Source organism: Anoxybacillus tepidamans PS2 (assembly GCF_000620165.1).
Taxonomy (GTDB): Bacteria; Bacillota; Bacilli; order Bacillales; family Anoxybacillaceae; genus Anoxybacteroides; species Anoxybacteroides tepidamans_A.
On sequence record NZ_KK211085.1, the window covers coordinates 57,672 to 115,342 of the forward strand.

General features: G+C 43.2%; 59 protein-coding genes, 3 pseudogenes and 2 riboswitches (2 of these 64 cut by a window edge). Of the genes and pseudogenes, 27 read left to right on the forward strand and 35 right to left on the reverse strand.

Annotated elements, in window-relative coordinates; all coding sequences use genetic code 11:
- Together N667_RS0117685 and N667_RS0117690 are read right to left on the reverse strand one after the other, a co-directional pair.
- On the reverse strand, nucleotides 1-266 hold the start of the coding sequence (locus N667_RS0117685) for a fumarate hydratase (protein WP_027410724.1). It extends 1,282 nt beyond the left edge of the window; only the first 266 of its 1,548 coding nucleotides appear in the window; its start codon is at nucleotides 264-266; the stop codon falls past the left edge of the window.
- A 129-nt stretch (nucleotides 267-395) separates the two neighbouring features.
- Nucleotides 396-578, reverse strand: a complete 183-nt coding sequence (locus N667_RS0117690; RefSeq protein WP_027410725.1) for an SE1561 family protein — start codon at nucleotides 576-578, stop codon at nucleotides 396-398.
- Nucleotides 579-678: 100 nt separating this feature from the next.
- On the opposite strand from N667_RS0117690, the gene yfkAB reads away from it, so the two are divergent.
- A complete protein-coding gene (yfkAB, locus tag N667_RS0117695; protein ID WP_027410726.1) occupies nucleotides 679-1,803 on the forward strand; it encodes a radical SAM/CxCxxxxC motif protein YfkAB in 1,125 nt (374 codons plus the stop codon).
- Between the two features lie 25 nt (nucleotides 1,804-1,828).
- On the opposite strand, the gene N667_RS0117700 is transcribed toward yfkAB, so the two are convergent.
- From N667_RS0117700 to N667_RS0117710, 3 genes are all read right to left on the reverse strand, one after another.
- Complete coding sequence (locus tag N667_RS0117700) at nucleotides 1,829-2,590, reverse strand: YfkD family protein (RefSeq protein WP_409978200.1); 762 nt, start codon at nucleotides 2,588-2,590, stop codon at nucleotides 1,829-1,831.
- Between the two features lie 265 nt (nucleotides 2,591-2,855).
- Entirely contained in the window at nucleotides 2,856-3,908 is a 1,053-nt protein-coding gene (cax, locus tag N667_RS0117705; protein ID WP_027410728.1) for a calcium/proton exchanger, read from the reverse strand.
- Between the two features lie 22 nt (nucleotides 3,909-3,930).
- Nucleotides 3,931-4,314: an OsmC family protein gene (locus tag N667_RS0117710; protein WP_027410729.1), complete on the reverse strand. Its 384-nt coding sequence runs from the start codon at nucleotides 4,312-4,314 to the stop codon at nucleotides 3,931-3,933.
- Between the two features lie 317 nt (nucleotides 4,315-4,631).
- On the opposite strand from N667_RS0117710, the gene N667_RS0117715 reads away from it, so the two are divergent.
- Nucleotides 4,632-5,777, forward strand: coding sequence for an MFS transporter (locus N667_RS0117715; protein WP_027410730.1), 1,146 nt, complete (start codon nucleotides 4,632-4,634; stop codon nucleotides 5,775-5,777).
- A 115-nt stretch (nucleotides 5,778-5,892) separates the two neighbouring features.
- Nucleotides 5,893-6,039, forward strand: coding sequence for a BH0509 family protein (locus N667_RS19015; protein WP_035099332.1), 147 nt, complete (start codon nucleotides 5,893-5,895; stop codon nucleotides 6,037-6,039).
- 214 nt (nucleotides 6,040-6,253) lie between these two features.
- Here the strand turns inward: N667_RS19015 and N667_RS0117730 are convergent, their stop codons facing one another.
- Genes N667_RS0117730 through N667_RS0117740 form a run of 3 tightly spaced genes read right to left on the reverse strand, consistent with a single transcriptional unit; the run spans nucleotide 6,254 to nucleotide 7,855 of the window.
- A complete protein-coding gene (locus tag N667_RS0117730; protein ID WP_027410731.1) occupies nucleotides 6,254-7,087 on the reverse strand; it encodes a YihY/virulence factor BrkB family protein in 834 nt (277 codons plus the stop codon).
- A 15-nt stretch (nucleotides 7,088-7,102) separates the two neighbouring features.
- Nucleotides 7,103-7,351 (reverse strand): YtxH domain-containing protein, encoded by a 249-nt coding sequence (locus tag N667_RS0117735; RefSeq protein WP_035099335.1) that lies wholly within the window; start codon nucleotides 7,349-7,351, stop codon nucleotides 7,103-7,105.
- A gap of 33 nt (nucleotides 7,352-7,384) precedes the next feature.
- Nucleotides 7,385-7,855, reverse strand: coding sequence for a low molecular weight protein-tyrosine-phosphatase (locus N667_RS0117740; protein WP_027410733.1), 471 nt, complete (start codon nucleotides 7,853-7,855; stop codon nucleotides 7,385-7,387).
- A gap of 117 nt (nucleotides 7,856-7,972) precedes the next feature.
- Between N667_RS0117740 and N667_RS0117745 the strand changes: the two genes are divergently transcribed.
- The 13 genes and pseudogenes from N667_RS0117745 (at nucleotide 7,973) to N667_RS0117800 (ending at nucleotide 17,404) form a co-directional block, all read left to right on the forward strand.
- Nucleotides 7,973-8,197 (forward strand): DUF1128 domain-containing protein, encoded by a 225-nt coding sequence (locus N667_RS0117745; RefSeq protein WP_027410734.1) that lies wholly within the window; start codon nucleotides 7,973-7,975, stop codon nucleotides 8,195-8,197.
- A 163-nt stretch (nucleotides 8,198-8,360) separates the two neighbouring features.
- Nucleotides 8,361-8,867: pseudogene (locus tag N667_RS20280) on the forward strand (N-acetylmuramoyl-L-alanine amidase family protein); the annotation flags it as partial.
- A gap of 60 nt (nucleotides 8,868-8,927) precedes the next feature.
- Nucleotides 8,928-9,398, forward strand: a complete 471-nt coding sequence (locus N667_RS20285) for a peptidoglycan-binding domain-containing protein (protein ID WP_232223997.1) — start codon at nucleotides 8,928-8,930, stop codon at nucleotides 9,396-9,398.
- A 112-nt stretch (nucleotides 9,399-9,510) separates the two neighbouring features.
- Nucleotides 9,511-9,621, forward strand: a riboswitch (SAM riboswitch).
- Nucleotides 9,622-9,693: 72 nt separating this feature from the next.
- Nucleotides 9,694-9,837, forward strand: coding sequence for a YezD family protein (locus N667_RS19675; RefSeq protein ID WP_084279314.1), 144 nt, complete (start codon nucleotides 9,694-9,696; stop codon nucleotides 9,835-9,837).
- Nucleotides 9,838-9,939: 102 nt separating this feature from the next.
- Entirely contained in the window at nucleotides 9,940-10,644 is a 705-nt protein-coding gene (locus tag N667_RS0117760) for a phosphoadenylyl-sulfate reductase (protein ID WP_027410736.1), read from the forward strand.
- 12 nt (nucleotides 10,645-10,656) lie between these two features.
- Entirely contained in the window at nucleotides 10,657-11,730 is a 1,074-nt protein-coding gene (locus N667_RS0117765) for an inorganic phosphate transporter (protein ID WP_027410737.1), read from the forward strand.
- Between the two features lie 63 nt (nucleotides 11,731-11,793).
- On the forward strand, nucleotides 11,794-12,954 hold the full coding sequence (sat, locus tag N667_RS0117770; RefSeq protein WP_027410738.1) for a sulfate adenylyltransferase: 1,161 nt from the start codon (nucleotides 11,794-11,796) through the stop codon (nucleotides 12,952-12,954).
- Between the two features lie 14 nt (nucleotides 12,955-12,968).
- Nucleotides 12,969-13,586 (forward strand): adenylyl-sulfate kinase, encoded by a 618-nt coding sequence (gene cysC, locus N667_RS0117775; protein WP_027410739.1) that lies wholly within the window; start codon nucleotides 12,969-12,971, stop codon nucleotides 13,584-13,586.
- Nucleotides 13,576-15,201: a nitrite/sulfite reductase gene (locus N667_RS0117780; protein ID WP_027410740.1), complete on the forward strand. Its 1,626-nt coding sequence runs from the start codon at nucleotides 13,576-13,578 to the stop codon at nucleotides 15,199-15,201. The genes cysC and N667_RS0117780 overlap by 11 nt, the downstream gene beginning before the upstream one ends.
- A gap of 11 nt (nucleotides 15,202-15,212) precedes the next feature.
- The gene (locus N667_RS0117785) at nucleotides 15,213-15,434 is read left to right on the forward strand and encodes a DUF3906 family protein (protein ID WP_027410741.1); all 222 of its coding nucleotides are present in this window, start codon (nucleotides 15,213-15,215) and stop codon (nucleotides 15,432-15,434) included.
- Between the two features lie 45 nt (nucleotides 15,435-15,479).
- Entirely contained in the window at nucleotides 15,480-16,259 is a 780-nt protein-coding gene (gene cobA, locus N667_RS0117790; RefSeq protein ID WP_027410742.1) for a uroporphyrinogen-III C-methyltransferase, read from the forward strand.
- An 11-nt stretch (nucleotides 16,260-16,270) separates the two neighbouring features.
- The gene (locus N667_RS0117795; RefSeq protein ID WP_027410743.1) at nucleotides 16,271-17,017 is read left to right on the forward strand and encodes a sirohydrochlorin chelatase; all 747 of its coding nucleotides are present in this window, start codon (nucleotides 16,271-16,273) and stop codon (nucleotides 17,015-17,017) included.
- A gap of 108 nt (nucleotides 17,018-17,125) precedes the next feature.
- On the forward strand, nucleotides 17,126-17,404 hold the full coding sequence (locus N667_RS0117800; protein ID WP_027410744.1) for an acylphosphatase: 279 nt from the start codon (nucleotides 17,126-17,128) through the stop codon (nucleotides 17,402-17,404).
- Between the two features lie 98 nt (nucleotides 17,405-17,502).
- Here N667_RS0117800 and N667_RS0117805 read toward each other — a convergent pair whose 3' ends face one another.
- Nucleotides 17,503-18,264: an arginase family protein gene (locus tag N667_RS0117805; RefSeq protein WP_027410745.1), complete on the reverse strand. Its 762-nt coding sequence runs from the start codon at nucleotides 18,262-18,264 to the stop codon at nucleotides 17,503-17,505.
- A 170-nt stretch (nucleotides 18,265-18,434) separates the two neighbouring features.
- Between N667_RS0117805 and N667_RS0117810 the strand changes: the two genes are divergently transcribed.
- Together N667_RS0117810 and bshB2 are read left to right on the forward strand one after the other, a co-directional pair.
- Nucleotides 18,435-18,779, forward strand: coding sequence for a YojF family protein (locus tag N667_RS0117810; protein WP_027410746.1), 345 nt, complete (start codon nucleotides 18,435-18,437; stop codon nucleotides 18,777-18,779).
- A 12-nt stretch (nucleotides 18,780-18,791) separates the two neighbouring features.
- Nucleotides 18,792-19,445 carry a bacillithiol biosynthesis deacetylase BshB2 gene (gene bshB2 / locus N667_RS0117815; RefSeq protein ID WP_027410747.1) on the forward strand — a complete coding sequence of 218 codons (654 nt, stop codon included), beginning with the start codon at nucleotides 18,792-18,794 and terminating at the stop codon, nucleotides 19,443-19,445.
- A 50-nt stretch (nucleotides 19,446-19,495) separates the two neighbouring features.
- Here the strand turns inward: bshB2 and N667_RS0117820 are convergent, their stop codons facing one another.
- The 6 genes from N667_RS0117820 to N667_RS0117845 all read right to left on the reverse strand — a co-directional run bounded on the left by N667_RS0117820 (nucleotide 19,496) and on the right by N667_RS0117845 (nucleotide 25,957).
- The gene (locus tag N667_RS0117820) at nucleotides 19,496-20,113 is read right to left on the reverse strand and encodes an NAD(P)-binding protein (RefSeq protein WP_027410748.1); all 618 of its coding nucleotides are present in this window, start codon (nucleotides 20,111-20,113) and stop codon (nucleotides 19,496-19,498) included.
- A 17-nt stretch (nucleotides 20,114-20,130) separates the two neighbouring features.
- A complete protein-coding gene (locus N667_RS0117825) occupies nucleotides 20,131-21,465 on the reverse strand; it encodes a sensor histidine kinase (protein WP_027410749.1) in 1,335 nt (444 codons plus the stop codon).
- Entirely contained in the window at nucleotides 21,462-22,148 is a 687-nt protein-coding gene (locus tag N667_RS0117830; protein WP_027410750.1) for a response regulator transcription factor, read from the reverse strand. Before N667_RS0117830 ends, N667_RS0117825 begins: the two co-directional genes overlap by 4 nt.
- A 96-nt stretch (nucleotides 22,149-22,244) precedes the next feature.
- Nucleotides 22,245-22,892, reverse strand: coding sequence for a hypothetical protein (locus N667_RS0117835; protein WP_027410751.1), 648 nt, complete (start codon nucleotides 22,890-22,892; stop codon nucleotides 22,245-22,247).
- 193 nt (nucleotides 22,893-23,085) lie between these two features.
- On the reverse strand, nucleotides 23,086-23,460 hold the full coding sequence (locus N667_RS0117840) for a DnaJ family domain-containing protein (RefSeq protein ID WP_027410752.1): 375 nt from the start codon (nucleotides 23,458-23,460) through the stop codon (nucleotides 23,086-23,088).
- A 13-nt stretch (nucleotides 23,461-23,473) separates the two neighbouring features.
- Nucleotides 23,474-25,957, reverse strand: a complete 2,484-nt coding sequence (locus N667_RS0117845; RefSeq protein WP_027410753.1) for a putative bifunctional diguanylate cyclase/phosphodiesterase — start codon at nucleotides 25,955-25,957, stop codon at nucleotides 23,474-23,476.
- Between the two features lie 317 nt (nucleotides 25,958-26,274).
- On the opposite strand from N667_RS0117845, the gene N667_RS0117850 reads away from it, so the two are divergent.
- Nucleotides 26,275-26,727 (forward strand): C40 family peptidase, encoded by a 453-nt coding sequence (locus N667_RS0117850; protein WP_027410754.1) that lies wholly within the window; start codon nucleotides 26,275-26,277, stop codon nucleotides 26,725-26,727.
- Between the two features lie 204 nt (nucleotides 26,728-26,931).
- Here the strand turns inward: N667_RS0117850 and N667_RS0117855 are convergent, their stop codons facing one another.
- From N667_RS0117855 to N667_RS0117890, 8 genes are all read right to left on the reverse strand, one after another.
- A complete protein-coding gene (locus N667_RS0117855; RefSeq protein ID WP_027410755.1) occupies nucleotides 26,932-27,672 on the reverse strand; it encodes a YkgJ family cysteine cluster protein in 741 nt (246 codons plus the stop codon).
- 122 nt (nucleotides 27,673-27,794) lie between these two features.
- Nucleotides 27,795-28,493 (reverse strand): TerC family protein, encoded by a 699-nt coding sequence (locus tag N667_RS0117860; protein ID WP_035099341.1) that lies wholly within the window; start codon nucleotides 28,491-28,493, stop codon nucleotides 27,795-27,797.
- A 157-nt stretch (nucleotides 28,494-28,650) separates the two neighbouring features.
- A complete protein-coding gene (hutG, locus tag N667_RS0117865) occupies nucleotides 28,651-29,610 on the reverse strand; it encodes a formimidoylglutamase (RefSeq protein ID WP_027410757.1) in 960 nt (319 codons plus the stop codon).
- Entirely contained in the window at nucleotides 29,591-30,814 is a 1,224-nt protein-coding gene (gene hutI, locus N667_RS0117870; protein ID WP_051530102.1) for an imidazolonepropionase, read from the reverse strand. Before hutI ends, hutG begins: the two co-directional genes overlap by 20 nt.
- Before the next feature lie 47 nt (nucleotides 30,815-30,861).
- On the reverse strand, nucleotides 30,862-32,526 hold the full coding sequence (gene hutU / locus N667_RS0117875; protein ID WP_027410759.1) for a urocanate hydratase: 1,665 nt from the start codon (nucleotides 32,524-32,526) through the stop codon (nucleotides 30,862-30,864).
- A 25-nt stretch (nucleotides 32,527-32,551) separates the two neighbouring features.
- Nucleotides 32,552-34,078, reverse strand: a complete 1,527-nt coding sequence (gene hutH, locus N667_RS0117880) for a histidine ammonia-lyase (protein WP_027410760.1) — start codon at nucleotides 34,076-34,078, stop codon at nucleotides 32,552-32,554.
- A 112-nt stretch (nucleotides 34,079-34,190) separates the two neighbouring features.
- A complete protein-coding gene (hutP, locus tag N667_RS0117885; protein WP_027410761.1) occupies nucleotides 34,191-34,640 on the reverse strand; it encodes a hut operon transcriptional regulator HutP in 450 nt (149 codons plus the stop codon).
- A gap of 567 nt (nucleotides 34,641-35,207) precedes the next feature.
- Nucleotides 35,208-36,557, reverse strand: a complete 1,350-nt coding sequence (locus N667_RS0117890) for a D-serine ammonia-lyase (protein WP_156936161.1) — start codon at nucleotides 36,555-36,557, stop codon at nucleotides 35,208-35,210.
- A gap of 145 nt (nucleotides 36,558-36,702) precedes the next feature.
- Between N667_RS0117890 and N667_RS0117895 the strand changes: the two genes are divergently transcribed.
- The 7 genes from N667_RS0117895 to N667_RS0117925 all read left to right on the forward strand — a co-directional run bounded on the left by N667_RS0117895 (nucleotide 36,703) and on the right by N667_RS0117925 (nucleotide 43,446).
- The gene (locus N667_RS0117895) at nucleotides 36,703-37,554 is read left to right on the forward strand and encodes an SPFH domain-containing protein (RefSeq protein WP_027410763.1); all 852 of its coding nucleotides are present in this window, start codon (nucleotides 36,703-36,705) and stop codon (nucleotides 37,552-37,554) included.
- 15 nt (nucleotides 37,555-37,569) lie between these two features.
- Entirely contained in the window at nucleotides 37,570-37,749 is a 180-nt protein-coding gene (locus N667_RS0117900) for an Arc family DNA-binding protein (protein ID WP_027410764.1), read from the forward strand.
- Between the two features lie 410 nt (nucleotides 37,750-38,159).
- Nucleotides 38,160-39,197: an XdhC family protein gene (locus N667_RS0117905; RefSeq protein ID WP_027410765.1), complete on the forward strand. Its 1,038-nt coding sequence runs from the start codon at nucleotides 38,160-38,162 to the stop codon at nucleotides 39,195-39,197.
- Nucleotides 39,194-39,862: an NTP transferase domain-containing protein gene (locus tag N667_RS0117910; protein ID WP_027410766.1), complete on the forward strand. Its 669-nt coding sequence runs from the start codon at nucleotides 39,194-39,196 to the stop codon at nucleotides 39,860-39,862. Before N667_RS0117905 ends, N667_RS0117910 begins: the two co-directional genes overlap by 4 nt.
- Entirely contained in the window at nucleotides 39,819-42,146 is a 2,328-nt protein-coding gene (locus N667_RS0117915; protein ID WP_027410767.1) for a xanthine dehydrogenase family protein molybdopterin-binding subunit, read from the forward strand. The genes N667_RS0117910 and N667_RS0117915 overlap by 44 nt, the downstream gene beginning before the upstream one ends.
- A complete protein-coding gene (locus N667_RS0117920; RefSeq protein ID WP_027410768.1) occupies nucleotides 42,133-42,966 on the forward strand; it encodes an FAD binding domain-containing protein in 834 nt (277 codons plus the stop codon). The genes N667_RS0117915 and N667_RS0117920 overlap by 14 nt, the downstream gene beginning before the upstream one ends.
- A 3-nt stretch (nucleotides 42,967-42,969) precedes the next feature.
- The gene (locus N667_RS0117925; protein ID WP_027410769.1) at nucleotides 42,970-43,446 is read left to right on the forward strand and encodes a (2Fe-2S)-binding protein; all 477 of its coding nucleotides are present in this window, start codon (nucleotides 42,970-42,972) and stop codon (nucleotides 43,444-43,446) included.
- 288 nt (nucleotides 43,447-43,734) lie between these two features.
- Here the strand turns inward: N667_RS0117925 and N667_RS0117930 are convergent, their stop codons facing one another.
- From N667_RS0117930 to N667_RS0117965, 7 genes are all read right to left on the reverse strand, one after another.
- Nucleotides 43,735-43,926, reverse strand: a complete 192-nt coding sequence (locus tag N667_RS0117930; RefSeq protein WP_027410770.1) for a hypothetical protein — start codon at nucleotides 43,924-43,926, stop codon at nucleotides 43,735-43,737.
- On the reverse strand, nucleotides 43,904-45,625 hold the full coding sequence (thiC, locus tag N667_RS0117935; RefSeq protein ID WP_027410771.1) for a phosphomethylpyrimidine synthase ThiC: 1,722 nt from the start codon (nucleotides 45,623-45,625) through the stop codon (nucleotides 43,904-43,906). The genes N667_RS0117930 and thiC overlap by 23 nt, the downstream gene beginning before the upstream one ends.
- Before the next feature lie 134 nt (nucleotides 45,626-45,759).
- Nucleotides 45,760-45,874, reverse strand: a riboswitch (TPP riboswitch).
- Between the two features lie 230 nt (nucleotides 45,875-46,104).
- The gene (locus tag N667_RS0117940) at nucleotides 46,105-47,358 is read right to left on the reverse strand and encodes a methyl-accepting chemotaxis protein (protein WP_027410772.1); all 1,254 of its coding nucleotides are present in this window, start codon (nucleotides 47,356-47,358) and stop codon (nucleotides 46,105-46,107) included.
- 1,321 nt (nucleotides 47,359-48,679) lie between these two features.
- Complete coding sequence (locus N667_RS0117945; protein WP_027410773.1) at nucleotides 48,680-49,711, reverse strand: hypothetical protein; 1,032 nt, start codon at nucleotides 49,709-49,711, stop codon at nucleotides 48,680-48,682.
- 77 nt (nucleotides 49,712-49,788) lie between these two features.
- On the reverse strand, nucleotides 49,789-50,340 hold the full coding sequence (locus N667_RS0117950) for a hypothetical protein (RefSeq protein ID WP_027410774.1): 552 nt from the start codon (nucleotides 50,338-50,340) through the stop codon (nucleotides 49,789-49,791).
- 329 nt (nucleotides 50,341-50,669) lie between these two features.
- Entirely contained in the window at nucleotides 50,670-51,095 is a 426-nt protein-coding gene (locus N667_RS0117960) for a DUF2935 domain-containing protein (protein WP_027410775.1), read from the reverse strand.
- Between the two features lie 95 nt (nucleotides 51,096-51,190).
- On the reverse strand, nucleotides 51,191-51,607 hold the full coding sequence (locus tag N667_RS0117965; protein WP_035099344.1) for a (deoxy)nucleoside triphosphate pyrophosphohydrolase: 417 nt from the start codon (nucleotides 51,605-51,607) through the stop codon (nucleotides 51,191-51,193).
- Between the two features lie 102 nt (nucleotides 51,608-51,709).
- Here N667_RS0117965 and N667_RS20455 point away from each other — a divergent pair.
- Nucleotides 51,710-52,576, forward strand: a pseudogene (locus N667_RS20455) (NAD(P)-dependent oxidoreductase).
- Nucleotides 52,577-52,653: 77 nt separating this feature from the next.
- Here the strand turns inward: N667_RS20455 and N667_RS0117975 are convergent.
- The 5 genes and pseudogenes from N667_RS0117975 to N667_RS0117995 all read right to left on the reverse strand — a co-directional run.
- Entirely contained in the window at nucleotides 52,654-53,736 is a 1,083-nt protein-coding gene (locus N667_RS0117975) for a nitric oxide synthase oxygenase (RefSeq protein WP_027410777.1), read from the reverse strand.
- Nucleotides 53,737-53,898: 162 nt separating this feature from the next.
- Nucleotides 53,899-55,234, reverse strand: a pseudogene (locus N667_RS0117980) (amino acid permease); the annotation flags it as partial.
- 422 nt (nucleotides 55,235-55,656) lie between these two features.
- The gene (locus N667_RS0117985; protein WP_027410779.1) at nucleotides 55,657-55,977 is read right to left on the reverse strand and encodes a DUF962 domain-containing protein; all 321 of its coding nucleotides are present in this window, start codon (nucleotides 55,975-55,977) and stop codon (nucleotides 55,657-55,659) included.
- Nucleotides 55,978-56,144: 167 nt separating this feature from the next.
- Nucleotides 56,145-57,356 (reverse strand): trypsin-like peptidase domain-containing protein, encoded by a 1,212-nt coding sequence (locus tag N667_RS0117990; protein WP_027410780.1) that lies wholly within the window; start codon nucleotides 57,354-57,356, stop codon nucleotides 56,145-56,147.
- Between the two features lie 171 nt (nucleotides 57,357-57,527).
- Nucleotides 57,528-57,671, reverse strand: partial view of a hypothetical protein gene (locus tag N667_RS0117995; protein ID WP_027410781.1) — the end only. Its footprint extends 537 nt past the window's final position; 144 of the gene's 681 nt are visible here — the last part of the coding sequence; its start codon lies off the right edge, out of view — the gene reads right to left on this strand; it ends in the stop codon at nucleotides 57,528-57,530.

Here is a 57,671-nt window from a genome sequence, read left to right on the forward strand (position 1 = left end):
TTGCGAATCGCTTCTTTCATTTTAATTTGATTGACGCCGACTGGCACTTTAATTTTAAATGTTGGTAGTCCTGTGTCTTGGCAAATAGGCGACACGTTTTCATCCGCCATTTTAATGTTTCCCGCAATGGTCGTAAGCGCCATCGCCGCGCGCGTGCCCGCATTTTCTCTCGCTTTGGCGCGCACAATCGCACGTCTTACGTCCTTTGGCAGTTTTGTTGACGTCTCTACAATAAGCTGATACATGCTTTCTTGGAATTTTTCCACGCTAAACGCCCCTTCCCCTTTGTGCATCGTATGTATCCATGTACACTTCGTTTTTATTATACTCCTTTTTGCCAACCAATGAAAACGGATGACATTGGAAAAAAGAAAAAAGCCGACAGAAAGCGGCTTTTACCAATCTTTTTTGAACTGCTCGTATTTTAGCTCTAGCGAATCAATCACTTCGATCAAACGATCAATGTCTTCTAATTCTGTGGATTCCGGATCGAGCGAATCGATCATGTGAAGAAACATATTCAATCGCTCTTTCAAATATTTTAGCTGCAAGTCTTTGTCTTGTACCGCGTTGCCCACTATCATTCGCTCCCTTCTTTTCCATCGTACATCATTGTTCAAGAAATAACAATCGTCTATAATGAACATGGTTACATTTCAAAAAGCAAAGGAGAATTGTATGGCTCGTGTAGCACTTGAACCCATCACGCCGTCCTATGATCCGTGGGAAGCGTATTTGGATGTGGAACAATACGGCTCGTTGCAGCTGACAAATATCGAATTTACGACGACCACATTATGCAACATGCGCTGTGAACATTGCGCTGTCGGTTATACATTGCAGACGAAAGACCCGGAGGCGCTGCCGCTTGAGCTTCTCATTCAACGCCTAGAGGAAATTCCGCATTTGCGTTCGTTAAGCATTACGGGCGGAGAACCGATGCTTTCGCTTAAATCGGTGAACGAATACGTCGTGCCGCTTTTAAAATATGCCCGCGAACGCGGCGTGCGGACACAAATTAACTCAAATTTGACATTAGATTTGGAGCGTTACGAAAAAATCACTCCTTATTTAGACGTACTTCATATTTCGCACAATTGGGGCACGATGGATGATTTCGTCGAAGGCGGGTTTGCGATGATGGAGCGAAAGCCAAACATCCGTCAGCGCGAGGCGTATTTCGAGCGAATGATTGAAAATGCGCGGGCGCTTTCACGAATGGGCGTTATCGTTTCGGCGGAAACGATGCTGAACAAGCGGACGCTGCCGCATTTAGAAAAAATCCATCGCCAAATTGTCGATGAAATGCAGTGCAAGCGCCACGAAGTACACCCAATGTACCCGAGCGATTTCGCAAGCGCCCTTGAAACGTTAAGCCTCGATGAATTACGGGCAGCCATCCATCATCTTCTGGATATCCGTGATGAAAATGTGTGGATGTTGTTTGGCACGCTGCCGTTTTACCCTTGCAGTGACAACGAAGAAGATCTTGCGTTGCTAAAGCGCCTATATACAAGCAAAAATGTGACTGTTCGCAATGACCCGGACGGCCGTTCACGTTTAAATGTGAATATTTTTACCGGTGAAATCATCGTCACGGACTTTGGTGATGAGCCTTCGCTCGGCAACATTCAGAATGACACATTGCTTACAGCATACGAAAGGTGGATGAATTCCGCTCTTGCGAAACAACTGAATTGCCACTGCCCATCTGTTCAATGCCTTGGACCAAACGTCCTTGTGAAAAACAGCTATTATCCAAACGTCGACTTTGCAACACGGCAAACAAAAATCACAAAATAAACGTCAAGGTAATTACCTTGACGTTTTATCTTGGCTGATCGCTTATAACATAAGAGAAAGATAGGCGATCTTGTACAGGAATCCATGCCCCGATTCCCTGTGTGATGACATTTTTCACAACGATTTTCTTCTTGTTCCCTTTCAGCACAATATATACTTCCCCGTACGTTACTTTTCCCTTTTCGTTCACTGCTGGGGCGTATGCGTATAAATATCCCATTTTCTTCGCTGGAACCCGGTACGGTTGATCTTTTTTCGTTCCGATGCCAATTACTGTACTAAATGAAAGCGGCAAATTTGTTTTTTTCATTGCGATCAGCAACATCATTTTTCTTACGGCCTCTTCATTTGGAATTTGCGCTGTTAGTCCGCCGCGAATCTGTTTTTGCATTTCTTGCCTATAATACAGTTTTTGCGGTGCATTGCCTCCCCGGTTGTCCAAAAAGTTCGTGTTCACTTTTTGATACTCCCAATTCGTGGATGTTTCTAACGATTGATAGTTCAATGGCCACTGTCCTAAATAAATCGTTGCACGATATCCAATGGCAAATGGAGTACTTGATACTGACGACTCATTTAATAAACGAATCAACTCCGGATTTTCAATTTTTACATTTGCGGATTTGAGCAATTGCTTAGCAAGCGGACTCGGTTCTAAATACGGCAAATCTTGAGTTGGATTTGGATACGTATTTTCCTTCGATATATCGATGACAGAACTTCCTAGCACTTGCTTCGGAACAGCTGCAACGGCGAAAGTCGGTAAATATAAAACTAGTGCACTCATTAAGCAACAAAAAACGGATTTTCTCATTGTGCAAACTCCTTTCCATAGCTGCTTTCACCGTTATTTTTTTCAAAAAAAGGCGGTTTATCCATCAAGAAAAAAATTTATCAACATGAATCTTAATATTTTAAATATTCAAATAACATGTTATAATATGTCCAAGCATATATGATGCTGTTTTTCCTCCTATTTGTTGTAACAATGCCACAGCTTGGTCGGTTTTACCGACAAACAAAAAGGACTCTGCTCTCCCAGAGTCCTTTTTTCATAGCAAATAAAAGCCGATTCCCATAATCGTGTAAGCGGCCAACAGCGTCGCCCCTTCAAACCAGTTCGTATCACCATCATTAGAAAGGACAATCATTAATAACACCGATGTCGCCATTGCTGCAAGTTCAGGAAGAGAGAACACAAGCGGCATGCTGGTCGGGAAGAAAAGAGAAATAAGAACGAGCACAGGCGCAACAAACATGGCAATTTGCAGTGTCGAACCGATCGCAATTTCAACGGCGATGTTCATTTTATTTTTATAGGCCATAATAATGGCTGAAGCGTGTTCAGCAGCGTTACCGACGATGGCGACAATAATAATCCCGATAAACAATTCGCTCCAACCAAATGAATGGGCCACCGTTTCAAAAGTATGGACAAGCCTTTCTGATATGTAAGCTACCGCAATGGTAGCAAGAGCTAAAATCGCAATTGCTTTTCCTTTTGTCCATTCAGGCTCCTCATGTTCTTCCATTTCGTCTGATTTATGTTGGTATACGCCTCGATGAGTAACCAATTTAAAGTATAAAGCGGCTAGATAAAGAATAATCATAATAACCGCAATACCGACGCTGAGAGACAGTATTTCAGCTTCAGACATTCTGAGAGAAAAGACTTCCGGAATCACAAAAGCGACCAAAATAGCAAACGTAAGAAGCCCTGCATTATGGCGCGCATCATATACGTTAAATTCTTGGCGTTTGTATTTTAACCCCCCGACAAAAAAAGAGAGGCCAGCTACCAATAGCAAGTTTCCTAGCACAGAGCCCGTGAGTGAAGCCAACACCACTTCCACTAGCCCTGCTTTTAACGCAAATATTGCAATAATCAGCTCAACAGCATTACCAAACGTCGCATTTAATAATCCCCCAATGCGCGGCCCTGCTACAATCGCCAAACTTTCAGTCGCTCTTCCCATATAGCTTGCCAGTGCAATGATAGTGACACAGTAAACCGCAAACATGATCACAGAAGGCCAATGCAAGAGGCCGCCGATGATTGACAGCGGCACGCCGATAAAGACAAGAAGCGCAAATATTTTGTTCATCTTGTACACCTAACCTTTCCTCTTACTCGATAATCTCAAACGTTTCCGTAATACGGATACATCCTTCAACCGAGCGCACCATCGGGCAATTGCGGCGCGCTACTTCCAACGATTTTTCCACTTGAGTCGCATCTAAACGGCTGCCTTTAATCGCGAAATGAAGATGAATCGCTTCGATGCGATTTGCCTCTTGTTCGTTGCGCGTCACATCGGCGCGAATCGTCATGTCATCTACATGCATCCGCTTTTTCTCTAATATTTTTCTTAGAACACCGCCGCTGCAAACGGCAATCGAAGAAACAAGCAGTTGATAAGGGCGAAAACCGTGCGTCTCATCTCCCGCTATATGCAGCTCCCCGTATTCAAGTTTCGTTTGGAATCCGACTTCCTTCATCGTAAACTCCATTTGTTTTCACCTCTTTTTTCTTGTGTTCTAGCAAAAAACTTTGTACGATGATAATTGGTCAGGTGTGTTGATTATCCAATAAAAACCAATTGACATTGCTTGATTCCTAGCTTTTCTGCCGACTGGGCATGCCATATGCATGCCCTCCTCGAACAACGAACGCTTTGCGGGCAAATGCATTTGTAGGCTAGCGTTCTTGTTCGAGGGAAGAGGCAGAAAAGCTTGTGTCTAGCTATATCATTCCATATTTTTAGTAAAATAATGGATCATCAACACTTGTGATAATTGGTTTGATTTTTGTATAATGAGGGATTATCATGCGTTTTTTGATTTTGGTTAGCATCGTTGCGATCTCTGGATTATCTCAAGGGATGCTGCTCCCTTTGCTTTCTATCGTTCTTGAGAAGCATGGATTTTCCTCTTCCGTCAACGGAGCGCACGCGACTGCTATGTATATTGGGATACTGGTCATTTCTCCATTCATGGAGAAGCCGTTGCGAAAATATGGATATCGCCCCATTATTATACTCGGTGGTTTTATTGTACTATTATCACTTGCTTTATTTCCACTATTGTCTTCATTTTGGTTTTGGTTTATATTGCGCCTGTTGATCGGCATTGGCGATCATATGCTTCACTTCGCCACACAAACATGGATTACTGATTTTTCTCCGCATCAGCGCCGCGGCCGTAATTTATCTCTATACGGATTGTTTTTTGGAATCGGCTTTGCGATCGGGCCAATGTTTGCCTCGCTTGTGGAAGTAAACGAGACGTTGCCGTTTCTATTATCTTCAGCGCTTAGCTTAATGGGGTGGCTCGCTGTTTTTCTCATTAAAAATGAACGTCCAGAGGCAAGTAAGCACTCTGTTGATTCGAATCTTTCCCGTCGTTTTTTTCAAACGTGGAAACACGCATGGGCCGCATTATTGCTTCCTTTTGCATACGGCTTTTTAGAAGCTTCTATTCACGGCATTTTTCCTGTTTATGCGCTGCGTGAACATATTTCAGTGGAACATGTCGCCTTTATTTTACCTGCCTTTTCCATTGGCAGCATTCTATTTCAATTGCCGCTCGGCATGCTAAGCGACCGATGGAAAAGGAAGTCTGTTCTTTGTGCAGCGCTGTTAATTGGCAGCAGCAGTTTTATAGGTGCACAAGTTTTCGTTCATTCAGCCATATGGTTATTTATTTGCTTTTTTGTTGCCGGAATGTTTGTTGGCTCGCTATTTTCCCTCGGCATTACGTATATGGCTGATTTATTGCCAAAGCCGCTCCTTCCAACAGGCAATTTATTATCAGGCATCCTTTACAGCATCGGAAGTATGTGCGGCCCGTTAATCATTGGCATCATCATTCAGTACAAACAGAGCGGGAGCTTTTTTATGGCAGTTAGCGCCCTTCTTCTCTTTGTTTTATCCGCCTTGTTATATAACAAACCAACCGAGGTCGCCGAAGAGTGACCTCTTTTTTTACCCATTTTAAAAAAACATATTGACGCTCCTTTTTGTTCTGTTATATAATACAATCAATAAAATAAAAACCTGTTTTAAAACAGAGTAGGGGGAGCGATGAACGATGAGTAGAGCAGAGCGAAAAAACATGATTGAGTTTATCGAAAAAGTAAAAGGAATTGCAAAAGATCAACTTGTATATATGACTGATGCGGAAATTGAGCACATTTACAACCAAACGTACTATCAATATGAAGAAATCGCTGAATAAAAGGCTGTCGAGATGACAGCCTCTTTTTTTTTTAGTGATATCCATTTTGGCCATTGGCACTGCCGCTCGTTTTATGCTTCGGCTTGTTCTTTCCTTTTTGCTTTGTGCCGCCGTCTTTTTTTGTCTGTTTCGCCATATGATCCCCTCCTAATGATAGAACGACTACAGCGATTAGCATCCCCCTTTTTCTTGACCCTTATCAGAAGGATCATTGTTAACGTTCCCTTTTTCTGCCATTACGTTGACAATCAAAAATTGCATTAAGCTCTCCGCCTAATACAATGATCATGCCCGACAAATAAAACCAAACCATTAAAATAATAATTCCCCCGAGGCTTCCGTACATGGATGTATAACGGGCAAAGCTCTCTACATAATAAGAAAAAGCAAGCGACGTCACAATCCATCCAACCGTCGCAAACAGCGCTCCACCAAGTACATCCTTATACCGTAACCGCTTGTTTGGGGCAAAATAGTATAACGACGTAAAAACAATAAAAAGAATAAGCGAGCTTACGGCCCAGCGAAACATTCCCCACACCGTCAAAAACGTATCGGAAACACCGATAACCGAAGATAAAAAAAGACCTACCGCTTTTCCGAAGACGGGCAATAACAATGCCACTACAATAACAGCCATCATGCCAAACGTCAATAAAATCGACATGCCTCGAGCGACAATGTACGAACGGCTTTCCTCGACATCGTAAGCGCGATTAAAAGCACGAACGATCGCATCAATGCCGTTGGACGCAGACCAAAGCGCCCCGATAATTCCAAGTGACAATAGTTTACCGTTTTGATGGTCCATAATATAATGAATGTTTGCTTCAATGAGATCCATCGCTTCTTTTGGCGCATATTGGCGGATTACCGATAGCACGTCTTCATGCGGAATCGGTAAATAGGCAAGCAATGTGAATAAAAAAATTAAAAAGGGAAAAAGAGAAAGAAGAAAAAAATAGGCTAATTCTGCTGAAAGGCGAGACACTTCGTCTTCTTGGAAGCGTTTCACCATTTCTCGTATAAACGTGAGATTCATCAACATGATCGTATGCTCCCTTCACTTATTCGAGCGGGAATTTGCTATGACGCGGTATGTTTCCTCCATCCATTCGATCATTTTCGGCGTTGTTTCAGCAATATCTTTTATTTTTTTGGCAGTATACACGACTGTTTCCAATGACTCACAAAATTGATTCACTCGCTCGGTTCGCTGCTGCCAAGCGATTTTTAAGGAATCTCTCGTTTTCCGATCAAACAGTGAAACAGCTGCGCCGAGCGCTGCCCCTATCACCATATTTCTCCACATTTTCACGTTCTCCTCTCCCCTTTTCTACCCTTTTTACAATCCTTTCTCTCGCTTAATGGTTTCAAGCAAATGACGACATCCTTTTTGAATGAGTTCATACACTTCAGCAAAATTCCCTGTATAATAAGGGTCAGGTACGTCGGCAACATCGCTGTCCGGAACGAAATCAAGCAACCGCCCAATAAACCCGACTTTATTATATCCCGCTAATCGACGTAAATTTCCCACATTCTCTACATCCATCGCGATAATGTAATCAAATTCCCGCAAGTCTTTTTCACCAATTTGTCTTGCGCGAATTCCGGAAAAATCAATCCCTTTCTTTGTTAAAACTTGCTGTGTTCCTTCGTGGGGAGGTTTGCCGATATGCCAATTTCCAGTCCCGGCAGAATCAACGACAATTTGTTCTTCAAGCCCCTCTTTTTTTACCAGGTCGCGGAAAATCGCTTCAGCCATTGGCGAGCGACAAATATTTCCTAAACAAACAAATAACACTTTTACCATTTTGCCACATCTCCCTTCGCTATCATTATAAACAAAATAGAAGCTACCATGTATATCTTTCAGCGCTTTCTATGTGATACAATGGACAATAAAATAGACTAGAAAGGGATGAACGTTGTGGATTTGTCTAAAAAATCGCTCGAAAATATGGAATATATGATTGAAAAAATGAAAGAAAAGCTAAAGGTGCTCAACCTAGATGTGATGAAATCATCTCATTTCGATGAAGAACTATACGAAGATTTAAAAGACATTTATGAAATGGTGATGAAAAAAAGTTCGTTTAGTCCAAGCGAAATGCAGGCCATTGTTGAAGAATTAGGAAATCTGCGCAAAAAATAATTCAAAGTAAAAAAGATGGATTCTCCATCTTTTTTTATGTCCTCTCTATCCTTTTCCCTCTCTCCAAGCGATAAACATAATGAATGGATTTTTCTATATTTTAACAATTTCCAAGCTAAAGCATATGATATGGAGAAAACACTATAAAGGAAGGTGGACAAACATGGCATACGAGATTACCCGCGACTACATTCACCTTGGAAATGCCCGCTCCGGCCAAAGATTGCAAGGCGTCAAATTTATTGTTAGCCATGCAACCGGCAATCCCGGCTCCACTGCCTATGCAAACCGCCACTATTTTGATACCCGCCAACCGTCAGCGTCTGCCCATACATTCATTGATGACAAATATATTCTTGAAATCATTCCATTAGACGAAAAAGCATGGCATGTATTATACAATAAACCAACCGATAACGATTTGTTTGGAGTCGATGCCAACGACGCGGCAATTGGAGTGGAACTTTGCTATGGGGGCAACATTGATTTCAACGAAGCGTACAAACGCTACGTATGGTATCACGCCTATCTTTGCAAAACATTCGGTCTCGATCCCGCCCGACATATTGTCTCCCACCATACGCTCGATCCTGAGAGAAGAAGCGATCCGTTCGATGCATTTCGTCTTTACGGGGTCACGTGGGATCATTTTATTAATGATGTCATTAAAACATTAAAAGCAAGTAATCAATCACCTCCTCAGGCCCCGCAAGTAGAAGATCCTGCACGCTTGCCTCTGAAACTAGGTGATAAGGGTGATTTTGTAAAAGAAATACAAAAAGATTTAATTCGCGTTGGGTTTCCTCTTCCGAGATATGGGGCAGACGGAGTATTCGGAGAAGAGACGGAAAGTGCGGTGCTAGCTTTTCAAAAAAGATATGGACTGCATGTGGATGGAATCGTCGGACGGGAAACGTTAGCTAAGCTATCTGAAGTCATAAAGCAAAAGCTAGATCAAGAAGAATTTCCATTGCCAAATAAAACATTAAAACTAGGCGATAAAGGCGAAGATGTAAAAATGTTACAACGCGCTTTAAAACATCTCAACTTTGACCCACAACTTATTGACGGAATATATGGAAAAAATACGGAAGACGCTGTGCGGCGATTCCAATCAATGTATGCCGCTTTAAAAGATGATGGAATCTACGGCCCAAATACCAGAAAATTCATGCTCATGGAATTGCAGCAAAAAAAATAACTTTCGTTCAAACTCCCTCGTCATGAGGGGGTTTTTTTATAAAAAAATAATTCCTATCGAAAAACTCGGGTTGACATTTGTTCGAATTATGTTAAAATTTTATTCAATTACATACTTATCAAGAGTGGGGGAGGGACCAGGCCCAATGAACCCCGGCAACCTACTTCGTCGTGAAGCAAGGTGCTACATCCGGCCAAATGGGAACCATTTTGGGAGATAAGGTAAAATACGTTTACCTCCTTTGTCTTTCCGAAATGGAAAGCTTTTTTATTATCACGATAAGGAGGAAGCAATAATGGACAACGAGCAACAGTTCAAAACGATTTTCGCCAAACTGCAAGAAATGCTACAATCGATGAAATTTGGCTCTATTACAATCATTGTGCAAGACGGAAAAGTAATCCAATTAGAACGCAACGAAAAAATAAGAATTAAATAACTATACGCTGACTAGACAAACTAGAGGCGGTTTTCCCTTTCAATCTAGCATCGAGGGGGAAGACTGCTTTTTTTTATATTCACATTAGAGGGGGGAACTTCTTTGCTTACGTACGACACATGGGATGAAGAAAAACCAGCGTTTCCAATCGATAACGAAACAAAAGGCGCGTTGCATGTCCTTCAATGGGCATACGACCATTACAAAGACGATATTGTGTATGCTTGCAGCTTTGGGATTGAAGGCATTGTACTCATTGATTTGATCTCGAAGGTAAAACCGGATGCGGAAATTGTGTTTCTTGATACGAATCTTCATTTTCGTGAAACATATGAAACGATTGAAAAGGTCAAACAAAAATACCCATCGCTGCGCATCGTCATGAAACAGCCTCATCTATCGCTAGAAGAACAAGCGAAGCAATTCGGTGACGAACTATGGAAACACAATCCGAACAAATGCTGTGAAATTCGTAAAATTATTCCGCTTCGTGAAGTGCTAACCGGCGTGTCCGCTTGGATTTCCGGCTTGCGCCGAGAGCAATCGCCAACGCGAAGCCATGTGGAATATCTCAATAAAGACGAAAAATTTCAATCTATTAAAATATGTCCACTGATTCACTGGACATGGAAAGATGTATGGAACTACGTATATAAACATCAGCTTCCATATAACGTGCTTCATGACAAAGGATATCCGAGCATCGGCTGCGAACCATGCACCTCCCCTGCGCTCGACACAAATGACTTGCGTTCAGGCAGATGGGCCGGACAAGGAAAAGTTGAGTGCGGCCTTCATGAATCGTAGGAGGGACGGATCATGTTGTTAACGATCGCTTTCATCGTCTCCTTCTTTTTCGCAATGAACATCGGCGCCAGTGGCGCAGCCGCAGCAATGGGGGTCGCTTACGGCTCCGGAGCGATCCAGAGGAAGCACGTCGCTCTTTTTCTTTGCGGCCTCGGTGTTTTTTTAGGCAGCCTTGGCGGCGGCGAAGTGGTTAAAACGATTGGCTCGGGCATCATCCCTTCGTCCATTTTAACTATTAAAATTGTCATTATTATTCTAACAGCTGCAGCGATTTCTTTATTTGCAGCCAATATGATGGGGATTCCTTTATCGACGAGCGAAATTACCGTCGGCTCGGTTGTCGGCATCGGCATCGCCTATCAATCTTTATATGTATCAAAGCTTCTTTTTATCGTCTCTATTTGGATTTTGATTCCAATTGTTGCGTTCGCATTCACTTTTATCATCGGTAAATGGTTTCTGAAACTGAAGAGAAAATATCCGCAAGTCGAACGTGGAGCATGGCAAAAAAGCTTTATGGGGCTGCTGATTATAACCGGTTTTTTTGAAGCCTTTTCTGCGGGCATGAACAACGTCGCCAATGCCATTGGCCCGCTTGTCGGAGCCGGGCTCATTTCCGTGCAAAAAGGAATTATTTTCGGAGGTCTGTTCGTCGCGTTGGGCGCTGTATTATTGGGGAAAAGAGTGCTTGAAACAAACGGAAAGAAAATTACGCAATTTTCCCCGTTTGAAGGATGTGCCATCTCTGGGACAGGAGCCATTCTTGTAATTATTTCATCCATTTTTGGCTTGCCAGTGCCGCTAACGCAAATTACAACATCAGCGATTATCGGAATCGGCACAGCTAAAACAGGTTTTTATATTTGGCAAAAACGAATCGTCATTCAGCTTTTAAAAGTATGGTTTGTATCCCCTATCTTTTCGCTTGTCATTTCGTACAGCCTTGTCAAATGGCTGTTAGACAGCGATCTTTACACTGTTATCGCTATTTTCAGCGTCTGTTTAGCAACAATTGGAATTATTAGTCTGAAGAAAACTGTATCTGATGAAAAACGATCATTGCATGAAAATGGCGGAGGTATTTAACAATAAATCATAGTTATCCAATCTGTTTATTATAGATTATTAGTATTAGAGGAGGAATCAGTAATGAGCCTAAGCATCCCTCATGGAGGAACATTAGTCAACCGTTGGAATCCTGAATATCCACTGCATCACCTCAAAAAAGAAATTGAACTATCAAACGCCGAGGTAAGCGATCTTGAATTAATCGGCACCGGCGCTTACAGCCCGCTTATAGGATTTTTAGGAAAAGAAGATTATGAGGCTGTCGTAGAAACGATGCGCCTTGCTGACGGAACCGTTTGGAGCATTCCAATTACGCTTGCCGTGAGCGAAGACAAAGCAAAAACCCTTTCTGTCGGAGACGTAGCAAAGCTTGTTCACAACGGCGATGTATATGGCATCATCGAAATTCAAGAAATATACGTACCTGATAAGCAAAAAGAGGCGCTTCTTGTCTATAAAACGGATGATTGGAATCACCCTGGCGTAAAAAAATTATTTGAAAAACCAAACGTCTACGTGGGCGGACCAATCACACTCATCAAGCGAACGAATAAAGGCAAATTTGCCTCATTTTACTTCGACCCTGTTGAAACGCGGAGACGATTTATCGAACTAGGCTGGAGCACGGTTGTCGGCTTTCAAACGCGAAATCCTGTCCACCGAGCTCATGAATATATTCAAAAATGTGCGCTTGAAATCGTTGACGGCCTATTTTTAAACCCGCTTGTCGGTGAAACAAAAGATGATGACATCCCGGCGGATATTCGCATGGAAAGCTACCAAGTGCTTCTTGAAAACTATTACCCGAAAGACCGCGTCTTTCTCGGTGTTTTCCAAGCAGCCATGCGCTATGCTGGACCGCGCGAAGCCATTTTCCACGCAATGGTGCGCAAAAACTTTGGCTGTACTCATTTCATCGTTGGACGCGATCATGCCGGTGTTGGCAACTACTACGGCACATATGATGCGCAAAAGATTTTCTTGAACTTTACGCTAGAAGAGCTTGGGATTACACCATTATTCTTCGAGCACAGCTTTTACTGCACAAAATGCGAAGGAATGGCTTCAACAAAAACATGTCCGCACGCCCGTGAATACCACGTCGTTTTATCGGGAACGAAAGTGCGTGAAATGTTAAGAAACGGCCAAGTGCCGCCAAGCACGTTCAGCCGCCCAGAAGTGGTGCAAGTGCTCATTCAAGGATTAAAAGAGCGTGAAACAGTATCCCATTTTGCCCGCTAAAGGAGGAATTTACGTTGAGCACAAACATCGTTTGGCACGAAGCGACAGTAACAAAAGAAGACCGACGACGACGCAACGGTCACCATAGCGGTATTTTATGGTTCACAGGGCTTTCCGGTTCCGGCAAGTCAACGATCGCCAACGCCGTATCAAAAAAATTGTTTCAACTCGGCATTCAAAATTACGTGCTAGATGGTGATAACATTCGCCACGGCTTAAACAAAGATCTTGGGTTTTCAGCGGAGGATCGCACGGAAAATATTCGACGCATCGGAGAAGTTGCTAAATTGTTTGTCGACAGCGGACAATTTGTGTTGACAGCATTTATCTCCCCTTTCGCTCAAGATCGCCAGCTCGTCCGCAGCCTCGTCGAAGAAGAAGAATTTATTGAAATTTACGTTAAATGTCCGCTAGAAGAGTGTGAAAAACGCGATCCGAAAGGGCTGTATAGGAAAGCAAGAAACGGAGAAATTCGCGATTTTACGGGAATCGACTCTCCATATGAAGCACCTATTTCGCCAGAGTTGATCATCGAAACGGATCGCTATTCGATTGAAGAATGTGCTGATCAAGTATTGGCGTATTTACGTCAGAAACATTTTATTAAGGGGGATGGATCATATGGCGTATGAAAAAAAATGGGCTGATAATCCCAATTTAAATAAAACAGAATTAAAGAAACTGCAAAAGGACGGATTGAAAATTTTTGCGGACATTCCGCGCTATGCGAAAGAAGGGTTTGCCTCCATTCCTCAAGAAGAGTGGGATTATTTCAAATGGGCAGGACTTTACTTGCAGCGTCCAAAAGAGGCCGGCTACTTTATGATGCGCGTCTGTGTTCCTTCAGGCATTTTAAATAACGAACAACTCGAAACATTAGCAGGAATTTCTCGCGACTATGGACGCGGCATTTTTGACATCACTACAAGGCAGGCCGTTCAATTCCATTGGCTTGAAATTGAACAGATTCCAGATATTTTTAATCGCCTCAAAAAAGTCGGATTGTCAACAGCAGGCGCCTGCGGCGACATTACCCGCAATATTGTCGGCAACCCTCTTGCTGGCATTGATCCAGACGAATTGTTTGATACAACGGCCATCGTTCGCGAAGTGTATGAGTTTTTCCAGCATAATGAAGATTTTTCAAACTTGCCTCGCAAATATAAAATGTCAATTAGCGCCAATACGTATAACGCGGCGAATGCGGAAATCCACTGCGTATCGTTCACACCGGCCAAAAAGGTCATCGACGGCAAAGAAACGATCGGTTTCCACGTGAAAGTCGGCGGCGGATTGTCCGCTACTCCGCATCTTGCTCAAACACTTGACGTATTCGTGCCGCAAGATCGTGTAAAAGATGTGGCCATTGCCGTTACGACGATTTTCCGCGATTACGGCTACCGTGAGAAACGGCATCGTGCCCGTCTAAAATTCCTTGTGGCTGATTGGGGAGTAGACAAATTTAAGGAGAAGCTTTTAGAACTGACCGGTCCTCTTCCATCAAAAGGTGAAGATGTGCAAAAAGGCTGGAATGCCGGCTACTTTTACGGCGTTCACCGCCAAAAACAGGAAGGGCTCAATTATATCGGTTTTAATGTGCCAGTAGGACGGCTCAGTGCGGACGAAGTATTTGAGATTGCAAGAATTGCTAAGAAGTACGGCAATGGTGAAGTTCGCTTCTGCAACTCGCAAAATTTAATTATTCCAAACGTTCCAGATGCAAATGTTGAAACAGTGCTGCAGGAAAAAGTATTCGAGCGCATTACGATTCAGCCTAAATCGTTCATCGGCTATTCGGTTTCCTGCACAGGCACCGAATATTGCAACCTAGCAATTGTTGAGACGAAAGAACGGATGCGACGGGTTGCCGAATATTTAGACGATCATCTGCAGCTTGATGTGCCTGTTCGCATTCATATGGTCGGCTGCCCTAACTCGTGCGGTCAACGGCAAATCGCCGATATTGGCTTACAAGGAATTAAAATGAAAACAAAAGACAAAGGCATGATTGAAGCGTTTGAAATTTATGTCGGCGGCACATTGGAAAGCGGCGGCAAATTCAATGAAAAGCTGAAAGGGAAAGTAGACGCCGAACAAATCGGCAACGTTCTCGTACAGTTATTGACATACTTTAAAGAAACGAAATTGCCGGGCGAAACATTTTTGAATTATTTAGATCGTGTCGGTTTAGAAACATTGCAAACCGAATTGGATCGCATTTTGACGCAAGTTAGCACGGTCGCATAAGGGTGAGAACTATGTATTTATATCGTTTTGAAGTATCAGGTCTAGCTGAAACCATCCATGTCGTGATTGCGGCTAGCGATGATGAGCAGGCGTTTCGTCTCGTTGAAGTGGAACTAGAAAAACATTTTTTAAAAGTTCCTGATTTTACCGATATCTCTCTTCATGAAAAGAAACCGATTCGCCGCGGCGGGGGATTCGTTGTTTACAGTGAACCTCGCCGTTCTTTCCAATAATAAAGAACCGATCGAATTCTATAAAGCCGAAGGAGCTGAAGGAGGATGGGCAAAGTATACTTAGTCGGGGCGGGCCCCGGAGATCCTGAACTCATTACTGTTAAAGGTCTGAACTGCATAAAAAAGGCAGATGTTATTTTATATGACCGACTCATTAACGAAGAATTGTTGACATACGCCAAACAGAATGCAGAACTTATTTTTTGCGGCAAATTGCCCGGGTATCATACAATGCAGCAAGAAACGATCAACCGTTTCTTAGTTCACCACGCCAAAAAAGGAAAAATCGTTGTTCGTTTGAAAGGCGGCGATCCATTTGTATTCGGTCGGGGCGGCGAAGAAGCGGAAGCTCTTGTGAAACATGGCATTGAGTTTGAAGTCGTTCCTGGAATCACATCCGGCATCGCTGCTGCTGCCTATGCTGGAATTCCTGTCACCCATCGCCATTTCAGCTCAAGCATTGCGTTCATTACCGGACATAGACGCGAAGGAAGTAGCGAAGAAATGAAATGGGAAAGCCTCGCTAAAGGCATCGATACGCTCGCTATTTACATGGGAGTTAAGAACCTCCCATATATTCGCGAACAGCTGCTGAAGCACGGAAAGCCCCCTTCCACTCCAGTAGCCGTCATTCAATGGGGAACTTTATACGAGCAACGAACCGTAACGGCAACACTCGAAACGATTGTTGAGACAATCCAGCAAAAACAAATTGAAAACCCGAGCATGATTATTATTGGGGAAGTCGTCGCCTTGCGTGAAAAAATTCAATGGTTTGAACGAGTGATGCTCAAGCAACAACCGCTTGCGAACGAGGCGTTATAAAGGAGGAGCGTATGCAGGCTGTTTTATATGTGTGCCACGGAAGCCGCATGGCCAAAGCTTGTGGGGAAGCCATCGCATTTGTCGAGCGATGCAAATCATCGATCGACTGTCCCATTCAAGAAATTTGCTTTATCGAATTAGCAGATCCAGATATGATGACGGGCATTGAGCGGTGCGTACAGCAAGGAGCAACACGCATCGTCGTCATCCCTGTTTTGCTTTTGGCGGCTGGCCACGCAAAGCACGATATTCCGGAAGCTATTCAAAAGGCTCTTCAGCGCTATCCTTACCTCAACATTGTTTTAGAACAGCCTTTTGGCGTTCACGAAAAAATGGTTCAAATTATTGGCGAACGGATTTCTGAACAATCCATTTCCCTCAATCAACGTTCAATGATTCTTTTGATCGCGCGCGGCAGCAGCGACCCGGACGTCAAACGGGATATGGAAGAAATCGCAAAACGATTGCAGCAACAAACAAATATCCCATGCGTTGATGTATGTTTTCTAGCCGCCGCCCATCCGTCGCTTGAAGAAGGATTGGAAAAAGCCAAAGGTTCCGGGCATCAAACTATTATTGTCGTTCCCTACTTACTCTTTACCGGCATATTAATGAAAAAAATTGAAAAACAGCTGCGTTTGTTTTCTTCAGACAACCAACAATGGATCTTATGCGGCTATTTAGGGTATCACCCGCTTCTTGTAGAGCTGATCAAAGAAAAAATTCAAAAGCATTTGGCCCTAAGCCAAATAGTGTGAACATTGCTTACTTAGGCTTTTTTATATTTTTGAATGGTGTCATTGATTGAAAATTCCCCGTCTTGTTGTATCATGGTGCTATAGGGATACGATGCGAGGGGGACAGTGATGAGAAGATTGCGAGTGATTGTTCACGGCCGCGTCCAAGGAGTTGGCTTTCGCTATTACGTGCAGCATGAAGCGTTAAAATGGGATGTGACCGGATGGGTAAAAAACAATGAAGACGGAACGGTTGAATTAGAAGTGCAAGGAAGCGACGAACGGCTGCAAATGTTCCTTGACAAAATTCACCAAGGCCCTCCTTTTGCGAAAGTGGCAAAGCTAGAAACGGAATATATAGCACCTATTTTGAATGAAGGGAAATTTCGCATTATTTATCACAACTAAAAGAGAAGGCCGTCGCCTCCCAACTTAGCCTGCAATATTGTGAAGAAATGTAGTTGAATGAAGCCCGGTTCTTTTCAAAGGGAACCGGGCGCGATCGTTTAAGCTGGACGCGGATGCGACGCAGCAGCTTGCAAGCATAATTCAGCAATGCGCATGTTCGCACGCTCATTTTTCCGGTTCGCTTCCTTGCTGACGGGATGAAATGAATGAATAGATGCTTGGGGATACTCGCCGCACACATCTACCCCAATGACATTCTTATAAATCAATAATTCTTGTAAACATCGAAGCAAAAATGAAAGTTTCATCGTTCCTTGATCCCAATTTGTTACCGCATCATCTAGACAAAGGACGTCCTTGTCAATTGAAATGTATACATGTTCGGTTGGAATATGAGATAATAAAATTTTTGGAGAACATAATGAACTTGGAAAGACTGTGATCCTTGAAGAATGATGAGGATATTGCCGCACAGTTGGTCCGATGATTACAACTTTTTGCAATTGCGGCAACTTCAACACATAAGAAACCCATGAACCGCACGAGATGATCGTTTCCTCTCCGGTTCCGATATCTGTGTGATGGTCAAATAATACAAGAGTAAACGGTTTTTTAATTTCTTTTGTAAGCAAATAGGAGATATAATGATAATTTCCGCTTCCGATGAAAACGAGCCCCTGCCGCGTTCTTTTCCGGATGCGCATTTCCAGCTCACGCAAAGAGTTTGGTTCACAATATAAGTTCGTATGGGCGACATCCGTCAAATCAATCCATTCATGCGGCAAACAAACAAGACGCTGCTGCGAAATATACGTACCATCCATGTTCAAAAACGTTACACCATTTCCTTGAAATCCCACTGAAACCACCCTTTCCTTTTTCATTTGGTGCAAGTTTCTAAACGTTTGAAAGTTACGTCTTCGCATGTCTCTTTTATTATACAAAAAACGAGCACAAGCGAAATATTTTCTTTTATACATCCCTTTCAGGTAAAATAATAAAAAAATAACGTTCAAGGGAGGGGCTTTTATTGCAGCCGATTCGTACAGAAGAAGTACAGACGGTGTTGAACCGTTTTGCCAATCAAGATGTATATTTACATTTAGAAACAACTAACGGCGCTTACGCCTCGCACCATAATGAAGGCTTTTTCTCCGCAGGAGCATACATTCGCAATGGCCGCATCCGTTTTAGCCATGGAAAAATTACCGGAAAAGGTCCTTACCGTATTGGATTAAAGCTTGATTTCGGCTGGGTGTATGCAGAAGGACTGACGGATTGGGAATTGACAGACAATGGGCAATTGCTGTTGGCCGGACATGACTACGAAGGGAAGCTTGCTGTTGCTTTGCAATTAAGCTATGAGCCATTCTAAGGGGGAATAAAAATGGAAAGACAAATTCTTGTGGTGTTTCCTCATCCAGACGATGAAGCGTTTGGTGTTTCGGGGACGCTCGCAATGCATGCGGAAAATGGCACCCCTATTACATACGCGTGCCTAACACTTGGAGAAATGGGGCGCAACATGGGAACGCCTCCATTTGCTACCCGCGAATCGCTACCATTCATTCGAAAAAAAGAACTTGAAGAAGCATGTAGAATTATTGGCATTAACGACTTACGCCTTCTGGGATTTCGCGACAAAACAATTGAATTTGAAGACGAACAGCTGCTTGTCGGACGAATTGCAAGCATCATTGCCGAAACAAATCCGTCGCTTATTATCACGTTTTATCCGGGATATAGCGTCCATCCCGATCACGATGCGTGTGGAGCGGCCGTAATCCAAGCCCTCGAGCAGCTTCCAATGGAGCAGCGGCCGACCGTTCATTGCGTTGCTTTCGCTAAAAACTGCGAACAAGACCTAGGAAAACCGGATATTGTGCGCGACGTCAGCTCCGTTATTGATAAAAAGCTCGCAGCCATTCAGGCGCATCGCTCTCAAACTGAAGGATTAATGAAAGCGGCAGCTAAACGGGGCGGCGATGGGCTTTCATGGCTTAAAACAGAACGCTTTTGGACGTATAAATGGAATCGGTAAAAAAGCAGCCCGCTCCTTAATGGCAGCGAGGCTGCTTTGTCTTGTCACATTCAATCCGCCTGATCGTGTTGAAGCAGCTTGCCGAATGCTTCCTCCCAATTTCCTTTTTTCCGAAATTCCTCTGTAGCAATCGTTTGTAACAGCTTTTGTTTTTTCATTGGATCTTTTATATGCGTTAAGATATATTGTCGGCAATTGTACAAAAAATCGACATATCGGCCGTAATGCTCATCATACATGGCAGCCATTTGGCGACGAATCTGCTTAGCAAGTATGGGGCTTGCCCCCCCTGTGGAAACCGCAATTGTGAGTCTCCCCTGCCGTACAATCGCCGGTACATGAAAATTCGATTTTTCCGGCGCATCGACGACATTCAGAAGCTGATTCGGAGTTGCCGCTTGTGCGACCGCTTCGTTTACGTCGCTGTTATTTGTTGCCGCAATCACAATAAAAGCACTGCTTATATCATCAGCTGAAAATGTCTTTTGTTTCCAAACAAGTTCTCCCTCTTTCGCAAGTTGATAGAGCGCATCAGTAACCTCGGGAGAAACAACTGTAACCACTGCCCTCGCTTCAAGCAGTCCATGAATTTTTCGTTCGGCCACCTTTCCGCCCCCAATAACAACAGCTTGCTTGTTTGCCACATCTAGCATAATGGGATATGTCAACGTTTTTCCTCCCTCTTTTACTTTATTGGAAATGTGACATAAAATGATACGCCTTGCAACTCATTAACCGCTTTGATTTTCGCTCCATGAATCCTAGCAATTCGCTCAGCAATTGCAAGTCCCAATCCAAATTTTCCCCGCTCCCCCGTTTTGAATTTTTGAAATAAATGAGGAAGCAAATGTTCGTCAATTGGCGGCCCGTCATTCCAAAATTGCACACAAACGCCATTTTGTATTTTCTCAGCCTTGACATGAATGTTCATCCTTGCATAACGCATCTGATTATCGAGCAGATTTTCAAAAGCGATCTTCCATTGCTCCGCGTCTCCGATCACAACTACATCATTTTCTAATTCGGTAATGATGCTCACATCCGGGCGATGCAGCCTCATTCGTTCAATAATTTCTTCTAGCATCGGAGCAATATAAAATATCTCCGATTTTGGATGTTGTGTCGCATAATAATCCAACTTTGTGAGATAGAGCAAATCTTTTACCCTTTTTTCTAAACGAACCGCTTCTTCTCTAATCACACTCACCGATCCTTCTAAACTCCCTTTTGGAAATATGCCATCCTCAATAGATTCAGCATAGCTGCGAATGACCATTACCGGGGTTTTTAACTCGTGAGAAATATGCTGCAACATCGCTTTTTGTGCTTCATCCTGCTGGATCAATTTTTTTCGCATTTTCTCGATGGAGCGGGCAAGACCGCCAATCTCATCTTTTCGATTTTGAATGAGCGGTTCATGCCAATCCTTTTCCGCGATTCGCTTAACATGCTCGTCCATTTGCCGCAGAGGTCTTGTTAAATATTTTGCAAGCCATGCGGCTGGAAAAGAAATGATTAAAAGGGCTATTATAATCGCAAAGATCAATCTGCGAAACAGCGTTCGCACTAATTCGTTTAAATAAGAATCCCACATATACGAGACGAGGGCAACTTCTCGTCCGAAAACCGCTCCTTTGCGGATCACATAATAAATTCGCTTCCCTTGAATTTGTCTTGTATATCGTTTAGATGCCTCTTCTTGCGAAAGAGTCTGTTTATATAGCTGTTTTAATATTTTTTTAGGCAGCTTGCTATTTCCCACCACGCCCGCTTCTGGCAAAAACACTATATGGTTTACACTGCGATTTGATTGCCTGTTCTGATCCCGTTCAATGGGATTGTCTTCGAGAAGATTGTCGGTAAATCGATTAATCTGCGCATTCTCAATGATTCGGTACGTTTCTTCCATGAAAAAACTGCGCAACGTAACAAAAATAAAAATAGCAATACAAATAGAAAACATAATAGTGATGCCTGCAAACACAAGCCATATTTGAATAGCTAATGGTTTATTCTTCATGGTGCCATCATCCTGTAACCAAATCCATAAATCGTTTCAATGCGCAAGTGCGGCATTTTTTTCCGCAATCTCCGTACAAGATCATCTACGGCTCGATCGCTGCCAAAATAATTAATTCCCCATACTTTCTCTAGCAACTGCTCCCTAGAAAGCGCATAGGTGAAATTGTTAGCAAATGCAAGCAATAAATCAAACTCTTTTGATGTTAAATCAATTGCTTTTTCCCCTTCCTTAACCATTCTTTTTTCTACATCAATGATATAAGGCGGGCAATGAATAAGATGGGCAGAATGAAATAAATGATTGGCTGATTTTTCATATACGCGTTGCAGCAACTTTTTTGCCCTTACTACCAGTTCCCTCGGTAAAAATGGTTTGGCTAAATAGTCATCACTCCCTAGCTCTAGGCCAAGTATTCGGTCCAAATCCGCATCTCTTGCAGAAATAAAAATCACAGGCACATCTGCATCTAAAGCTTTAATTTCGCGTAATAGCTCAAACCCATCAGCATCCGGAAGCATGATGTCCAATATCCATAGATGCGGTTGCTGTCTTTTCTTTAAAGCGATCGACGCGTCCGTTCCATTGAAAAACGAAGTGACGCTCCATCCTTCTTTTTCTAAATATGAAGTAAGTAAATGGTTCAAATTTTCTTCATCTTCTACTAAATAAATTTGGTACATCCTCCATCCCCGCTTATTCGTTCTTACTAAAAAAGGCCGTGTTTATCAGCAACACGACCTTTTTCACTATTATAATCGATTTTTTTAGTGAATAGATTAATTTTGCTTCATCGTTTGAATCAATTTCTCTAATTTTTGATTTCCCGCTTGTAGATGCTGAATGAATTGCGGCAATAATTTAGCAATCTCTTTTTCATTGTTCGTCTTTATTGCTTCGCGGAATTGTTTACGGAACTCTCTTTCCTTTTCAGCTGCCTCTTTTGCCATAGGCAACTGCTTTTCTTTCCATTGTTTTAGCTGTTCTTTGCGCTGTTCTCTTGCTTCTTTTAACTTCTGTTTAAACTCTTCTTTCGTGATTTTTCCCGATGTCAGTTGGTCGAGAAGTTCATCAAGTTTTGCCTCTCGCTCTTTCATAAGTTCCTCGCGTTTTTCTTTCCATATTTCCTTTGGCTTTAAAGCACGCCATTCTTTTAAAAGTTCTTGACGTTTATCAATAGTTTGTTGTAAATCACTTACATATTTTGGAGCGTATTTTTTAGCGATCTGCAATAATTTTTGTTCTTTTTGTTCGCTCATTTGTAAATGCTTTGCAAAATGATGGGCAAATTTCCCTTCTGCTCTCAACAAAGGGGCCTTCTCTAAAGCGTTCTCCAGTTTTTTAGAGGCTTGATTTTCGGCAGCAAACGCGGCTGTCGGAATCGCGACGATTGTGGCAAGAGCCATCGCAATCATTTTTTTCTTCATGAATACTCGCACTCCTTTTTTATAGTATTTTCCTGTTTGTACCGATATTATGGCCAGAATATGTGTAAACATTATCAAAAAAATGTGGGAAATTGTGAAAAAGAATTATATCAACAAAAACGAATAAAAAAGCTTACCGTTCAAAATTGAACGGTAAGCTTTATAATAATAAAAGTTTATAAAACTTCTCTTATTACGAGCGAAATTTGTCTTCAATTCGCTGTTGATACTCTCTTAAAGCACGAGAGTTATTCCAGTTTCTTTTTTTCATTAAAGTATTCAGCCGCAATAATTTTTCGTTCCATTTTCGCATAAGCCGCTCTTTTTCCTGATCGTCCTTACAGCAACGCAACAAATCCTCGATCGTCATCAATTCTTTCTTCAAGTCGACATCCTCTGTAACATAGCCAGCGTTTTTTAACATAAGATAGCCGATGCGAAGCTCTTCCGGAATATGTGATAAATCATCGAGTTCAAGCGGTTTCCCAAATCCCGGCAACTGATCAAACTCTCCATTTTTCATGGCTTTGCGAATTTTTTCCTCAGCAATCCTCCACATAATGTCCATTTTTCATCCACCTTTAACGACTGGGATTACTTGTCGCCAAATGCCTCTTATATTGATGCTCTTCTAAAAACTTTACTAAATCACCAAACGGCAACGGTTTCGTATAATAATAGCCCTGCACTTCATCACATTGTTTCTCTCGCAAATATGAAGCTTCCTGCTCGGTCTCCACTCCTTCTGCGAGCACCTTTACTCCTATATTATGCCCAAGGGAAATAATCGCAGGCAAAATGGCTTCTTTTTCTTCTTGAATATTTTGTACGAACGAGCGATCAATCTTGAGCCGGTCAATCGGCAATTTTTTTAGATAGCTAAGAGAGCTGTATCCCGTTCCGAAGTCGTCAATACTGACATTGATACCGACTGATTTTAAGCTATTTAAAATCGGAATGGCTTTTTCTGTGTCCATTGTCATTCGTTCCGTAATTTCAATATCTAGACAATGTGGAGGCAAATTTGTTTTTTCAAGTATTTTCACAAGCTTATGCACCAATCTCCTGCTTTCAAACTCATATGGCGACAAATTGACAGAAACCGATAGAGACGGGTGTTTCTCTAACAGTTGTTTTGTTTGTTGACAAGCCCTTTCCATGACCCATTCATTGATCGGGATAATGAGACCTGTTTCTTCAGCGATTGGAATAAAAGTATTTGGGGAAATCATCCCTCTTTCTGGATGGTTCCAGCGAATCAACGCTTCCATTCCGACAACTTGCCCGGTGCTCAATTGGATTTGCGGCTGATAATAAAGTTCAAATTCTTCCGCTTCGAGAGCTTTTCGCAATTCACGTTCTACATTGATTTTTTCGTAAATCGTTCGATTCATTTGTTTCTCAAAAAAGCGAAATTGACTGATTGCTTTTTTTGATAATTCATGTCTAGCGATATCAGCCTTACGGATTAATGTTTTACTATCATCCCCATCTTTCGGATATATACTGATTCCCATTTTCAATGTCATAAAAAATTCTTGACCATTCACTAGGAGAGGTTCTTCCATCATCTCTGTTAAACGGTGGCTGAGCTCTTTTACTTGCTCCTCTTTTTCAATATGAGGCAAAATTAAAACGAATTCATTGCCGCTCCATCTCCCGAAAACATCCGCTTCTCCGATTGCACTCTTAATTTTTGCTACGGCTGCTAAAAGCACCTGATCCCCGACCGAATAGCCGCACAAATCGTTCACGATTTTTAATCCTTTCATTTCAACAAACATGACAGCTACCTTCGAATCGACGCGGTTGGCCTCATCCATTTTTTCTGTTAACAGCCGATGCAGCATTTCCTTATTGGGCAGGCCCGTCAAATCGTCATGAAAGGCGATGTAATGCATCCTTTCTTCATGCTTTTTCCTCTCCGTAATATCACGAATGGCGGTAACATTGAATTTTTTCGAGTAATATTCATATTCGCTTCGCAAGATCTCTGCTGGAAAAATGGTCCCATCTTTTTTCTTTAAATACATTTCATACACGTTATCTTTGGCTAAAGACGCCCGCAAATCGTGCAATGACGAAGGAGCGACAAGCGTTTGGATCGGCATATGGAAAAATTCATCAGCTGTATAACCGAACAATTCACATGCCGCCTTATTCGCCTCTAGCACAACTCCTTCTGAATGAATAATAATCCCTTCGACGGATACCTCAGACAGCCGCTTAAACCTCTGCTGACTAATCTCCAACTCCGCTTTGTATTTTTTAAATAATAGCTTCTCGAGCCGAATGTATATGAGCAATAAATAAAGAATATAGGTTATAAGAAATAGGAGAAAAACAGTTGCTATGCCCTTGTTACGGGCTTTTTCTATTTTTCCGTTATACTTTTTTACATCATAATCAACGCCCAACACAGCATCAACTTTTCCATCGGGGTTAAATATCGGGCCAAAAGCGCTAATGGTTTCCCCCCAATAATCTGAGGCTGGTTTTGGTTCCATGCTGAAATATCCTTGGAACGCTCGCTCTAATTCCGGAATATGTTTCTTATATACCGTTCCAATTGGCACAATTTGCTCTTTTTGACCGTCGATTTTTCCGTTACGATTGTAGTCTGTTGCTGGTGCGATGACAAAATAGTTTTTCCCATCCTTTTGCTTTTTTATTGTATAAATGCTCAATATCTCTCTATTTTCATTTTGCCAGCGAGTCATTGAACGCAAAATACGAACATAATGATCATTCGATTCGCTTGTCGAGGAATTGAGTAAATAGTGGTCCATTCGCAATAATTCCGATGCAAGCACTGATGTAAAATGCTTAGAAAATTGTTCGTATTCTTTGTGCTCTTTTTCTTCTAAATAGTTAATATACCAAAATCCACCTATTAACATAAAAAAAATAAAAATATAAAAAATGATTGTTAAACGCTGTGCCATCTGAAAAATCGACATTTCTAATTTTGTCTGAATAAGTCGATTCATCTGATGCTGCACAGTTAATATAATTAATAAAATAATAAGAATAAATAAAGTATATTCGATCGTATTAGATAACATAGACGCTCACCATATATTTTTACTATTATTATAACCGGGCTAAAAAGAGACTTCGCCCTTCATCTTTCCTATTCCTTCGACATTTTACGACATTTTCTACCTTAATTATAAGTGGTTTTTCTCCTAAAAATCACTCTAATTCTATCGAATTATAAGGATAATTTTTAGCACCAAGTCATAATTCCTTGTCCTCAATTTTTGTAACTTCTCTGTAATATTATTTAATTTAAATGTAACAACATTTCGACAAAATTTTTGCTATACTGAAAACTGTGAAAAGGATAAGGGATTTTGGTATTGTTGGGGGTTTTGGGAGAATGAAAAAAGTATTTTCAGTCACTCTACTATCTTTTGCGCTCATACTTAGCTCTCTTTTTGGTAACGCTTTCAATGCAGAAGCGGCTGTAACTTCGCAAAAAGTTATTACCGAAGCAAAAAAGCTTATCGGAACTCCTTATAAATTTGGCGGCACTACTCCAAAAGGATTTGATTGTTCCGGTTTTGTATATTACACTTACAAAAAAGCAGGGAAAACATTGCCTCGTTCTTCTGCCTCAATGTATCAAACAGGAAAAAAAGTACATAAGTCAAACTTACGTCCTGGCGACCTAGTATTCTTCACTACATATAAAAAAGGTGCTTCCCACGTTGCCATTTATATTGGGAATAACTCAATCATTCATGCTACTTCTTCCAAAGGCGTTAAAATTGACAATTTGAACAATTCTTACTGGAAACCTAAATTTATTGGCGCAAAAAGAGTGCTTTAAATAAACGAGCCTCCCTATATTTTGAATGCTTTTCAATTATGGACGGCATTCAAAATATAGGGAGGTTTTTTAGACAAAAAAATGCCCCTTCGAAAATCGAAGGGGTTTTCATATATTCACAGGGGATCGGGGGAATACTTGGAAACTTTACAGTATCATTATGTCCGGCATAAACAATATTTATACAGCCTTTTGGAAAATTTTTTATATATTTTTTATCGATTTCAAAAAGTTAGGCAAATAATCAAACACAAACGCATCTTCTGGATAATCGATTCCTATGTCCTCATTTTCATATAATAGTTCCTGAACAATCTCATTTAGCGCTTCCATATAATACTCATAAAAAAATTCGTAACTGAATGGTTCTTTCGGAATATATGAATCGGCACACGCCTTCGGAGAACAATAATTTAAATATGTGCGGCACGGAATCGGCCTTACCTCATATACTTTGCACGTATTAGTCTTTAGATCTAAAAACGGACACGGCAACCGCTCGACAATATACTGTTCTTTGAAATCGGGAGCTTCTGTAAAATCAATAGCACATAGTTTTTGTAACTTTTCCTTATTTTTTTGAAAATATTTTACTAGATGGATATGAATATCTTCTTTCTCCGCTGCTGGTAAGCTATCAATGTATGCCATCATTAATTTCGCTTCCATCTTTGTAATAATGATTGGGAAGTAGCAGCAATACGCACATCCTTTTTCGCAAGTTGGACGGATTGCTACTTTTTGTTCAATGATTTGAATTTCTTGATCAACAAGAGCTAAAAGCTTTTTAAATGCCTGAAGTAAGAATCGCTTAGCGTCATCTTCTTCATATTTCTCAAACAAATCATCGATAGCATCCTCAAACGCTTCATTGCTTGGAAGATAACATCTATTAATTGTTTGGCAAATTTTTATCATCTCTTCATATGTCAAATGCTTTTTCAAACAGTTTCACCTCTTTGAAGCCAGTCCCCTTTTTTTCAATTTTACACAAATAAGAGGGGAGCAACTACTTGATTTACCGTTGCTCCCCGTCCTATAGCAATCCTTCGCAACACATTTGATAATCACACAAGTCTTTCTTCTTCGCTTTGCGCCTCCGCTTTTTTGTTCATAATATAACCAGCGGCTAAAACGAAAATAGTTAATCCAGCGGCGATGGCATATGTAAATGGACCATGGGGGATATGAAGGAGATCGATAATCCCTTCATCTTCCATCATCATTTTTCCGCCCGTCCAGGCTAGAATACCTGATCCGACATAAGCAATCCAAGCATGCTTTTCCATCATCTCCATAATCGCCTTCGAGCCAAAAATCATAATCGGAATGCTAATGGCCACACCAAATGCAATCATGCCGATATGCCCTTCCGATGTTCCAGCGACAGCCACCACATTATCTAAACTCATGACGGCATCTGCTATAATAATGGTCCAAATCGCTTTGAAAAGGCGATCGGATGATTGAATATTCGCCTCTTCCTCACGTTCAACAAGCACCTTATAAGCAATCCAAAGCAACAACAGTCCTCCGACTAAATGTACAAACGGAATATTTAGCAAAAAGACGATAACGGCCGCAAACACAATCCGCAAAACAACTGCCCCGCCTGTTCCCCAAACAATCGCCTTATGTTGCTGTTCTTTTGGAAGCCGTCTCGTTGCCATCGCAATGACAATAGCATTATCGCCAGACAAAATAATATCGATGGCAATAATCCTCACTAGCGCCCCCAATGCTTCTGAAGATAAAATTCCATCCATTATATGCAGTTCTCCTTTGTCAAAAAACTAGCTATCTTCTCTCATCTTAATATGAAACTGTCTGTATGGGCAACACTTCTGTACTACACACCTACACTTGTTGCTTTTTCGCAAATCAAAACGGCAAGCTCTCCCACATTAGCTTGCCGTTTTGATTCTATATCATCCCTGCTTTTTTCTTCGCTTTTAAAAACTGCAAAATAACCCACGCAGCGGTGCGACTCGTCATATTTCGGAAATCGATGGTCGGGTCGATTTCGACGATGTCGATCGCTTGCACCATCTCATATTGCGCCAAGAGCGAAACAGCTTTCAATAACGAATAACTATCCATTCCGCCTGGTCCAATCGCTGGACACCCCGGCGCATGCGCCTGATCGAGAACGTCCATATCGACCGATACATAAATCGCATCGACTTCGGACTCCAATTTCGCGATACTTTCTTCTATGATCGATTGAACGCCGCGACGATATACATCTTCCATCGTATACATCGCCACGCCGTGTTGTTTGCCGTAATCGGTATAGACCTTGCTGTTGGCGAAATCGCGCAGGCCGATTTGGATGAGGTGCTGCCCTTCAATGATACTCGACTCAATCAGGCTGCGGAAAGGTGTGCCGTTCGTCGGCCCACCGTCTTCTAAATTACGCAAATCGTGATGCGCATCAAACTGAATAATGCCCACTTTCCCTTTGTTTTTTTGAAATCCGCTCACAGCCGGAAAGCTGATCGAATGGTCGCCGCCAAGAACAATCCATAACGCGCTCGGATTGGACGCGACGACTTGCCCCATCGTGTCCGCAATGCGCCGCTGCGACTCGATAATATCGGTCGGATGCATGATAATATCACCGTAGTCGGTTACGATGACGCCTGCTAAATCTATATCATCTGCAATCGAATACGTGCTGTAAAAGGAAAGTGCTTGGCGAATCGCGCCTGGCGCAAACGCCGCTCCTGAATGGCTGATCGACGATTTCGAAAGCGGTGCGCCGATGAGGCTGACGTTGCTGGCATCACCGCCGTTCCAAGGGACAAGCAATTCATTCGCCTTTGTCACATGCCGGTCTTGAAAGAATGCTTTTCCCGCCTCTTTAAGAAACGAAAACCGCATCGCCTCCGCTCCTTTCTGCGACGACATTCCCCGCTTTCAAGACGGTGCGGACATGGTTCACTCCGTAATGATACGGAATGTAAGCGTAGTTCGGCGCATCCCAAATGACGATATCCGCTTTTCGGCCGATGGCGATGCGGCCTGCTTCCTCGCCGCGGTTAATCGCATAGGCTGCATTCACCGTCACCGCATGCCAAATTTCTTCTGGCGTCATTTTTAATTTTAAAGCGGCAATCGACATAATGAGCTGCAAGTTTTCCGTCGGCGAACTGCCAGGGTTAAAATCGGTCGACAGCGCCACCGCCGCCCCGGCGTCGATCATTTCGCGCGCTTTTGCGTACTTTTCTTTTCCTAAATAAAATGAAGTACCTGGCAAAAGCACCGCAATCGTGTTTGATTGAGCCAATAATTGAATCCCTCTTTCCGATGCCCCGACTAAATGATCGCCGCTTTTTGCCTCCAACTCGACCGCCAATTCCGTGCCGCCGAGCGGGTCGATTTCGTCCGCATGAATTTTGACGTCAAATCCTTTTGCTTTTGCCGCTTGTAAAAACGCGCGCGACTGCTCGACGGTAAACACGCCCGTTTCGCAAAAAATATCGACAAACTCGGCGAGCTCCTCTTTTTTGATGATGTCAAGAAGGACGATCATATTCGCAAGGAAACGGTCAGGCTCCTCTTTATATTCCGTTGGAATCGCATGCGCGCCGAGAAAGGTGGAGACAAGATCGATTGGATGCTCGCCTTGCAAGCGCTTGACGACACGAAGCTGTTTCAACTCGGTCTCCTCATCCAATCCATATCCGCTTTTTGCTTCCACCGTCGTCGTGCCGTATGAAATCATGCGATTCAAGTGGAACTTTGCTTTTTCTAAAAGCTCCTCCTCGCTTGCCTCTCTTGTCGCTTGAACAGTCGATAAAATGCCGCCGCCCCGTTTTAAAATTTCCAAATACGGCACGCCTTGCTGCTTCAGTGCCATCTCGTGCTCCCGTGAACCAGCAAACACAAGATGCGTATGCGGGTCGACGAGCCCCGGCGTCACAAGTTTCCCTTTCGCATCAATCACTTTGTCAGCTTGAAGGGAAGCGGCTTCTTCCATGGTGCCGATAAAAGCAACTTTTCCATCGCGGATGCCGACAGCCGCCTGTTCCAATACGGAGAGCGTCTTCATTTGCTCCCCTTTAGCTGGACCGTCCCCTTCCATCGTCAAAAGCTGACCGATATTGATAATGAGCGTATCAAACGGTTGCGTCACGACTGTTTCCCCCTTAACATCGGGATATTCACATTCATTTCTTGCGCCACTTCAATCGCACGCTCATAGCCGGCATCGGCGTGGCGAAGAATGCCCATGCCCGGGTCGGTCGTCAATACGCGTTCTAAACGTTCTTTCGCTAAATCCGTCCCATCGGCCACGACAACCATGCCTGCATGCAACGAGTATCCCATGCCGACGCCGCCGCCATGGTGGAACGAAATCCATGAACCGCCGGCAGCTGTATTGATTAACGCGTTGAGCACCGCCCAGTCGCCGATGGCGTCGCTGCCGTCTTTCATCGCTTCCGTTTCGCGGTTTGGCGAAGCGACGGAACCGCAATCTAAATGGTCGCGGCCAATGACGATCGGCGCTTTTAATTCACCTTTGCGCACCAGTTCGTTAATCGCAAGCCCCATTTTCACGCGCTCGCCGTAGCCGAGCCAACAAATGCGCGCTGGAAGCCCTTGGAACGCCACTTTCTTTTGCGCCATGTCAATCCAGCGAATGAGCGCTTCGTTTTCCGGAAACAGTTCTTTAATGAGTTCGTCTGTCCGATAAATGTCTTCCGGATCTCCCGACAGCGCCGCCCAGCGGAACGGCCCTTTTCCTTCGCAGAAAAGCGGACGGATATACGCAGGAACGAAACCTGGAAACGCAAAAGCATCTTGAACGCCTTCATCTTTGGCGACTTGGCGAATATTGTTGCCGTAATCAAACACGATCGCCCCGCGCTTTTGGAACTCGAGCATCGCTTCTACATGCTTCGCCATGCTTTGTTTCGAACGGCGCACGTATTCCTCCGGATTATTTTTTCGCAACTCGGCCGCTTCGTCTAATGACAAGCCAGCCGGAACATAGCCGTTCAACGGATCGTGCGCTGATGTTTGGTCGGTGACGATGTCAATTTTCACTCCGCGTTTTAATAGCTCATGATGCACTTCCGCCGCGTTGCCAACGAGGCCGATGGAAAGCGGTTCGCCTTTTTCTTTTGCCTCATACGCCCACATGAGCGCTTCATCAAGCGACTCCGTCATGCGATCGCAATATTTGGTATCCAATCGTTTTTGGATGCGGCTTGGGTCGACTTCAACGGCGATGACGACACCTTCGTTCATCGTCACCGCTAACGGCTGCGCGCCACCCATGCCGCCGAGTCCCGCTGTCAGCGTCAACGTTCCTTTTAATGTGCCGCCGAAATGCTTTTTCGCCACGGCTGCGAACGTCTCGTACGTACCTTGTAAAATTCCTTGCGTGCCGATATAAATCCAGCTGCCCGCTGTCATTTGCCCGTACATGATTAAACCTTTTTTGTCGAGCTCATGGAAATGCTCCCAATTTGCCCACTTTGGCACAAGTACAGAGTTCGAAAGAAGCACCCTTGGAGCTCTTTCATGTGTTTTAAAGACACCAACCGGCTTTCCGGATTGAATGAGAAGCGTTTCGTCCTTTTCGAGCTCCCGCAGCGTTCGCACGATCGCATCAAACGCCTCCCAGTTTCGCGCCGCTTTGCCGATGCCGCCATACACAATAAGGTCTTCCGGTTTTTCCGCTACTTCCGGGTCTAAGTTGTTGTACAGCATGCGAAGAACGGCTTCTTGCTCCCAACCTTTACATTCTAGCTCCAAACCTTTCTTTGCTTTCACATTGCGCGAAGTCATTTGGCTCATGATTTCATTTCCTCCTTTATTGATATTGATTAACAGATGTTATTTTGTTGGAACAAAAGGGCCAATCGATATGCTTCAACCATTGCGCCGCGGCTTCAATATCTTTTGAAAACACACGGTCTTTTGTAATCGATGGTACAATCTGGCGTGCCGCTTCATAAAACGTGCGCGTTTGCGAAGCCATTTTTTCCACACCGCGATATTCCACCGCTTGCAAGGCGCAAATCAACTCGATCGCAAGCACCCTCCTTGCGTTTTGTAAGATGGCGTACGCATGGCGCGAAGCAATCGTGCCCATGCTGACATGGTCCTCTTGGTTCGCCGATGACGGAATGGAGTCGACGCTTGCTGGATGAGCGAGCGTTTTATTTTCCGAAACAAGCGACGCCGCTGCGTATTGCATAATCATCGCCCCTGATTGAAGCCCAGGCGCCGGACTTAAAAACGGCGGCAAGTCGCTAAGCTGCGGATTGACGAGCCGCTCAATGCGCCGCTCGGAGATGTTCGCTAGCTCAGCAATCGCAATTTTCATAAAATCCATCGCTAACGCAATCGGTTGGCCGTGAAAGTTGCCGCCGGAGATCACGGCCGCTCCGTCATCAAAAATCAATGGGTTGTCGGTGGCGGCGTTCATTTCAATTTCCAACTTTTCTTTCACATAATCAAGCGCCTGCCAAGAAGCGCCGTGCACTTGCGGAATACAGCGCAACGAGTACGCATCTTGAACGCGAAGTTCCCCTTGTTTCGTCGTGAGCTCGCTGTCCGCTAAATAATGGCGAATTCGTTCTGCCACATCCATTTGCTGCTTATAGCCGCGGGCGAGATGAATGCGTTCGTCAAACGCGTCAATAATGCCGCGCAAGCCCTCCATCGTCAGCGCTGCAATCATTTCGCTTTCATATGCGAGTTGCTCCGCTTCTAAATAGCCGACAACGCCCATCGCCGTCATCGCCTGCGTTCCGTTGATAAGCGCAAGCCCCTCTTTTGCCTTTAACACAATCGGCGCAATGCCTTCTTTTGTTAATGCCTCCATGGCCGGCATGCGCTGTCCGCGGTAAAACACATCGCCTTCTCCGAGAAGAGCGAGCACTAAGTGGGAAAGAGGCGCCAAATCGCCGCTTGCCCCTAATGAGCCTTGCTGCGGAATGACGGGATGAATTTTCGCATTCAATAAATCGATTAAACGCTCCACAACAACCGGACGAACCCCTGAATATCCTTTTAACAGCGCATTCGCGCGCAAAAGCAGCATCGCGCGGGAGACGATTTCCGGAAACGGCTCCCCGACGCCGCAAGCATGCGATTGGATTAAATTCCATTGCAATTCCTCGACGTCATCCGCTTCAATTAAGACATCGCTAAATTTGCCAAACCCGGTATTAATGCCATATACCACTTTTTTATTGGCGACGATGTCCTCGACCGCTTTCCGGCTTCGCTCCACCGCTTCCATGCTGTCTTTTGCCGCGATGACGAGCTCATCTTGATATAAGACGCGCTTCACTTCTTCCAATGTCAATGTATGTCCTGTCAAAACGACCATTTTGCGACACTCCTTTGCTTTAACAAAATAAAGGAGGAGGCCATCACCACAAAAAAATCACTTGTGGTATAGCCTCCTCATGAACTAAAAAACTGTAGGCTTTTGTCTATGTTTACATATGATTGATTCCTAATCCGATCGTTTCATGCTCCAGCCCGCGAATCGGCGCACCGATCGTTCCGTACAAAGCAACGGCGATCCATTCGCCTTCCGCTTCATTTTCATACGGCGTTCCCCTAACAACGGCGAACCGCAGGCCGACCGTTCTCATCAAATCTCCGAGCTCCACTTGCCCTCTCGTCACGCCTTGCATCGCTTCAACAACGGCATGATACAGCGCATGCATTTCGCGATACAACTCACCGTTAACTACTTGGTTGCGCTTGGCTGCCGTCTCAATGGAAGACACAATTTTTTGCAAATCCATTGAACCGACTTTTCCTTTGCAGTAGCGCCATTGAAGCGCATCTAAATGAGCGGTTAATCCCGTTTCTTCCTCTTCTTCCGACATCGCAAGCAAAACGGCGTTGCGGCCGATTCTGCTTTTTGCCTGCTTTAGCATGGAAATCAACACCTGTTTCCCTAATTTTCTAAATAAACTAATAGCTTATTTTTATTGTAACCGCTTTTCTTTTGCATTGTCAATCAAAAAATACCATATTTTAACAAATTAATAAACTACCATATTACTTGGCTAAAGGCTTTCACAAAAAGAATGGAATATACCCATCGTCAGACACATAATAAAGTCCAACCGCAAAAGGGAATTTTGATTAGGAATAGCGATGATAGAGAAAGAAAAAAGAGGGATAGTAGTCCCCCTTAGTCAATACTAGATCAATTTGGTAAGATACTTAGTTCATAAAGTATTATAGAAACAAGCATAATAACGATTACACTAGGAATCCAAATACTTGGCTTTACCTTTACAGAAGATAGACTATAACGTCTATAAAATGAACCTCTCCCACCTACATTCCATTTAGAGGTGGGAGACTTCTCGGTGAATGTGTTAAAAAACTAAAAAAGTTTATCTGGAGGTAAATTTATGTTAGCGAATTTGCTTCTCTACAGTTCCCGGTTCTCTCTCACTTAACAGCAGAATAGCAAATCATCAACGTACCGACCGCTATTTCATATATCGTTTCCCTTTTTCATAATACTTCTCCATCTCCTCTTCCGGCACGAAACTCCCCCCTGTCGCCCAGCATAAATGGGTCGCCTGCTTTATTTTTTCGGACAATTGGCGCTGTTCTATATACGATGTTCCTTTCGCAAAAAGGGAAATAGGGCCATACACGCCTGCCAGTGCAGATGGCTCTAGCGCAACGTCTTCTTGATCTTTCATAAGTGCCAATAGCATCAATAAATGCCGATCCTCCACCGTATAAATGCCGCTGATCAACTTCTCCACCGCTTTGCCGACAAAGCGCGACGGCCGCCCGACAGCCAAACCGTCCGCCTCCGTCTGGTTGTCGAGGCCAAAATCGTGAACGCTCACTTTGTCATGCAATCCGGTCATCATCCCTAACAACATACACGGCGAATGCGTCGGTTCGGCAAAAAAGCAATGGACCGCCTCGCCAAACACGAGCTTCAGCCCAAACGCGATGCCGCCCGGCGCGCCGCCGACACCGCATGGGAGGTAGACAAACAGCGGGTGCTCGCGATCGACGACGATCCCTTGTTCCGCGAATTGTTGCTTAAGTCGCAAAGCCGCAACCGCATAGCCAAGGAACAAGTCAGCGGAATTTTCATCATCAATAAAATAGTTGTTCGGATCACCCTCCGCTTCTCTTCTACCTCGTTCCACCGCGGTGCTGTAATCGGACGAATGTTCAATCACATACGCGCCGTTTTTCTGTAGTAAATCTTTTTTCCATCGCTTGGCTTCTGCTGACATGTGCACATTGACGCGAAAACCGAGCTTTGTCCCCATTATGCCGATGCTTAAGCCGAGATTTCCCGTCGACCCGACCGTGATCGTATATTGCGAAAAAAAGGAGCGGAATGTATCTTCAGCCAAAACGGAATAATCATCTTCCAGCGACAAAAGCCCATGCTGCAACGCCAGTGTCTCTGCATGCTTTAATACTTCATAAATTCCCCCTCGCGCTTTAATGGAACCGGCGATCGGCAAATGGCTGTCGCATTTTAACAGCATTGTGCCCGACAGCGGTTGTTCCAACATCGTTTCAAGCACCTTTGGCATATGCGCCATTTCGATAAGCGGCGATTCGATGATTCCTCTCGTTTGCTTTGTTTCCGGAAAGGCCGTTTCAATAAACGGAGCAAATCGCCGCAACCGCTGTTCCGCCTCCAGCACGTCGTCAATTCTAAACGGCCGTTCAGCCGCCGCGTTCCATTGTTCATATTTCGGGTTCAACCAAAATACTTCTTTTGCTGCCATCATTGGCTGAAGCAACGGATAAGCTTCTAGCCATTCCTTGATTGTTTTCCCATCGATCGTCTGTTCCATCATCCATCCTCCCCTGAATACAACAAATTGTCTTTAGTATCAATATACCGTATACATGCTTTTTCCTCCCATAAAAATATTTTACATATTTTTGAAAAAGTGATATCATGATGATATAAAAATAATATGAAGGGGGAAAACAGCAATGAAAGAAACAAAAGCTTGGTATGTCAACGGATTTATTGGAATTTTGCTGATTCTCGTTCTGCTTGCTTTGGCTATTTACTTGTTTTTATTGCAAACCACTGTATCGGTGCTTTTGTCCATTTTGCTTGCGGCCATCGCGTTTGTGTTAGCGACAGGCATTACGATCGTTCAACCGAATCGGGCTAAAGTAGTCACATTTTTCGGGCGTTATTTAGGAAGCATTCGCGATAGCGGCTTGTTTTTAACCATGCCATTAACGATTCGGCAAAGCGTCTCTCTCCGCGTCCGCAACTTTAACAGCAGCACATTGAAAGTCAACGACATAGAGGGAAATCCAATTGAGATCGCAGCAGTCATTGTCTTTAAAGTGGTCGATTCCGCCAAAGCAGTGTTTGATGTAGAAAACTATGAAAAATTTGTTGAGATTCAAAGTGAAACAGCGATTCGCCATGTCGCTACGAAATATCCGTATGATACGTTTGAGCATCACGAAATTACATTAAGAGGTAACGCGGATGTCATTTCTGAAGAGCTTGCAAGTGAGCTACAAGAACGGCTCACCGTCGCCGGCGTCCAAGTCATCGAAGCGCGGCTCAGCCATCTTGCTTATTCTCCTGAAATCGCAAGCGCGATGCTGCAGCGCCAGCAAGCAACCGCCATTTTGGCAGCGCGCCAAAAAATCGTCGAAGGAGCCGTTTCGATGGCACAAATGGCCATTGAACAGCTGGATAAGGAAGGCATTTTAGAACTGGATGATGAAAGAAAAGCGAATATGGTCAATAATTTAATGGTTGCCATTGTTTCCGAACGTGCCACTCAGCCCGTCATTAACACAGGAAGCCTATATTAATGGTTGGGGAGCATCATGACGAAAAAGAAAAGTTTTCCGCTAAGAATTGACCCTGAATTATACGAAGTGATTGAACGTTGGGCGCATGATGAGTTTCGCAGCGTCAATGCCCATATCGAATTTCTGTTGCGTGAAGCGGCTCGGAAAGAAGGGCGGTTGAAAAAAGAAAAAACAAAGTATGATGGAAATAAATAGTTCCATCTATACACGCCACGCTGCATGATCATGAGCATAAAATTCTAGCGAATAAATAAAGTGAACGCTAGTTAGAAAGCCATTTAGCCGCTCTGGCCTTCCAACAAGATGATTTCTCCAAAGAGGACGGATTCAATAATATCGCTTTCTAGCGGTATCGAATCGGTCCTCTCTTTGTATTAAAGTCATAGCTATTTTTCAAAAGAATAAAATAGTAATAGAGCATCTTGTGCAATAGACTAATATACTGCCCTCTCTTTTCGTCATCAATCTTGATTCCCTGCCATTTAGCCATTGCTCAATCGCGATGAATTTCGAACGGTTTTTAGTATGGCCCAATATACTCTTACATTCTGCGCTATAACGCGTTAACAGAAGCAAAATTATTGTGCGGCGGTGAGTAAAACAACATGGAAAGCTACCATACAGTATTAGAAGCGATTGCTTCCTCACAAAAGCAGGGCGTACTTGCTATCATTATTCGTGTCGATGGCTCGGCATACCAAAAAGAAGGCGCATATATGTTCATTGATGAGGATGGCCATACTTTCGGATTGCTTAGTGGTGGCTGCCTTGAAGAAGCGGTCGCTATAGAAGCAAAAAAAGCGTGGCAAAACGAATGCGCCACTATTATTACATTCGATTTAACACAAGAGGATGATTTGTCATGGGGGCAGGGGGCTGGCTGCAATGGAGTGGTTCACATTTTGCTGCAGCCGATTACAGAACGCATCCGGGCCGATTTGTTAGCTGTAAAAACGCATCTTGATCAAGGCAGGCATGTTTTGCTGGCAAGAAAATTAGATGAAACAACAGATGATTACTTTAATTGGCTGTTTCTAACGGAAGACGGCTATCGGTTGGGCGGCTTTCAAGAAGAAGTGCCTGCACAAATGTGGGAATGGCTTCATACCGCTCCTCCTTTTCATTCACAAAGCGGCATTTGTACAATCGCTGACACGCCATTTTATATCCAGCATTATTGGCCGAAACCGCGGCTTGTTATTTTTGGGGCCAATCTCGATGTGAAGCCGCTCATTTCATTTGCCAAGCAGGTTGGATTTTCTGTCACCGTTGCCGATTGGCGTCCTGCCTTTTGCTGCCCGGAACAATTGCCTGATGCCGATCAATGGGTCGTCGGTTTTCCGCACGAAACGATTCCGGAGCTTCATTTATGCAAGCATGACTTTGTGGTGATCATGACCCATCATTTTCAACGCGACCAAGAAATTATAAAACTTCTCCGCGATCAGCCGTTGTATTACCTCGGCGTGTTAGGGCCGAAACGCCGTACAACCCGCTTATTTTCCGGCAGTCTCATTCCGCCGTCCATTCATTCTCCGGTCGGATTATCAATCGGAGCACGCGGTCCTGAAGAAATCGCCATTAGCATTACCGCCGAGATGATTTCTGTATTGCGAAACGGTTCAAAAGGAGGGATACAATGACTGTTCCACGAACGATCGGTATTTATTTAGCAGCCGGGAAAAGCACACGAATGGGCACTGACAAGCGCTTTCTCCCCTTCGCAACTTACTCACTTGGTTCAACCGCCTTGCAAGCAGCAATCTCCTCTCTTCTTTCCAATATCCTTGTCGTCGTACCGATGGATGATACACTCGATTGGATCGATCCTCAGTTATTGCAACACGGAAAGTGCAACATCGTTCGTTGTACTTCTTCCCATGGACAGTCCTATTCATTGCGGTGTGGACTTCACCAAGCGATTCAACTACATGCCGAAGCAGCCGTCGTGCTTTTAGCCGATCAGCCATTTATCACAAAAGAAGTGATTAACGAGCTGGTCTGTTCATATCGTCAATACCGCACCGATTATGTCGCCTTTACGCAGCAATCCATCCCGCTGCCACCTATTCTATTTAGCGCAGCGATTTTTTCGGATTTACTAGACGTACGCGGTGATGAAGGAGCGCGGCAATTGCTCCGCAAAAGCAGCAATTGGAATGGAACGCTGCTGTCAAGCTGCAATTCCGATTTGTTTGTCGATGTCGATACAATCGAAGACTACCAATTGGCAAACGAACGCTGGATTCAAAAAGGGGGGATTCATCATGATCGGCAAAAGCGTCATTCGCAAAGAAGCTTGGGATAAAGTAACTGGAAGAGCAAAGTATACGCATGATTATTTAGAGACGGGGATGCTTCACGCCAAACTTGTTATAAGCCCTTATGCCCACGCGCGCATTCGCGAAATCGATACGAAGAAGGCATTTTCTATTCCAGGAGTGCGGGCAGTCATCACCGGTGAAGGGCTGCCGTTAACAGGAGAGGACTTGCGCGACCGTCCTCCAATTGCTTTTGAAAAAGTACGCTACCATGGTGAAGTCGTGGCTGTCGTTGTCGCCGACACGCTCGTGCAGGCAGAACAAGCAGCTAGGCTTGTACGCGTCGTATACGATCCACTCCCCGCTGTCGGCTCTCCGCGTGAAGCATTAGAAGAAGGAGCTCCACTCATTCATGAGCGGTTAGGAAGCTACCAGAAAGGGAAATATACTTATCCTGAACCAAACACCAATATCGCACATCGAACAAAAATTCGCAAAGGTAATATGAAAAAAGGATGGATGGAAAGCGATGTCGTTGTCGAGGCCAGTTTTTCCTTTTCCCCATCCGATCACATAGCAATGGAAACAAGATGTGCCACCGCGGAAATTCTCCCGGACGGCAATATTGTTATTGTCGCCTCCACCCAGTCGCCATTCATGGTCAAAAGGCTAATCAGCGCTTATTTTGGCGAAGATGTCGGCAAAATCGTCGTCCGCACCCCGCTCGTCGGCGGAGCTTACGGCGGAAAAGCCCCTGTACAGCTGGAACTTCTCGCCTATTTAGCATCAAAAGCCGTCGGCGGACGAAAGGTAAGCGTTTGGAACACAAGAGAACAAGACATGATTACTTCTCCAGTGCATATCGGTTTGGAAGCGACTGTGAAACTCGGCTGTACAACAGACGGCTATATCAAAGCGGCAGAAATTTTATTTTTATTTGACGGCGGGGCTTATTCCGATAAAGCAATTGACGTAACCCGCGCCGCGGCCACGGATTGCACAGGGCCTTATCATATCGAAAATGTCTGGTGCGATTCATTATGCGTCTATACGAATCATCCATACGCCTCCCCGTTTCGCAGTTTTGGCCATTGTGAACAGGCTTTTGCTATCGAGCGAACGATCGATTTATTGGCAGAAAAACTAAACATGGATAAATTAGAACTTCGCATGAAAAACGCGATTCGTCCCGGCCATACGACCCCAACCCAAGTATTGCTCAACCAAAGCAATGTCGGCAATTTGCCAGCTTGTATTAGGCGACTCTACGAACTTATTCAATGGGATGAATGGCAACGAATAGAAATCGATGCCCGCACCGTCCGCGCCAAAGGAGTCAGTTGTTCTTGGAAAACATCAACCATTGATACCGATGCTAGTTCAGGAGCCATTATAACGTTTAATCCTGATGGAAGTGTTAATCTGATGTCCGGCGTCGTTGAAATTGGCACCGGGACAAAAACAATCTTAGCGCAAATTCTCGCAGAAAAGCTAAAAATGGACATTAACGATGTACATGTAAAAATGGAGATCGATACTCAAAGCACACCGGAACATTGGAAAACAGTCGCCAGCCGCGGAACATTTATGGGAGGACGCGCGGTGCTAGAGGCAGCGGACGATGTCATTCGTCAACTAAAAGATATTGCCGCGTGCATCCTTCGCGCCCCGATCGAAGACTTAGAAGTCGGCTACGGCAAAGTGTTTTTGCGGGATGACCCTAGCATTTATATTCCGATTAAAGATATCGCCTACGGCTATAAATATCCAAACGGCAATGCGGTCGGCGGTCAAATTATTGGTCGTGGCAACTACATTTTGCGCCATTTGACCCCGCTCGATAAAGAAACTGGCGCAGGAAAGCCCGGACCGGAGTGGACCGTGTGCGCACATGCTGTAGAAATCGAGTTCGATAAGCGCGACTGCACATACAAAATCATAAAAGCCGTATCTGTCATTGATGTCGGAAAAGTCCTTAATTTCAAAGCGGCGCTCGGGCAAGTGATGGGGGCGATGAGCATGGGGTTGAGCTTTGCTAGCCGTGAAACGTTCTTGTTCGATCAATACGAGCGGGTACTAAATCCGCAATTTCGCACATATCAACCGATTCGCTTTGGGGAACATCCAGAATATATTGCAGACTTTATCGAAACGCCACAAATCGATGCGCCGTATGGAGCCCGCGGCGTCGGCGAGCACGGTCTCATCGGGATGCCGGCAGCCTTAGCAAACGCCTTATCTATTGCCGCCGAAGTTCCGCTCAATCAATTGCCATTATTCCCCGAGCTTATTTGGCGAACAAAGAAAGGTGAACAATATGATTCCTTTTGATTTGACGTACCATCGTCCATCATCTATTTCAGAAGCCGTTCAGTTATTTGAACAAATCCAAAAACAAGGAAAAACGCCGCTCTATTACAACGGCGGAACCGAAATCATCACGTTGTCGCGCCTCAATCTCGTGTTTGCCGATGCCGTCATTGATATTAAACACATTCCCGAATGCCGCGTGCTAGATAGGAAACAAAATGAATTAACGCTAGGGGCGGCGCTTTCGCTCACCACCATTGAGGAGGCCAATCCCTTTCCTTTGCTAGCAAAGGCAGCAAGCGAGGTCGCCGATCATACTGCACGCAATCAAATTACGCTCGGCGGCAATGTATGCGGCCAAATTTTTTATCGCGAGACCGTGCTTCCGCTTCTGCTTGCCGATTGTGACGTTGTCATCGCCGGCAAAAGCGGCCTTCGCCAACATTCGATCCATGAAGTATTCGATCAACATATCCGTTTAGAACCGGGAGAATTTCTCGTCCAAATCAAAGTGGATCCTATCTACACAACAATGCCACATATCCATATAAAACGGCGAAAACAAGGTAACGTCGGCTACCCACTTGTCACCGTCTCCATGATAAAAAAAGAAAGGGATCTTCGCGTCGCCTTTAGCGGCGTCTGTCCATTCCCGTTTCGGTCACAAGCGGTAGAAGAACAATTAAATGCACGGCACCTTCCTATCGAGACACGCATCGTCCGCGCATTGCAACAGTTGCCTGAACCGATTTTAGATGATGTTGAAGGATCTGCGGAATACCGTCTATTTGTGCTCAAGAATATACTGACTGACATGCTCATCGCACTTGAGGAGGGATAGTCAATGATACGGGCACCGAAATGTGAGATGACGCTTATGGTTAATGGAGAAAAGCATTCCATCGTCGCCCGCCAGGCTGACACATTGCTATTTGTTCTGCGCAACTATCTCGGCTTAACAGGATCGAAACCAGGCTGCTTAAACGGCGACTGCGGGGCATGTACCGTATTAATTGATGGGACGCCAATTAAATCGTGCATGATATTAGCCATCGAAACAATCGGAAAATCGATTACCACTATCGAAGGATTGCATGATGCTCCAATTCAACGCGCATTTGTCGAACAGTTTGCTTTTCAATGCGGTTATTGCACTCCCGGATTTATCATGAATGCTCACGCTTTAACTGAACATCGTCCTGATGCCGATGACGAAACTATTCGAAAGTGGCTAGAATCCAATATTTGCCGCTGCACAAGCTACCGTGAAATTGAGCAGGCGGTCAAGTCGGTCCTAGCAGAAGGACAGAAACAAGAATAGCCTAGCCTTTCCTGCCAAACTGGTAGGAAAGGCTTTTACCATAGTACAAGCACGATCATGCGTTCACCGGAAAAAAAGAATCGTAGGACCGATAAAAAAAACCATAATATAAAAAACAGAAATTCTTATCCATGTATGCTACAAAAGCAAGAGCTCGAGCGGATATACACTCGAGCTAGCGGCTGCTTCAATATAATAACCGAAATTTACACAAACCAATCGCACTAATATGGTACAAGCACTGTATCAAGGACGATCGCCAAACATATCTTATAATAGCTTTATAGCTTAATAATGCAGGCTTTCTACATACTGACACTTTACGCACTTTCGAATTGACGGCGTTTCGAAAAACGCGTGTTGACATTTTTGCTGAATAAATAAGATTTGCTCTTCAAGTTGCGCGATCCTTTCTTTAAGTCGATGGACTTCCTGTTTTAGCGCCGTGACGTTTTCGTTATTGATAAAGTGTTGATCCATTTTCGGTGAACTCCTTCGCTTTTTGTTTCATTCCTTCTTCCTTGACCGCTTTTTGCAAGTCGTGGGAAATTTTCATGGAACAAAACTTCGGCCCGCACATCGAACAGAAGTGAGCCACTTTCGCTCCTTCTGCTGGAAGTGTTTCATCGTGATACTCCCTCGCCCGTTCCGGATCAAGTGAAAGATTAAATTGATCGTTCCAACGAAATTCAAAGCGCGCTTTTGATAGTGCGTCATCGCGCAATTGCGCTCCAGGATGTCCTTTCGCTAAATCGGCTGCGTGCGCCGCAATTTTGTAGGCAATCACCCCTTGACGCACATCTTCTTTATTTGGCAGCCCTAGATGCTCTTTCGGCGTCACATAACAAAGCATCGCCGTTCCGTACCATCCGATCATCGCCGCCCCGATTGCTGACGTGATATGGTCGTATCCGGGAGCAATGTCTGTTGTCAGCGGGCCAAGTGTATAAAACGGCGCTCCTTTGCAAATTTCCACTTGTTTATCGACATTTTCTTTAATTTTGTGCATTGGTACATGCCCTGGCCCTTCGATCATCACTTGTACATCATGCTTCCACGCAATTTCTGTTAATTCACCAAGCGTTTCTAGTTCAGCGAATTGTGCTTCATCGTTTGCGTCGGCGATCGAGCCCGGACGTAAGCCGTCGCCTAGGGACACCGCAATATCATATGCCTTTAAAATCTCGCAAATTTCTTCAAAATGTGTATATAAGAAATTTTCCTCATGATGAGCCAAACACCATTGCGCCATAATGGAACCGCCGCGCGACACAATTCCCGTCTTTCGGTGAATTGTCAACGGTATATAGCGAAGCAATACCCCGGCATGAATCGTAAAATAGTCCACTCCTTGCTCCGCCTGTTCGATAAGCGTATCACGATAAATTTCCCATGATAAATTCTCAACTACACCGTTTACTTTTTCAAGAGCTTGATAGATCGGAACGGTGCCTACCGGAACAGGAGAATTGCGAATAATAAACTCCCTTGTCGTATGAATGTTTTTTCCTGTTGATAAATCCATAATCGTGTCCGCTCCCCAACGAACGGCCCACAACATTTTTTCCACTTCCTCTTCGATGGAGGATGTCACCGCTGAGTTGCCGATATTCGCATTGATTTTGACATGAAAGCGACTGCCAATGATCATCGGTTCGCTTTCAGGATGATTAATATTCGCAGGGATAATCGCTCGGCCCGCAGCTACTTCCTGCCGAATAAGCTCTGGATCCATCTGTTCGCGAATAGCAATGAACTCCATCTCTGGCGTAATGATTCCTTGTTTGGCGTAATGCATTTGTGTGACGGTACGCCCTTTTTTCGCGCGCAGCGGTTTTCTTTGAAACGGAAGGGTCATTTCCATTTGCTGTCCATGGCGCAAACCGTTATCCTCCGGCCGAACTTGACGTCCTTCGTATTGCTCGACGTCTCCCCTTTCTAGAATCCAACGTTTGCGCAGCTCTGGCAAACCTTTATGGATATTAGGTTGGAAATCGGGATCGGTATATGGTCCGCTCGTGTCGTAGACGCGAATCGGTTCGTTTTCAAACGTCCCTAGTTCCGTTTTGGTCGGGCTTAGCGTAATTTCACGCATTGGAACGCGAATGTCTGGCCTAGAGCCTTCAACATACACCTTTTTACTTGCGGGAAATGGCATAGAAGATAAAACGTTTTGCATGCAACCTCTCCTCCTTTTTTTGTTTGATCTAAGGCTACACCAAAACGTATGAAGAATGATGGGAGGAAAAATAAAATCGGGTTCTCAAAAAAGAGAACCCGATGGAATCGTCAAATAGCGCAAAGTATATACGATACTCCCACTACCTACTTCCCTACGCTGGTATAACCCAGATCAGGTTCAAAGGGTCAAAGAACTTTAGCGCGTTCTTCTCTCAGTCCAAGCTATTGGACTCCCCTAGTAGATGAGTTGTTAATGTATTCTTTTTTGGAAATTTTATCATAGACGCCCACTAATGTAAATAGAATTTTATCCACATATGAATACAAGCGGATGCGGTCCTTTTCATTTTTACAGCAAAAACAAAAAATCTTTCGACTGCCGAAAATAGAGAATTCGCCCCTACGTATAAAATAGTTACTAGTATACTATAAGTTCAATCGAATGCAAATTTCATTTCATCGGTAAACTTCCGCCAGCTACACGGTGAATTTATTCAATAATTCCTTCATCTCTTCAGCCATTTTGCTTAGTGACGCAGCAGATGAGGAAATCTCTTCCATAGACGCTATTTGCTCTTCATTCGCTGCCGAAATATTCGTTGATCCTTTAGATGACTGTTCTACAATGGCAGTAATGCTTTCAATCGAGGCAGCGACTTGCTGGGCGCTTTTTGTCATTTGCTGAATGACTGATGAAACCTCTTCAATTTGTTCATTGACCCCGTTAATCGACTGACGAATTTGCTCAAACGAAAGCCCGGCTGTCTGTACCGCATGAAGCCCTTGTGACACTTCGCCCGCCACCGTTTTCATCGACTCAATGGCAGTTTCCGTTTCTTTTTGAATGTCGCCAATAAGCTGTGTAATTTGTTGGGCAGAGTTAGCCGATTGTTCAGCCAGTTTTCGCACTTCATCAGCTACAACAGCAAAGCCTTTTCCTTGTTCTCCCGCCCTCGCCGCTTCGATTGCCGCATTCAATGCCAACAAATTCGTTTGCGACGCGATACCTGTGATGACTTGCGTAATTTGACCGATTTCATTGGAACGCTCTCCTAACCCTTTCACAACTTGTCCAAGCGATTGTACATGTTCATGGATGAAGCGCATTTGTTCTTCCATTTTTTCAATCGACTGTTTTCCGTCGGCGGCTTTCAAGAATGTTTCCCCCGCATCGGTAGATACTTGTTTTGTGTTGGCAGCCACCTGGACTAACGCGTGGGAGATATGTTTCATTGAGCTCGATGTTTCTTGCGCCATCTTTACTTCCTGTTCTGAATTCGAGGCGATGTCTTCCATCGTTGTCGCAATTTGCTCCGTTGCTTTTGTTGTTTGCTCTGCGATATGGGAAAGCTGTTCAGAAAATAACGCCATATCGCTCGAATGACGTTTCATATTTGCCATAATGCCGCCCCATGTTTCAACCATTTCATTTATATGGAGTGCGATCGGTTTTAACTCTCTGACATGGTCAACAGACACGCGCGTCGATAGATCTCCCTCTGTTATTTTTTCTAAATGTGCATTAATAATTGCGATCGGCGCAATAAAGCGCCGGTAATTTAGGGCGGCCGATAAAATGCCAAGGATCACTCCAAATAGCACCGTTCCTGCCATCGTCCACCAGAATGCCGAACCATGCACCCCATTCCCGAAACATACTCCAAACCCGATGAGCGCGGTGCCTGGAATGACAACAGCTAAAGTACGTATAATATAACTATGTAATGACACCTTCTTTCCCCTCCAAGCTGTATTTTCAGTAAATTAAGAATTTATATAATTATACCATTTATTCCTCATAGAGTGGAAGAATATTTTTATTACAGTATATTTTTGAAAAACGACATAATAAATGATAAGCAAAATAGATTCCACTTTTTTATTTTACAAATATAATGAAATACTTAATAAAACAAATGGTGTTGCAAAGCTGTGTTAAAAGCGTGAAGTTATGTGTAAGAAGTATACATAATTCAACATGTAGTTGATAGTGACAAAACGCATACCATTGAGATTTTTTGATTCCCTTAGTTTTGAACTAAATGAATACTCGTTCGATGTTAACAGACAGGCTCTGCTGCTGTTATCTAAATAGCACCTCAAAAACGTTAGAATACACGATCTTAGGTATCGTTCCGTTGGCTCTTTTGGTTTCGAAAATTCAAGGCAGACACCAAAAAGATCCCCCCATGTTCTGGATGATATCCCGCACCTTTTTGCCTTCAATAGGCAACATCCCCTAAAACACATTGAATGTTACTGCCTTTGAAGACCGAAAAAATGCCCAATGCAATCGCAGTATCATGTTGATTGGTGATGGTGAAACTACAATATAACATAACTCTTTCTGCGGTGTTTGTAAGATGAAGTTTATAGCCCCTTAAACCATTGGTAATAAGTCGACATGCCTGCTTTGTTTGAAAATCGTATCTGTTACTTCTCAAATCCATACGATCCGGCAAGACAACACAAAACCGTTAAACACCTAGATCCTTTCAACAGTTGGACACGAGATTCCGAAAACCCTTTCTGTCGAAATTATAGTCTACTCACAAAAACGTCGATAGACGAGGAAATTAATTATATAAGAAATGCCTAAAAAAATAATTAAACGATGGAGAATTCAAATGAATCCCCTTAAAGAATCAAAATAAGTTTTTAGGAAACATTAGTGGTATAGGCAGTCTTATGATAGATAACATAGTGTTGATCTAGAAATGGGAGGGATTCTATATATTGAAAGAGTGCGTTTAAAAAGCGGAGCAATGTCAGCCGTGTATAGCATGTTCTTCAATGAAGCTGGAAGCTATGACAGCCACCCCTTCGATTGTAATGTTTGGTTAATGCATATGATTTACAAAGGGGTGGTTTTTATGTTGTGTTTATGTAATAACTATGAGTTTTGCAACACGTGTTATCTAATTTTGTTAAAAATATACAATTTCCAAAGACACATTTTTTAGCATTTTTATTATCGAGTAAAATATTTCATTTAAGATAAATAGAGACAATATCCTAAATTCTAACTTTTAATCCGAATTGCTTTTAAGCCCTATCTTATTTCGTAAACGTTAGCAAAATTTAAGAAAAATTTACTTTTCCTTCTTTTTATATCATTCAAGTGAATAAAGCTTTCTTCTCCCGGATTATTGTTAATTAACAAAAAAAACCGCTCTTTTCTCGATGAAATCATTTTCTTTGGAACAGGGATAATGAAATCCTGATTTCTTGGCTGCTCAAGCATATAAGAAAGAGGTTGTTTTCCCTTTACCCCATATATATTCCCCTCCATATCGAAAAACATAATCTCCTCCACTATTTTCTGCGGAACTTGATCAATTCTCACATACCTTACACTGCTCACTTCTTCTATTTTTAAAGGCTTGAAATCTTCATTTAACAGAATAACAGAAGGTAGACCAAATTCATTACTCTTACTGTTTTCTTTCTTAAATGTCTTCTGATCATCATCTAGTTTTATATGTGATGATATTTTAGAGAAATCATTGTTGTTACTTTTACTTACTAACACTTTCGTTACAGGTATGTTGTTTGTAAAAAGTTGCTTTTGGTCTTTATCAATTAAAATTGGCAAATACTCACTAAATTTATAATTATTTAATACAGGCACATCAATCGGAATTTTTAAAGATCCATTACCTTCCATCTGAATATCATAATACATATATTTTTTATGATTAATAGAGAATTCAATAAATTTTTGATTATGGAAAATAAATAAACGAAAATGACGATTTCGATCTTTTAGACTATCAATAATAAAATCAAATGTGAATTGTTTCATTCCAGGTTTTAAAGAAACAACATCCACCGACTCATTATCAATCATCCACTTTTTTTTCAACTTCGAATCAACCTTAAATGAAGTTGCAGTGTCGGGAATAAATCCAAGTTGCTCTTTAGCATTATCTGGTATAATGAAATGTTTGTTTTTCTGAAAAGAGATAGTGTGATCTGTATGCAAAGCTCGCGTATCTTCTTTTTTTACAAAATTACTACATCCCGAAAATAGAAATCCAAAAAATATAGCGAATGCTACAACTAAATACTTTTTTTGTCCCATTTTATTATTTTCTCCTTCCATTTTCACCTTGATGAAAAAGCTCAAAATGCTTCTGCATTTTGAGCTTTTAATTTTCACTAAAATTTCATACTATCTCCTGTATCAGCCACAAAGGTATTAGTAGAAGTTGATAATGTATGGTGGGAAGTAGCTCTATATTCCCAACCAGAAGACACACTGTTTGGATAATGATAGACTGTTGCTGTATCAGTAGATTTTCCAACACCAGAGTCTTTATTACTACCTATAGAAGTTCCATTAAGCATTAGCGTCGTAGTTACCCCGTGGGTTGATAAAGTAACTTTGCTCGTCGTTTTTCCAACAGCTTTTACTTCACTAACAGGATACCCTTGTGGAGTAATTGCTTTTACCCCTGAAGTTAATGAAGCCTCCGAGGCATAAATATATGTAGATCCTGTCCCCACTGTAGATATAGTAGTTGATCCTTGAGTAGTTACTTTGCCGTCTTCTACTACTGCTCTCAAATCTACTTCATTGCCATAAAGGGCTGCTTTTTCCCATAATTTAGAGACGTCATCTTTATTCTCTTTTGCAAAAACCTCTGCTGAAGAAGCATAAAGCAAAGAAGTAGACAAGATTACGCCAATTCCAAATCTTAAAGATTTCATTTTATCATCCCCTTTTCTAATCCTTTTTTTACAAAAATTATAAAATATAAAATATTAAACATCAACATTATTTTACATAAAATGATATTATTAACTAATAATATTATCATTATTATTGTGAATAGTAGTAATCTGTTGTCAAAATATCTCACTGGTGCATAAACAGGAGCAACCCCCCTTTTTTGTAAATGGTATACAGTTACCAAAAGCTTGAGCCAATAGAGGATAACACTGTGACTTCCAAATGGGTTGTTTTTTATGCATTGATTATGATCATTGCAACACGTTCAAAACAAAAAATGCCTACCATAATGGATAGACATTCCCCCTCATCTCCCATATAGCAACACTTGCGCGATTCCGATAAAGTATTCTGATTCGCGAATGATGTGGTTTAATACGACTTTAGCGGTCGGATTGTTTCTCACAGCTGCGCTTTCCGTTTTAATTTGCTGGCATAGCTTAATGAAATCCAGGCTTTGCTGCAAACAGTAAGACACTAATTGCAGCGCTTGCTGTTGTAATTCGCTAGGCAAGTACGAACCGGCTCGCACGACCGATTCAATATAACGAACGATTTGTTGATGCGTAGCGGAAAGCACTTCCTCCCATTTTTTTAGAGCTTCTACAAACGGCTCTTCCAGCCCCGCAACGAGCTCCCGAATCACGACCGTATGCTCTTCTTCTTGATGTTTCCAAAATTCCGCTTCATCCAAAATGCGCAGCGGCATTTGCTGGCCGTAATAAAACTGCATTCTCATCCCCCCAATAGACCGTTCAATTTACTATATGGGGGACGACAAATAAATATGATTGAGCTCCTTTGGATTTATTTAGGAAATTGATATATCTATTGTCCAATGGTAGCAGATCTCTCTTCGCATAACGCTTCAACGGTCGGGACATCTGCCGGAGCCCAGTGCAAAGCAGGAAGATCAGCGCGGGAAACCCATTTGATTTCCGCATGTTCCTTAGCAACTGGCACCCCTTCAATAATGGATGCCTTATATGTATGTAAACAAATAATCACCTTTCCGTTATCGTAGCGCGTTTCTGCTATTTTTTCATGTACTTTAATCAAACACCCTAGCTCTTCATAAATCTCTCGCACAAGCGCTTCTTCAGAGCTTTCTCCTTGTTCCACTTTTCCGCCAGGGAACTCCCACACATGCTGAAGTGACATCGTTTCCGAACGAAGAGCGCATAAAATTTCGCCTCGTTCATTTTCAATCACCGCTCCAACTACTAATAGCTCATTTTTATCCATCAATTCACTCTCCTTAAAGTAGCTAGATTTATACTTTGCCTTTTTTTCGCATTTTATTTATTTTATAACTATAGCAATCCATAAGAAAGGGAGCAAATAGCGATGATTGGTTTTATCGGTTTAGGCATTATGGGAAGTCGGATGGCCGAGAATTTACTAGACAAAGGCTATGATCTGATTGTCCATAACCGAACAAAAGAAAAAGCACTTCACCTTTTGGAAAAAGGAGCGAAATGGGCACACTCGCCGAAAGAGGTGGCCGAACAAGCTGACATCGTATTTACAATGCTCGCCAATACAAAAGCGGTGGAAGCGGTCGCACTTGGGGAACACGGGCTTTTGCACAATTTTGGCAGATGAAAAATTTGGGTAGACTGCAGTACGGTTGACCCTCTATTTACCCGAAAAATGGCTGAAGAATGCGCTAAGCGAGGAATTCGTTTTTTAGACGCTCCCGTTGCCGGTTCAAAAATTCCGGCTGAAAAAGGAGAACTTGTATTTTTCGTAGGCGGCAAAAAAGAAGATTTAGAAGAGGTCAGACCGATGCTCAATGCGATGGGAAAAGCCATTCATCATGAAGGTGAGAACGGAAAAGGAACCTCCATGAAACTAGTTGTGAACCTTATGCTTGCCCATGCAATGGCCGCATTTGCTGAAGCCGTTACGCTCGGGGAAGCTCTTGGCCTAGATAAAGAAAACGTGGTCCATACACTCCTAAACGGCCCAACAGCGGCGCCATTTTTGAATGGAAAAAAAGAAAAAATCCTTCATAATCATTTTGCGACGGAATTTCCTCTTGAACATATGCAAAAAGATTTGCAGCTCATGTCACAGTCTGCTTACGAAAATAACATTTCTCTACCAATTACAAATACAATAAAAGAAATATATGGATTAGCGAAGCAGCACGGATTACATAAAGAAGATTTCTCAGCTATTTATCGATTTTTATCAACGAAAAGATCATGAACCAGATGCCTGTCTCGTATGTTTGATGACAGGCACCGGCATATTCTTCATCAGGTTGATTGCAACATATAGCAACATCATGCATACGGTCTTTTTTGATAAAAAAAGTTAGGCGAAACGATCGTATTATCATAAAATTTGTGAAAAATATGCGTCGTCGCTGGTGAAACAGGGGGAATGAGCCATGTCCAATCGCCAGTCACATGGCGGCATGCTTCTTGTTCTTTTTGTTCAAACAATTTGAACTGCTGTGCGGCGGTATGATGATCGACGATGCTGACCCCTGCTTTTTTATAGGAATAAAGCACCGCAATATTTAGTTCGATAAGAGCTTTATCTTTCCAAAGCGTCGCGTTTGTGCTTCTATCAAGCCCCATACAAGAAGCCACTTTTGGAAGCATGTTGTAGCGATCAGCATCCGCGAAATTGCGCGCGCCGATCTCCGTTTCCATATACCATCCGTTGAACGGTGCGGCCATGTAGCGAATACCCCCGATTTCAAGACACATATCCGAAATAATAGGAACAGCATACCATTTAAGCCCTAAATCTTGAAACCAGGCGAATTCTGGATGTTCAATTGGCACTTCCAACACAAGTCCTTCTGGAATTTCAACCCATTTCGGTTTCTTTCCCTGCAATTGAACAACGAGAGGCAGCACATCAAAATGCGTTCGTGCTCCCCTCCACCCCATTTGCTCGCACGCTTTCGTGAATGCGACCGAAGAAGAATCGCCAATGACCCCATGTTCCGTTTCATAGCCGGCGTAACGAATGAGCTGATGGTTCCAGATGCGCACATCACCATCCGGTTTAAATACTGTAATTGCAGGACGAATTTTTCCGCCGTTTGTTGCAAATTCAAGATGATGAAATAAATGTGTGGCAATCTCTTCTTCCGTCTCAGCCTGTCTTGCATCAAAAACGTGCAACGTCTGCCAAAACAAGCGCCCAATGCAACGGTTGCTGTTGCGCCACGCCATCCTAGCGCCGTGCTCCAATTCCTCATAAGTGTGGGTATACGTCCCCGTCCGCTCAATAGCTTGGCGAACTTCCTGCAAACGCTCCTTTATCTTTTCATCGCTTTTTTCTAATTCTTTATAGCACGTCCAAATAAACCGCTCTGCCTCGTTCCATAGCCATCCTTGATTACGTAACATTTATCCCTCAGTTTCCTCTTCATAATTTTCATCAACGCCATTGTATCAAAAAAACAGGTCCCGTATCCGAGACCTGTTTCATTGTTCACATTTTCTCCATATTCGTTACTGCAGTGGGCGATTGCTGTGCTGTCCGGTGTTTTGCCACAAGATGATAGTAAATATAGCAAGCGATCATAAATGGAATACCGCAATAAAGCGCCATGCGCTGATCCGGAATAAAAGCAAGACTGATAATTACCACGACGTTAAGCGTCAATGCCAAAAGAGGCACAAAAGGATAAAGAGGCGTTTTATATTTTAAATCATTTACATTTCCGCCTTGTTTTAAAAACTCTTTTCGCGCCAAATAGTTAGATAGTGCAATCGACGCCCATACCGTCACCGCTCCAAATCCAGCGATAGAAAGAAGCCACAAATATACAGTGTCCTCCGCATAAATGCCGCATAATAAAGAGAGGCATCCGATTAGCATGCTGGCAATGAGAGCATTAATTGGCACGCCATTTTTCGAAAGTTTTCCGAATAACGGGCTGACCATTCCTTGGCGGGACATCGACCAAAGCACGCGAGAGGTCGCATATAGGCCGGAATTGGCAACAGATAGTACCGCGGTAATAATAACAAAGTTGACAATGTCAGCAGCGTAAGGGATACCGATGCTGTCAAATACTACAACAAACGGACTTTCCACTAGCCCCGCTTTTTCCCACGGGAATAGCCCTGCCAGAACAAAAATCGCTAACACGAAAAAGATTAAAATGCGCCATACTGTATTATTAATCGCTTTCGGTACCGTTTTTTCTGGGTTTTCACTCTCACCTGCTGCCACCCCAACAAGCTCCGTTCCTTGGAACGAGAAGTTAACCCCTATCATCGTCACTAAAATCGCAGCAAAACCATTTGGGAACAATCCGCCGTGATCCGTAAAGTTAGAAAACATTGGTGCCGGCTTGCCGCCTTTCATTTCAAGTAAACCGAACATTGCCGCACCGCCTAATATGATAAAGGCGATAATAGTAATGACTTTAATGCTCGAAAACCAAAACTCTACTTCCGCAAAGCTTCGCGATGAAAGAGCGTTAATAGAAAACAAGATAACAGCAAATACGACGCACCAAATCCAAGAAGGTACATCCGGAAACCAACGTTTCATTAAAATACTAACGGTCAAAAGTTCCAGTCCGACCGTTACAGACCAGTTTAACCAAGATAACCAACCGATCACATAACCAGCAGAAGGTGAAATATATTTTGTCGCATACGTTTGATAAGAACCTGCATCAGGAAAGGAGACTGCTAGTTCTCCAAGACAAAGCATTGTTAAATACATAACAAGCCCGCCGAACAAATACGCCACAATCGCCCCGCCTGGACCTGCTTCATGAATCGTATATCCTGAACCTAAAAACAATCCTGTTCCGATCACCCCTCCAAGAGCAATCATAAATAAATGCCTGCTCTTGAGCTCTCGCTTCAATTCTGGTGTCGAGTGCATTGGTCAAAATCTCCCTCCATTGTCGTTGATTTTATGTAAGCGCTTTATATTCTCCCGACTAAAAACTATGTTTTCCACTCCCTTTCAGCCAACGAGCAAGAATATTTTTAGTTATTGTAATATTAACATTAAACAAAATAAAAACGCAAAATAATTTTTACTAGAATATTTAATAATATAAATTTATATTTATTTATTGTCAAATGATTTTATTTTAAGAAAATTTATTTATAAACGAATATATTTTCTTTATATTGAATTTATATAAAAATACCCATCCTGTCCTTCTTTTGTAATACTAAAGGGACCGAATGGGTTTCACTATATCCCATAAATTCACATTGAATAATCAACCATTGGCGAATGTAACTTTTATACCATCCCAACATTACATGTTTGCATATTTATCAGTTTGTAATTTATTAACCTTCTTGTCTTTCCCTCTCTTTTTGTAATTGACCAAGCAGCATAAGCCGGTACATGCGAAAATCCGCGCGCAGCGACCAAAATGGATGACCGAACGTGGCAGGTTTGTTTCCTTCGATAAAGAAATGACTGAACCATGCAAAAGAGTAAGCCACAACTGGTGCGGCGAGCAACCACCAAGCGTTGAGCGTTATGAGTGCCGTTATCAGAAAAACAAATACAAAGCTGGTGCCGACAAAATGCCAAATTCGCGTCGCCCGTTTACGATGTTGCGCCAAGTAAAACCGCCAAAACTCTTCATAGTTTTTAAACTCCACTTTTTATCCCCCCTTCTTTAAATACAACAAATTTCTTTCCCATTTTATTTTTTCCTGTTGTTATGTATCACCTTTCAAAAAAATAGAGCGGCTGCTCGTTTTGATGCAACGATGGCCGCTCATTAATGCTATATATATTTAGAAGGAAGGGGGAGTTGCTCATTCGTTTATTGGCGCGCTTCGCGCTCGCTTAACTCTAGGGAAACAGATTTTCTTTTTCCGTCTCGTAAAATTTCCACTTGGACGCTTTCGCCTACTTTTGTTTTTGTATATAAATACTTTCGTAACTCGCTTACGTTGTTGATCTTCGTTCCATTAATAGCCACAATCACATCTTTTGCTTGAAGCCCCGCCTTAGAAGCAGGAGAAGAAGGTTCTACGGCCGTGATGACAGCTCCCTTTGTTTCGTTTTCCGGCAAGCCGAGCTGCTCAAACCGTACTTCCGATGGAATTTCGCTTAAATCCCGCAGCTCAACACCAAGATATGGCCGTTTGATTTTTCCATATTCCATCAACTGTTCGATAATTGGTTTTACATATTGGCTCGGAATCGCAAACCCTAATCCTTCCACCCCTTCTTGGGCAATTTTTAAACTGTTAATGCCAATGACTTGTCCTGCGCTGTTAATAAGCGCTCCGCCACTGTTTCCAGGGTTGATCGCAGCATCCGTTTGAATAACATTTAATTCCCATTCACCTGCTGATGTAGAAACAGGGATCGTTCGTTTTCCGCTGACAATTCCCTCCGTTACTGTTCTAGATAAATCCAGTCCTAGCGGGTTCCCGATCGCCGCCACCTGCTCCCCGATGCGCAACGTTGACGAGTCACCAAAAGTAGCGACTTTTTTTACGTTCTTCCCGTCAATTTTTAATACGGCTAAATCGGTCAACGGATCCGTGCCAACGATCGTCGCTTCAACCTGTTTGCCGTCTGAAAGCGACACTTTCACTTTATTGGCTCCTTCGACGACATGGTTGTTTGTCACAATGTACGCCGTATTTCCATCCTTTTTGAAAATCACGCCTGAACCTGTTCCCGCTTCCTGATCTTCTGAAGAGCCCGAGAAAATATCTGTTTGTCTTTGAATATTAATAACTCCAACGACAGCATCCGCTACATTTTCAATAGCTCGAACCATATTATTCGGCGCGCTGGACGTTGGTTGAAGCGGCAACGCATTTGTCGTCGTCTCCTGTTGTGAGGTAGCCGCTTCTTTGCTCGCTTCCTTTTGCGTATGAATCCCAAACACCGGTGCCATATAAAGGGTCACCGCACTTCCTAATACGGCTCCAATGATGGAAGCCGATAAAAACGGGAAAAATCCTCTTTTTTTCCGTGGGACATTTGTGCCCATATATTCAAACTCCTGCATGCTCATTACAATATTCACTCCCTTGCTGTTTATTTTCGTTTTTAGCTAGCTTTATTGTAAAAACGAACGGTGAAAATATGGTGAAAATTACAAATCAATGAATACTATTGACAAAAACGACAAGTAATATACTGACAAAAGCCCTGCCGCCAAAATAGCAACAGGGCTTTTTATCTGCTAAACCGTCCACTGATCATGCACGATGCCAACTAAATACCAGATTCCATTTCTTTTCTCAAACACTAAACGCAGGCTTCGCCAATCCATGCCATTATACTGAGAATCGATCCCCTTGAAGTGGAATTCTACGAACACAGCATT

Bases quoted from the DNA above. Each gene is read 5' to 3' on its own strand.
- yfkAB (WP_027410726.1), top strand. From the start codon at position 679: ATGGCTCGTGTAGCACTTGAACCCATCACGCCGTCCTATGATCCGTGG.
- N667_RS0117700 (WP_409978200.1), bottom strand. From the start codon at position 2,590: ATGAGTGCACTAGTTTTATATTTACCGACTTTCGCCGTTGCAGCTGTT.
- cax (WP_027410728.1), bottom strand. From the start codon at position 3,908: ATGAACAAAATATTTGCGCTTCTTGTCTTTATCGGCGTGCCGCTGTCA.
- N667_RS0117710 (WP_027410729.1), bottom strand. From the start codon at position 4,314: ATGGAGTTTACGATGAAGGAAGTCGGATTCCAAACGAAACTTGAATAC.
- N667_RS0117715 (WP_027410730.1), top strand. From the start codon at position 4,632: ATGCGTTTTTTGATTTTGGTTAGCATCGTTGCGATCTCTGGATTATCT.
- N667_RS19015 (WP_035099332.1), top strand. From the start codon at position 5,893: ATGAGTAGAGCAGAGCGAAAAAACATGATTGAGTTTATCGAAAAAGTA.
- N667_RS0117730 (WP_027410731.1), bottom strand. From the start codon at position 7,087: ATGTTGATGAATCTCACGTTTATACGAGAAATGGTGAAACGCTTCCAA.
- N667_RS0117735 (WP_035099335.1), bottom strand. From the start codon at position 7,351: ATGTGGAGAAATATGGTGATAGGGGCAGCGCTCGGCGCAGCTGTTTCA.
- N667_RS0117740 (WP_027410733.1), bottom strand. From the start codon at position 7,855: ATGGTAAAAGTGTTATTTGTTTGTTTAGGAAATATTTGTCGCTCGCCA.
- N667_RS19675 (WP_084279314.1), top strand. From the start codon at position 9,694: ATGGACAACGAGCAACAGTTCAAAACGATTTTCGCCAAACTGCAAGAA.
- N667_RS0117765 (WP_027410737.1), top strand. From the start codon at position 10,657: ATGTTGTTAACGATCGCTTTCATCGTCTCCTTCTTTTTCGCAATGAAC.
- sat (WP_027410738.1), top strand. From the start codon at position 11,794: ATGAGCCTAAGCATCCCTCATGGAGGAACATTAGTCAACCGTTGGAAT.
- N667_RS0117780 (WP_027410740.1), top strand. From the start codon at position 13,576: ATGGCGTATGAAAAAAAATGGGCTGATAATCCCAATTTAAATAAAACA.
- N667_RS0117785 (WP_027410741.1), top strand. From the start codon at position 15,213: ATGTATTTATATCGTTTTGAAGTATCAGGTCTAGCTGAAACCATCCAT.
- cobA (WP_027410742.1), top strand. From the start codon at position 15,480: ATGGGCAAAGTATACTTAGTCGGGGCGGGCCCCGGAGATCCTGAACTC.
- N667_RS0117795 (WP_027410743.1), top strand. From the start codon at position 16,271: ATGCAGGCTGTTTTATATGTGTGCCACGGAAGCCGCATGGCCAAAGCT.
- N667_RS0117800 (WP_027410744.1), top strand. From the start codon at position 17,126: ATGAGAAGATTGCGAGTGATTGTTCACGGCCGCGTCCAAGGAGTTGGC.
- bshB2 (WP_027410747.1), top strand. From the start codon at position 18,792: ATGGAAAGACAAATTCTTGTGGTGTTTCCTCATCCAGACGATGAAGCG.
- N667_RS0117825 (WP_027410749.1), bottom strand. From the start codon at position 21,465: ATGAAGAATAAACCATTAGCTATTCAAATATGGCTTGTGTTTGCAGGC.
- N667_RS0117830 (WP_027410750.1), bottom strand. From the start codon at position 22,148: ATGTACCAAATTTATTTAGTAGAAGATGAAGAAAATTTGAACCATTTA.
- N667_RS0117835 (WP_027410751.1), bottom strand. From the start codon at position 22,892: ATGAAGAAAAAAATGATTGCGATGGCTCTTGCCACAATCGTCGCGATT.
- N667_RS0117840 (WP_027410752.1), bottom strand. From the start codon at position 23,460: ATGGACATTATGTGGAGGATTGCTGAGGAAAAAATTCGCAAAGCCATG.
- N667_RS0117845 (WP_027410753.1), bottom strand. From the start codon at position 25,957: ATGTTATCTAATACGATCGAATATACTTTATTTATTCTTATTATTTTA.
- N667_RS0117850 (WP_027410754.1), top strand. From the start codon at position 26,275: ATGAAAAAAGTATTTTCAGTCACTCTACTATCTTTTGCGCTCATACTT.
- N667_RS0117860 (WP_035099341.1), bottom strand. From the start codon at position 28,493: ATGGATGGAATTTTATCTTCAGAAGCATTGGGGGCGCTAGTGAGGATT.
- hutG (WP_027410757.1), bottom strand. From the start codon at position 29,610: ATGCGGTTTTCGTTTCTTAAAGAGGCGGGAAAAGCATTCTTTCAAGAC.
- hutI (WP_051530102.1), bottom strand. From the start codon at position 30,814: ATGGAAGGGGACGGTCCAGCTAAAGGGGAGCAAATGAAGACGCTCTCC.
- hutU (WP_027410759.1), bottom strand. From the start codon at position 32,526: ATGACTTCGCGCAATGTGAAAGCAAAGAAAGGTTTGGAGCTAGAATGT.
- hutH (WP_027410760.1), bottom strand. From the start codon at position 34,078: ATGGTCGTTTTGACAGGACATACATTGACATTGGAAGAAGTGAAGCGC.
- hutP (WP_027410761.1), bottom strand. From the start codon at position 34,640: ATGCTAAAGCAGGCAAAAAGCAGAATCGGCCGCAACGCCGTTTTGCTT.
- N667_RS0117890 (WP_156936161.1), bottom strand. From the start codon at position 36,557: ATGGAACAGACGATCGATGGGAAAACAATCAAGGAATGGCTAGAAGCT.
- N667_RS0117895 (WP_027410763.1), top strand. From the start codon at position 36,703: ATGAAAGAAACAAAAGCTTGGTATGTCAACGGATTTATTGGAATTTTG.
- N667_RS0117900 (WP_027410764.1), top strand. From the start codon at position 37,570: ATGACGAAAAAGAAAAGTTTTCCGCTAAGAATTGACCCTGAATTATAC.
- N667_RS0117905 (WP_027410765.1), top strand. From the start codon at position 38,160: ATGGAAAGCTACCATACAGTATTAGAAGCGATTGCTTCCTCACAAAAG.
- N667_RS0117910 (WP_027410766.1), top strand. From the start codon at position 39,194: ATGACTGTTCCACGAACGATCGGTATTTATTTAGCAGCCGGGAAAAGC.
- N667_RS0117920 (WP_027410768.1), top strand. From the start codon at position 42,133: ATGATTCCTTTTGATTTGACGTACCATCGTCCATCATCTATTTCAGAA.
- N667_RS0117925 (WP_027410769.1), top strand. From the start codon at position 42,970: ATGATACGGGCACCGAAATGTGAGATGACGCTTATGGTTAATGGAGAA.
- N667_RS0117930 (WP_027410770.1), bottom strand. From the start codon at position 43,926: ATGGATCAACACTTTATCAATAACGAAAACGTCACGGCGCTAAAACAG.
- thiC (WP_027410771.1), bottom strand. From the start codon at position 45,625: ATGCAAAACGTTTTATCTTCTATGCCATTTCCCGCAAGTAAAAAGGTG.
- N667_RS0117945 (WP_027410773.1), bottom strand. From the start codon at position 49,711: ATGGGACAAAAAAAGTATTTAGTTGTAGCATTCGCTATATTTTTTGGA.
- N667_RS0117950 (WP_027410774.1), bottom strand. From the start codon at position 50,340: ATGAAATCTTTAAGATTTGGAATTGGCGTAATCTTGTCTACTTCTTTG.
- N667_RS0117960 (WP_027410775.1), bottom strand. From the start codon at position 51,095: ATGCAGTTTTATTACGGCCAGCAAATGCCGCTGCGCATTTTGGATGAA.
- N667_RS0117965 (WP_035099344.1), bottom strand. From the start codon at position 51,607: ATGGATAAAAATGAGCTATTAGTAGTTGGAGCGGTGATTGAAAATGAA.
- N667_RS0117975 (WP_027410777.1), bottom strand. From the start codon at position 53,736: ATGTTACGTAATCAAGGATGGCTATGGAACGAGGCAGAGCGGTTTATT.
- N667_RS0117990 (WP_027410780.1), bottom strand. From the start codon at position 57,356: ATGAGCATGCAGGAGTTTGAATATATGGGCACAAATGTCCCACGGAAA.